Source organism: Pseudomonas sp. JZ134 (assembly GCF_051027695.1).
GTDB lineage: Bacteria > Pseudomonadota > Gammaproteobacteria > Pseudomonadales > Pseudomonadaceae > Chryseomonas > Chryseomonas luteola.
On record NZ_CP069250.1, the window covers coordinates 2,239,754 to 2,297,168 of the forward strand.

A 57,415-nucleotide genomic window follows, 5' to 3' on the forward strand; every position below is an offset into this window, starting at 1 on the left:
GTGTAGTGCTGTGCGTAGCCATTGGATTCGTATTGATGAATCTGCTGGCCGATGTGCTCTATCGCCTGGTCAACCCGCGCCTGAGGACTGCCGCATGAATGCCATTGCCACCCCTCTCCCTCCTGTCTTACAGACCCGTCTACAGTCTCGTTTCCTGGCAAAGTTTTTGAAGAACAAGGGTGCTGTTATCGGTGCAGCTATCCTCTTGTTATTTGTCCTGGCAGCTGTTCTGGCACCCTGGATTGCGCCCCATGATCCACTCAAGGCGAACTTTCTGGCCGTTCGCAAGGCACCTTCGGCCCTGTATTGGCTAGGCACGGATGAGCTGGGCCGCGACCTGTTCTCACGCCTGCTCTGGGGTGCGCGCAGCTCGTTGCTGGCGGGTGGAGTATCGGTCGCCATCGCCATGGCCATCGGTGTTCCGCTAGGTCTTATAGCTGGCTATTTTGGGGGCGCGCTGGATGCCCTTATTTCCCGGATCATGGAAGCACTGCTGTCTTGTCCGTTTCTGGTGCTGGCTATCGCGCTGGGGGCATTTCTTGGCCCTAGCCTGACTAATGCCATGATCGCCATTGGCCTGTCTGCCATGCCTATCTTTGCGCGCCTGACGCGCGGACAGGTCCTTTCGATTAAACATGAGGACTACCTGGAAGGTGCCCGCGCCATTGGCCTGCCGGATCGCTGGATCATTCTGCGCTATGTGTTACCGAATGTCCTTTCGCCGCTGGTAGTCCAGGCAACCCTGACCATTGCCTCAGCCATTCTCGCAGAAGCGAGTCTGTCGTTCCTGGGCCTTGGCCAGCAACCGCCAGCGCCCTCCTGGGGCTCCATGCTCAACACAGCCAAGAATTTCATGGAACAGGCGCCCTGGATGTCTATTGCTCCAGGCGTGGCCATCTATATCACGGTGCTGTGCTTCAACCTGCTGGGCGACGGCTTGCGCGATGCGCTGGATCCCAAAGACTAACCGTCAGACAAGAAGAGAGTGATCCCATGTTCGATCATCTGGATTATAGCCAGCCTTACGCCTCTGCCCGCTCCCCTGTCATGGGACGGAACATGGTAGCGGCCTCCCAGCCACTGGCCGCCCAGGCAGGCCTGGACATGCTGCGCCGTGGCGGTAATGCGGTAGATGCGGCAATTGCTGCTGCCATGGTGCTTACGGTAGTAGAGCCAACAGGGTGTGGTATCGGCAGTGATGCCTTTGCCATCGTCTGGGATGGCAACACATTACAGGGCCTGAATGCCTCTGGACGCGCACCGGCAGCGTGGTCGCCCCAGTATTTTGCAGGGCACAAACACATGCCGGAGCGCGGCTGGAATGCAGTGACCGTGCCCGGTGCGGTTTCCGCCTGGGTCGGGCTTTCCGAGCGTTACGGCAAGCTGCCCTTCACCATGGTGGCCGAACCCGCCATACGCTATGCGCGAGAGGGTTACCAGGTAACGCCTATAATCGCTGAGCTCTGGCACAGAGGCGGTCAGCTCCTGAAAGATCAGCCCGGCTTTGCCGAGTGTTTTCTGCCCGCTGGCCGAGCCCCCAGAGCCGGGCAGAAGATTCAACTCAGGGACCATGCCAAAACGCTGGAGCTGATCGCTGAAACCCGCGGCGAAGCGTTCTATCGAGGCGCCCTGGCCGAAGCCATGGTTGCTCATGCCAGAGCCAACAACAGCGTTATGAGCCTGGATGACCTGGGCAATCACTCAATTGACTGGATCGATACCCTATCCACGCCCTTTGCAGGCGCCATGGTCCATGAGTTGCCTCCTAACGGCCAGGGCATCGCTACGCTCAGCGGCCTGGGGATTCTGGAGGCCATCGGTATTGGCGATCATCCTGTCGACAGCCCCGAAACCCTGCATGTGGTATTGGAAGCGATGAAGCTGGCCCTGGCGGACCTCAATCATCACATTACAGATCAGGACCATATGCGCGTTCTGGCTCACCATCTGCTTGACCCGGCCTATCTAAAGGAGCGCGCCAGGCTGATCGGCGAGACTGCTGCTGACCCAGGCCATGGCTCGCCCAAGCCCGGCGGTACGGTGTACCTGTCAGCGGCAGATGAAAGCGGCATGATGGTATCGTTCATTCAATCCAACTACATGGGTTTTGGCTCCGGCGTAGTGGTACCAGGCACGGGAATCAGCCTGCAAAACCGCGGGGCGGGCTTTTCTCTGGACCCAGAGCACGTCAACACCGTCGCTCCCGGTAAGCGCCCTTTCCACACCATCATCCCTGGTTTTGCCATGAATGCCGATGGCACGCCGTTGATGTCGTTCGGCCTTATGGGCGGTCCCATGCAGGCGCAGGGACACTTGCAGATGATGTTGCGTATCCTGCGCTACAAGCAGAACCCGCAGGCGGCGGCCGACGCGCCCCGCTGGCGGATCGAGTCAGGTCGGAAGGTTGCCGTTGAGCGACAGTTCGACTCACAGACCGTAGCTGCCCTACGCGCCAAAGGACATGATATCCAGGTTGAGGCGCCAAGCGGCGTGTTTGCATTCGGTGGTGCTCAGATCATTCAGAAAACGGCCGATGGTTATGTCGGTGGCTCTGATCCACGCAAGGACGGTCAGGCCGTCGCGTTCTGACCTTGCCGGAGGGAGGCCGCCCTGGCCTTCCTCCCATCCCTTACACCTGATCGAGCTTTATCTCATTCCAAGTCTTCACGAAGGTGCTAGTCCTGATAGTTTTCTTCTTCTGCATAGGCGAACTGGATGAATCGCTTTGCCTCGTCGAGGCTGCCGACGCGCTTGACGCAGCGTGTGCCCATTCTGATTTCATAACAGCTGCCGCCAGTCGCATCTGCACATTCGAACACGTAGTAACCATTGGAACTGCTGACGACTTTCTCTTGCATGAGTGCGCTCCCTTTCTCAGGACGGTGAATTCGTTATCGTCACGCCCTCAGTACATGCAATTGGGCGCCCTTTTAATGGGACCGAAATATTCCCTGGCAATTCGCTTCAGTCACGGCAACGACCTTTTTGTTCATACAACAGGTTTATGCTCAGTCTGGTACAGGCAACCGTCGTGCCTTAACCGTCGCTGGAGGATTTTTCTACTAATCACTGGTCTCGGCAGCTCCGCCCGAATCTGGCTGCTGGCCCATGTGAGTAAACTGAAGACGACTGGCCAAGCTAGCGCTGCTGTGTTTGTTTCGCTCCATCACCGATCAGTTTTTCTAATATCACCGTGCCACAGCACCAAAAGAGCGCACCATTAAGCGAAGCGCATCACACTTCATCACCCGCATTGTGTTAAATGATATTGATTTTCATTCAATACAGGGTCTACTCTGAATGGGCTTTGCGATAGTAATGAACACTTACTTTTAATGCGTTATTACTGCTTTTAAATTATAAAGGCTAAGCCGTTTGATAATGGCATATAGCTAACTATTAATATCAAACTACCGTGAGAGCCCGGCGAGGCATATATCCCGACAACATGTTGGGTTATTGCAGAATTGTTTAATCAATTGCCGAGGTTCCATTCGTGAATAATCCATTGCATTCGTATGCGGCCATTACTGCATACCCTTCCGCTCGCCTACAGGATGATCAGGCGACTTCGCATCTTTTCAACGAAAAGAATGCGCAGGCCTATGAAAGCCTTATGGTTCAAGGGGCTGAATGTATAAAGGAAACATTGCTCGGTATCGATAAGCCTTATACCGGCATATTGCCGCATGAACTAAAGCGGCAGTTCGACGAAGTGAATCTGGATGAAAAACTGGGTAACTTCAACGAGGCACTGGAAGAATTAAAAGCGTTGTACCTGAAAGATGCTGTTTACTTCCATCATCCTCACTATGTTGCTCATCTTAATTGTCCTATTGTTATTCCGGCTATTCTTGCCGAACTGGTACTTTCTTCTATCAATTCCTCACTGGATACATGGGATCAAAGTGCCGGCGGCACCTATATCGAACAAAAGTTGATTGACTGGACGGCTGAGCGCATCGGCCTGGGCAGCGAAGCCGATGGGGTGTTTACCAGTGGTGGTACTCAGTCCAACCTGATGGCCATGCTGTTGGCCCGTGATCATGTGTGCAACCGTCAGCCCGGTCACGCCAGCAACAAGACGCAAGGCTTGCCGACCGATTTCAAACGCCTGCGCATCCTGTCATCCGAGGTCAGTCATTTCAGCGTACAGAAATCCGCGGCCATCCTGGGCCTGGGTTATGACGCCGTGATACCGGTACGCAGCGATGCGCGCAAGAAAATGGACTTGAGCGATCTGCGCCGCGTGCTGGAAGAGTGCGAAGCCGAAGGGCTGATTCCGATGGCGGTAGTGGCTACTGCCGGTACTACGGATTTCGGCAGCATCGATCCATTGGAAGACATCGCGGCAATCTGTCGCGAGAAAAAAATCTGGATGCATGTCGATGCCGCCTACGGTGGCGGACTGCTGATTTCGCCCAAATACCGTAACCGTCTGGCCGGTATCGAACATGCCGACTCGGTCACCATCGATTACCACAAATCATTCTTCCAGCCGGTCAGTTGCAGTGCGTTTCTGGTACGGGATCGTCGAGAGCTGGGCCATGTCACCTGCCATGCCGATTATCTGAACCCCAAGAGCCAGACCCAGGAAGGCACACCCAACCTCGTTAACAAGAGCATTCAGACTACACGCCGCTTTGATGCGCTCAAGCTCTGGATGACGTTGCGCACCATGGGTGCGAATGCCTTGGGCAGCCTGTTCGATCACGTGATCGACTTGACTCGTGCAACCTATCCGCTTATCGAGCGTGACCCACGCTTCGACATCGCCCATGCTCCCGAACTGAGCACCCTGGTCTTCCGCTATATCCCCGAGGAGCCGCTGAGTGCCGAGCAGATCGATGCGACCAATGCAGCCATTCGCAAAGCGCTCTCTCGCAGCGGACGCGCCATCGTCGCGGGCACCAAGGTAGGCGGCCAACAGTACCTCAAGTTCACCCTGCTCAACCCCATGACCACCCTGGACGACCTGCGAGGCATTCTCGACGCCATCAAGCATGAAGGTGCCCGTTACGTTAACCAACAATCTGCCCTGGCCACGTGCTGATCTGGAGAACCACCATGACGGCTTCAACCTACGATTTCATCGCGATTGGTGTTGGCCCCTTTAACCTGGGCCTGGCGTGCCTGACTGCTCCCATCGACGAGCTCAATGGATTGTTTCTCGACAAGAACGAGTGCTTCGATTGGCATCCCGGCATGATGCTGGAATCTGCAACCCTGCAGACGCCCTTCCTGGCCGATCTGGTCACCCTGGCGGACCCGACCAGCCCGTTCAGCTTCCTGAATTATCTTAAATCCACAGGCCGCATCTATGCGTTCTATATCAAGGAAGACTTCTTCCTGATGCGCCGCGAGTACAACCAGTACTGCCAATGGGTCATCGATCGGCTGCCCAATATCGAGTTCAACCGATACGTCGAACGTGTCGACCATGATCCGGCAACCGGCCTCTATACGGTGAACTGTACCTGCACCAAAACAGGAGAACGCCTGGTTTATCAGGCGCGCCGTCTGGTCCTGGGAACTGGCACGTCACCCTACATCCCTGACTGCTGCCAGGACGCCAGCAGCCACTTGTCCCACACGTCGACCTACTTGACCGACAAACAGGCTCTACAGGCAAAAAGCATCATTACGCTGATCGGCAGCGGTCAGAGCGCGGCGGAGATCTACTATGACCTCTTGCAGGAGATTGACACGCGTGAGTACACCCTGAACTGGATTACCCGCTCGCCTCGCTTCTTCCCACTGGAGTACAGCAAGCTGACCCTGGAGATGACATCGCCCGAGTACATCGACTACTTCCATCAGCTGCCTACCCACAAGCGTGACGCCTTGATGCGCAGTCAGAAGGGGCTCTACAAGGGGATCAACAGCGCCCTGATCAATGACATCTACGACCTGCTGTACAACAAGAGCCTATGCGGTCCGGTCAGGACCAACCTGCTTACCAACACGGAGCTGCAGGACTGCCGCTACGATGAGCGTACCGGCACCTTTACGCTTACCTTGTTTCAGGAGGAACAGGAGAGCCGCTATACGCTTCAGACTAATGGGCTGGTATTATCCACTGGGTATTGCTACAGAACCCCTCCTTTCCTTCAAGGGTTACGCTCACGCCTGCGCTTCGATGAGCGTGGCCGCTTCGCCGTCAATCGAAACTATACGATTGATACCGCCGGCCAGGAGATCTTCGTCCAGAACGCCGAGCTTCATACGCATGGCCTGGTAACGCCCGACCTGGGCATGGCGTGCTACCGCAACGCCTATATCATTCGCGAGATGCTCGGCCGCGAACATTACCCCGTCGAACGCAAGATCGCCTTCCAGCAGTTCACGGCGCCCTCTTCGACACTGCTCCAGCCGGAGCCGGCCAAGACATGACGCTGCGTACCTCGCTGATCGCCATGACGGCCCTTGCCGTCATCAGCGACACCATGCTGATTCCGTTCTATCCGCAGTACTTTGCCAGCCGTTTCGGTGAAACGCGGCCGGAGCATGTGGGGGCCTATCTGGCCGCCATCTGCTTTACGGTCATGCTCGCGCTGCCCCTCTGGGCGCGCGTGGCGCGGCGGGTGCACCCGATCCGGCTGCTGATCTGGACGCAGCTCGCCGCCGGGTTGCTGTGCCTGTACTGCTATTGGGCATCGGCGCTCCTGGAGTTCTGGCTTGTCTCGCTGGGGATGATCGTGTTCAAGGGCAGCTACCTGCTCATGTACCCCTACGTGATGAGCCTGGAGGACTCCAGGAACCATACCCATACCATCGGCATGCTGTCGGTTGTCGTTCACTTCGGCGCCATCCTAGGCGCCGTGGTGGGCGGCCTGGTCCTTCAGGTACTGGAGCCACGGGATGTCTTTGTGGCGATGGCCTTGGGGGATTTTCTGCAAATGGCGATCTGCCTGCGCCTGCTACGGCGGGAACCACCCCATGCCAAGCCGGAACAAGCCATTACGCACCGTACCGGCAAGGCATGGCCTATCTACCGGCTCTGCCTGCTGATGCTGCTGTTCTATTTCAGCGGCTACCTGGTAAAGCCGTTCTTTACGGTGTACTGGGAGCAGGTCGCTCAGCTGGACCACGCCGCCCTGACCGGACTGGTGTACGCCATTCCTGGTGGCATGGCCCTGCTCGGACTCTGGCTGAACCGGCGTACCAGCAGCCGACAACAGGCCCTGAGCGGTGCGCTGCTGCTGGGTGTGTGCGGCCTGCTGCTTCAGGCCGGTGAGCAGACCGCCCTGATCCTGACTGGCCGCTGCCTGTATGGCTGGGCCATGTTCCAGGTCACGGTACGGCTGGATGCCCTGCTCTTCGAGCTGAGCACGCCCGATGCGTATGCCGCTGACTTCAGCAAGATCAATTTCTTTCAACAACTCGGCGTAGTGGGCTCGTCCTTTGCGGCGGGGTCCCTGGTCAGCACGTTTGGCCTGACTATGCCCTTTCTGATCGGCGCGGCAGGCTTTGCCCTGACCGCCCTTGCCTATCCGCTGCTGGTCCGCACAGCCCAGCCCACGACAACACCTGTTATCGACAAGGGGGTCTGATATGACTGCCATTGCCTTGCAAACACCCATCGATACCCGCCCGTGCTTCAGCAAGCCACAGCATGGACTCGGCCACTTCAGCCTGCGCCCACTCAGCCTGCCAGAGGATACGGCGCGACTACATGATTGGCTGACTCGTGACTATGCACGCTTCTGGGGGATGCAGAATGCGACCCAGGCAGAGGTGGAAACATTCTACCGCGACCTCATGGCCTCTCCTCATGCCAACGCCTACCTGGGTTTACATGATGGCGCACCGGCTTTCCTGGTCGAATGCTATATGCCGCTTCATGACCCGGTAGGCCAGCACTACGACGTGAAGCCAGGTGACCGGGGCATGCATTTTCTCGTCGCGCCCTGCGAGAAACCTGTTTCAGGCTTCACCCTGGCCGTGATGCGAACCATCATGGAATTCATTTTCAGCGATCCCTTTGCCCGCCGCGTCGTCGTCGAGCCCGATGTCCGTAACGACAAGATCCACGTGCTCAATCAGCGTGTCGGTTTCGAGTACGACCGTGTCATTCAACTGGGCGAAAAAACTGCCCACCTCGCCTTCTGCACTCGCGAGCACTACGCCGCCAGCCTTGTAATGGAGAACCGCCCATGAACCAGATGATCACTACTTTGCCCACCGCCACGCCCGGTCAAGCCGCATTGCACCTGACCCCCGAACGTTGGAGCAAGGTCAATCGCCTGCTCGTGCGCAAAGCCCTGGCGGAATTTGCCCATGAAAAGCTTATCGAGCCGGCCTTGATCGCGTCTGAAAACGGTTGGGAGCATTACCGTCTGGACAATGGCAATCCGGCACTGGAGTACCGCTTCCGAGCTCGCAAGCTGGCGCTCGATCATTGGCTGATCGACACCGCCTCGATCGAAAAGACGCAGGACGGCAACGCTGCGCCGCTGGATGCGCTGGAGTTCATCATCGAGTTCAAGGATCAACTGGGTATTCAGGAAAGCATGATGCCGGTCTATCTGGACGAGATCAGCAGCACGCTGTATGGCAGCGCCTACAAGCATGCCAAACCAGGATTAACTGCCGAAGAACTCACCCGTGCTGACTTCCAGTCCGTAGAAACCGGCATGATGGAGGGCCACCCGGGGTTCGTCGCGAACAATGGCCGCATGGGCTTCGACGCGAACGATTACCGCGCCTATGCACCTGAAGCCGCCTCCCCGATCCAGTTGGTCTGGCTGGCTGTACGCAAGACCAAGGCAACGTTCTCATCGTTATCGGACCTGAGCTATGAACGCCTGCTCGAGGAGGAACTAGGCAGCCAGACGGTTGCTGATTTCACTGCTCAGCTGACCGAACAGGGCTTGAATCCGAACGATTACCTCTTCATGCCGGCTCACCCGTGGCAGTGGTTCAATAAGCTTTCCATGGCCTTCTCGGCCGATGTCGCCAACCGCAATATCGTCTGTCTGGGCTTTGGGGAGGATCAGTACCTGGCGCAGCAGTCGATCCGCACCTTCTTCAACACAAGCCACCCTGAAAAGCGTTATGTGAAAACGGCACTGTCCATTCTGAACATGGGCTTCATGCGCGGTCTGTCGCCTTACTACATGCTGGCGACGCCTGCTATCAACGAGTGGCTGAAAGCATTGATTGAAAGCGATCCGTTTTTGACCGAAAACGGCTTCAGTATCTTGCGTGAAGTAGCCTCGGTGGGCTATCGCAACCACTACTACGAGACGGCACTGATCAACGACACCCCTTACAAGAAGATGCTCTCCGCCCTGTGGCGCGAAAGTCCGGTTCCACAACTAAAGCCCGGCCAACGCCTGATGACGATGGCCTCGCTGCTGCATCTGGACGCCCAGGGAGACTCGCTCCTCACGGCGCTGATTGCCTCCTCCGGCGTGGATACGGACACCTGGTTGCGCCGCTATCTCAACGCCTACCTGACGCCCCTGCTGCACTGCTTCTATGCTCACGATCTGGTGTACATGCCTCACGGGGAGAACCTGATTCTGGTACTGGATAACAACGTTCCGTCGCGGGCAATCATGAAAGACATTGCGGAAGAGATCGCCGTGCTGAACCCTGATGCCAAGCTGCCGGAAAAGATCAAGCGACTAGCGGTCTCTGTACCCGAAGAGCTGAAAATCCTGTCGCTCTTCACCGACGTGTTCGACTGCTTCTTCCGCTACATGAGCGCCATTCTGGTGGAAAAAGCCGACTACGCTGAAGACCGTTTCTGGTCGCTGGTAGCCGAGTGCGTCAGCACCTATCAGCAGAGCCACCCTCAATATGCCGAGAAATTTGCCCGATACGACTTGTTTGCGCCCGAGTTCATCCGCTCCTGCCTGAACCGTCTCCAATTGGGCAACAACCAACAGATGGTCAATCTGGCAGATCCGGCTGGAAACCTGAAGCTTGCCGGAACCTTGATCAATCCGATCGCACCATTTAAGCGTTAACGTGAATAAATCCGCTCCGGCTGCCTGCACAGACAGCCGGAGCGGACAGGATGGGAAACCGTAGAAACAGCCAGACGTTGCACCTGTTAATGGCATCTTCACGCGGTGCGCTTAGGATGTAACACCTTCTGCATCACTACTGATGTCGCGTTGTGTTAATTGGATCAAGTAACTTACAGGTGTACGTTCGTCCACCCATAAAGCGAAGTGTCCTGAAATTTGAGAAAATAAGGGATTGCGCACGAAGCGCGTCAGATCTGGGCTGGCAAAGCTATGAATGGTGTTATCGAAGAGCCTAAAGCTTTGCTTGAAGGCCACTGGCTTGTCTTGATTGAAGATGATCCACTTCTGCAAAGTATCTTATCGGGCTTCGTGGAAGAGCTGGGCGGTCGTGTCAGCAGCTTCGAGACCGCTGATGATGCGTTGGTTTACATGCTCAGTGCAGGTGAAAAGCCCTCTCTGGTCGTCACCGATCATCTGGTGCCTGGGCAGATCAAGGGCGCCGAGCTGGCAACCATGGTTGGCGCACGCTGGCCAGGTCTTTCAGTCATTGTAACCACCGGACGTGATCTGGAGACCATTCCTGAGCTACCAGACGGCATGCTTTATCTACAGAAGCCGTGGGACTTGGTACAGATGAAAAAAGCCATTATCCAGATGCTGAAGAAAACATCTGTCAGTCTTTGAATAAAGCCTATGGCCACAGTAGGACTAATTCGCTTGTTTTGAGCGCCCGTTAAAGAGACCAAGCGCGCAGTCTTGCCCTTGCCTACCCTTCCTCTTTCCGAGCAAGACGAACTTCCACTACTTGTGGAAGTGACACGCTATGACAGTGCCGGTCGACATTACCTTTCCGAGCAGACCGCCATGATGAGAGACACTGCCACCCACATGTCGCCTGCTCAATAGTAAGGGTCGGTGGCAGACCACCGCGCTTGGGAAACCGCCTCTACAGTTCAGAACGGTAGCGTTTGATACCACCAGGCCACCTATCCTCACTATCCTAATAATCCGTGCGCCTGCTCTTTCCTGCCCGTTGCGAATCCCTTTCCTCTGGAGCGTGATCATGACCCAGGCAGCACCCGGTTCCGTCGACACCCATACGTTGCGAAAAGTCATTGCCGCCGCCTCGATCGGTAATTTCGTCGAGTGGTTCGACTTTGCCATCTATGGCTTTCTTGCAACGATCATTGCCGAGCAATTCTTTCCCAGCGGCGACGCGAAAGCCGCTTTGCTCAAGACCTTTGCCGTATTCGCCGTCGCCTTTGCCTTCCGGCCGTTGGGCGGCATCGTTTTCGGCATGCTGGGCGATCGGATCGGCCGCAAGAAGATACTGGCCCTGACAATCCTGATGATGGCCGGTGCCACGACGCTGATAGGCCTGTTACCTACCTATGCCGTCATAGGCATGGCCGCTCCGCTACTGCTGACCGTTATCCGATGCGTCCAGGGATTCTCGGCCGGAGGCGAATACGCTGGTGCCTGCGCCTATGTCATGGAGCATGCACCACGGGAAAAACGCGCCACGTACGGAAGTTTCGTACCCGTATCGACGTTCTCGGCCTTTGCCTGTGCAGCCGTATTGGCCTACGGTCTGGATGCTACGCTTACCAAAGACGCCATGGCCAGCTGGGGCTGGCGTATACCCTTTCTTATTGCAGCGCCTCTAGGCCTCGTAGGCCTATATTTGAGGTTGCGGCTAGGCGAGACCCCGGCGTTCCAGTCTGTCGAGGCTCAACACGCAGTAGCACACGCGCCACTGCGTGAAACGCTCAAGTCCAATGGCGGAGCTATCTGTCGGCTGGGCGCGTTTATTTCCGTGACGGCCCTGTCCTTCTACATGTTTACAACCTACTTTGCGACTTACCTGCAGGTAGCCGGTGGGCTTGATCGCGCCTCCGCCCTTCTGGTTACCGTCATTGCCCTGGTTTTTGCAGCCATGTTATGCCCATTCGCAGGTCTCTTTTCCGACAGGGTCGGGCGCAAGGCTACCGTATTTACAACCTGTACCTTACTGATCGTTGTGGTCTATCCGTCGTTCTGGATGGCCAGCTCAGGCAACCTGCTGCTGTCGGTTCTGGGTGTACTGCTGTTGGCCGTCGGAGCGGTACTGTCCGGTGTCGTCACCGCTACACTGCTGTCAGAAGTCTTCCCCACCCGGACGCGTTACACCGCCTCCGCCATTACCTACAACATGGCTTATACCGTTTTCGGCGGTACTGCGCCTCTCATGGCAACCTATTTGATTGCACAGAGCGGTAGCAACCTGGCACCAGCGTTCTATCTCATCGCGATATCCGTAATGGCGTTGATCGGAGGTCTGCTGCTACCCGAGACGTCAAAGGTTGAACTGAGCGAGGTAACCGGGCGTGTGCCCGCTGCGGAGACGGCTTCCTTGACCAGCATGACCACCTGAGACGCTTTCAGCGTCAGGCGGCAAACCTGTCCATCGCCTGAACGTTTGTCAGCCTTTGTAACGACCAGGGAACAGGACGTCTCGCAGTGGAGTCCCCTTTAGATACCGATTGGTTCTATATGGAGATAACACACGATGAAAGCCCTGCATGAACCACTAATGGCCACACGCAAATCCCAGCAGTCACTCAATGAGCCTAATGTACAGGGAACCGAGCGCACCCTTTCCCTTGTAGGTGGTGGCTTACTCCTGGCAGGCGGCCTGCGCCGTGGCGGTCTTCTGGGGCTGGCACAAATGGCCTTGGGCGCACTGGTAACAGCCCGGGGCGTCACTGGTCGTTGCAAGGCCAAGGCAGCGCTTACGCCTACGCCATACGAATCGCTTCTGCAGGAAGAGTACGGCTGGACCAATGCCGAAGCAATTTCCCGCACGATTACCATTGGCAAACCGCGTGCCGAGGTCTACGACTTCGTACGCAGCATTGAAAATCTCCCCCTCTTCCTGCGTCGCCTCGAACGCGTCCAGCAGATGGACGCCACTCACTATCGCTGGGTTGCGGTAGGTCCACAGAATCGGACAGTAGAGTGGAATGCGTTCCTGGAGGAAGAGATTCCGCAGGAACGTATCGTCTGGAGCACCGAATCCACAGCATACCTTCAGCATAAAGCCACCCTCACCTTCAGAGATGCCCCTAACGGCATGGGAACGGAGTTACAGGTCGTTCTGGCGTGCGAACCGCCAGCCGGCCGGGTAGGTTATGCCGCAGCCAGTCTGATCAGCCAATTCTCGGGACGTGAGCTTAATCTTGATTTGCGTCGCCTGAAGCAGCTCCTGGAGACCGGCGAGATTACCAATAGCCTCATGAGAACAGGTGCTGTCGAACGGGTCCCGGTGGATGAAGTGTCAGCAACCGTACCGTTGGAAGGCGAAGTGATCAGCGAGCCGCGCACCATCGCGTCACATACCGATGAGACTCGTCAGGGAGGGGCTTACTGATGCGCGCACTCACCTGGCAAGCCCCTAATGTTCTTCAAGTAGAAACCGTACCGGACCCGGAAATCGTTAATCCACGCGATGTCATTCTGCGCGTCACCATGTCATCGGTATGCGGCTCCGACCTTCACCTGCTGGGCGGTTACGTGCCGGCCATGAAGCCGGGAGACATCATCGGCCATGAATTCATGGGTGAGGTAGTTGAAGTTGGCTCCGGCATTAGCCAATTTAAGAAGGGTGATCGCGTTGTTACCATTTCCATCATAGGGTGCGGCAACTGCGAACACTGTCAGCGTAGCGATTTTTCCTGCTGCGACAACTCCAACCCGAATCCGGAAACGACAGATCTGGCCTACGGTCAACCGTGCTGCGGCATTATTGGTTACAGCCATGCCTTTGGCGGATATGCCGGAAGCCATGCGACGTATATCCGGGTGCCCTTTGCCGACGTCAACCTGTTCAAGGTGCCCGACGGCGTTACCAATGAGCAGGCAGTCTTTGTGTCGGACGCTGCGCCGACTGGCTATTTTGCTGCTGATAATGCTGATATCCAGCGGGGCGATACTGTCGCCGTCTGGGGCTGCGGCGGTGTTGGCCAGATGGCCATTCGCATCGCCTACCTAATGGGTGCCGAACGGGTTATTGCTATCGACCGCTTCGCCTCTCGCCTTGAACTGGCCGAGAAGAAGGCCGGGGCGATTACCATCAATTACGAAACCACGAATGTCCACGAAGCCTTGCTGGAGTTGACCGGTGGGCGCGGGCCGGACCGCTGCATCGACTGCGTCGGCATGGAAGCACACGGCACCGAGCTGGATTATGTATACGACAAGACTAAACAACTGATGCACCTGCACACTGAGCGCGGCACTGTGCTTCGTCAGGCCATTCGGGCCTGTCGCAAAGGCGGGACGGTATCCGTGGTGGGCGTTTACGGCGGCCTCCTGGACAAATTCCCCATGGGCGCCATCGTCAACAAAGCCCTTACGGTTCGCTCCGGCCAGCAGCCAGGCCAGCGGTATGCCAATAAGTTGTTCGAGCACATTCAGAAAGGCGAGCTGGATCCGTCCTATCTGCTGACGCACCCGATGAGTCTGGAAGATTCACCGCGCGGTTATGCCATGTTCAAGGAAAAGACCGAGGACTGCATGCGCGCGGTATTCATGCCGTAAATGGGAGTTGTGCATGGACGACGAGAAGGATCACCCACCTCCAGAGCCCACCAAGCTGACCCAGTCCAAAGAGCGCTGGGTCAGTGAGGGGCGCTATCTGACAGGCCGTATTTCACGGCCTGAAGAGGAGCGTTTACCGCCCGGTCAGCATCTGGTCAAGAACTGGCCCATACTGGATCTGGGCGTCAGGCCAACCGTTACTCGTGAGCGTTGGCAGCTAAACGTAATCGGCGCTGTGAAAAACCCGCAGAACTGGAACTGGGAAGCCTTCATGGCGCAACCCCAGTCTCGATTGGTCAGTGATATTCACTGTGTAACCAGCTGGTCTCGCTACGACAATCAATGGCAGGGCGTAACCACACAGGACCTGCTGGATCGTGTACAGCCGCACCCGGACGCGCGTTTTGTACTGCTCTACTCCAACGACGGGTATACCACCAACCTGACGCTGGAGGATTTCGCAGCTCAGGGCGCCCTGCTTGCCCACTCCTGGGAAGGTAATCCCCTCTCAACCGAGCACGGCGGGCCGGTACGCCTGATCGTACCCCACCTGTACTTCTGGAAAAGTGCCAAGTGGATCAGGCGAATCCAGTTTCGGGTCAGCGATGTGCCCGGCTATTGGGAAGAGCGCGGGTATCACAATCGTGGTGATCCCTGGCAGGAAGAACGCTATTCCGACGATGAGTGATGCCTTCAGGCATCACTCACTCTTGTTTTCATCAAGGGAAGTTGGCCTGTAATGCCCTTTCCAAATCGTCAGGCTTGAACGGCTTGGCCAGAACCGGCCGATTTTTCCACTCTTCCGGCAACCCGTAGGCCCCATAACCAGTAGAGAACATAAAGGGGATGTCGCGCGCGGCCAGCTGCTCGGCAATCGGAAAAATTTCACGCCCACCTACATTCACATCCAAAATGGCCAGATCGAAGGTTTCTGAGCTGGCCAGCCGCATGCCTTCATCAAAATCAGCCGCGCTACCTGCCACGTCGTAGCCAAGCTCATCCAGGATATCTTCAAGCAGCATGGCGATCAGTGTTTCGTCTTCGACAAGCAGGACACGTTTACGGGTAGTGGTCAAACGAAGCTTCCTTTGGGCCTGACCTGCAGGCACAACAGCGGGATGGATAGGTGACATTCGAGGCCTTGCGGTACGAATGTAGTTACGACGCGCCCTTTCAGTTCACGCGTAATGCTGCGATCGATCAGGCGAGAGCCAAAGCCTTTGGTCTGGGGAGTCTCGACAGTGGGACCGTCGCGCTCCAGCCAGCTGAGTTCCAGGCAATCATGCCCCGTATGCTCATCTTTACCGACATACCACTCCAGCTGCAAGCGCCCTTCCGGGACGGAGAGTGCGCCGTATTTTGCGGCATTGGTGATAAGTTCATGAAAGACCATGGCCAAGGCCAGTGCTTCTCGGGGCTCAAGCGCATGATCACTGCCAAAAAGCGCAATGCGGTCAGACTTTTCCTGCTCAGTATAAGGCGCAATCTCCTGCTCGATTACCGCTCGGAGTTGAGCCCCTTGCCATTGCCCATGGGTCAGCAGGTCGTGGGCCTTGCTCAAAGCCAGCAAACGGGCATCGAATGTTTCGCGGAATCGAGACTCGGCATTTGCGCTACGCAGGCTATAGGTTGCAATGGACTGCACCGTCATCAGCGTGTTTTTCACCCGGTGGTTCAACTCATTGATAAGCTCGCGCTGCTGAGCCTCCGCCTTCTTGTGCCGGCTGATATCCACACACATATTGACGGCGCCGGTGATTTCACCTTGCGCGTTACGCAAGGGGGACGGGTACGCCGCGAATGGAACACGCGAGCCATCCTGCCGCAGAATAAAGCCTTCTCCACCTTGTATGGCCTTACCATCGCTAAGTACTTCAGCCATAAAGCATTCATCATGGTTCAGCTCACGACCATCCGGCCACTGCATCTTCCAAGAGCCGCACCACTGGGCCTTACCCAATCGGGGACGATACCCCCAAAGCTCCACTGCGGCTTCGTTGTAAAAGGTCAGGTAACCCTTCGCGTCGGTGGTGTAAACGGCCACGGCAAGCCCATCGAGCAGCTCACTCAAATGCCGCTCGCTTTCGCGCACGGCTTGCTCGTCTTTTATCCGCTGGGTGATGTTATGGGTCACGGCCAGATGAACTCTACGACCATCCGGCAGGCGCAGCGGAACCGCATGGGTTTCCATGTTTACCCGGGAGCCAGCCAAGCCAATGATGTCGTAGGTCCAGCTGAGCTGCTCACCGTTGCACACGCGCAGGTGATTCGCGATCCATATCTCCCGATGCTCGGGCACGATGAGATCGAATACGCAAGACCCCTGTACCGCTTCAAGGCAGTCGGCCTCAATCATGGCAAGGCCGGCCCCGTTCATCTGCATCAGCGAGCCGTCTTCGGTTACGATCTTGATGCACTCGGGCGTTGCATCAACGATAGCCTGTAGAAAAGCCTGACTTTCCTGCAGTCTTCGCTCGCTTTCCTTGCGCTCGGTGATGTCCTGAAAACAATTGATGGCGCCCTGGATCTGTCCGACCGCATCGAAAATCGGCGAGATGTTAACCAGCACCCAACGCTCCTGCCCCGTCAAGTTCTGGACTCGCAGCTCATGATCGCGCACCGGAGTGCCGGAGCGCAGCACACTGGCCATGGGTGACTCTTCTGGTCGCATCACGCGCCCGTCGGCATGGAAAACCCGGTCGATTCCAATGTAATAGGTTTCACCAGGAACGAGCTCCCGTCCCCACAATTCTGCCGCCTTGCGGTTGTAGCGAACAATGGCTCCCGTCGCGTCACACACGAACGCAGCGGCAGGCAGAAGCTCGAAGACCATGTCGTTCAAGATATCTGACGATAGCGGTGGCATTGAAGCAGGATCAGGGGAAGAGACTTCCAGCGTGCAGTTCATAATCCAGGAGGTGCTCAACAAGCCGGCCATAAAAGGTCGGTATTTTACAGTTTTGTGCCTTAAGCGCGTCATGCCCGTCTCGACAAACGGTCATTAACCGATCAAAGGATTATCGCCTCGTCGGAACAAGCGAACCGATTTGCCCTTCCCTGCTTCAAACATGGCGTATTGATGTTGAGGCCGTTATGCAAGCTAAGCAATTTTCCCTGGCAGACTGGCACCGCATTCTCATCGGCGAAACACCTTGGACGTTCCTGATAGAAGTGGTTATCCGGGCTGGGCTAACCTATATTCTGATCATGATGGCCATGCGGCTCCTCGGGCGGCGCGTGGCTTCCCAATATACGCTCTTCGAACTCTCCGTAGTCGTTACCCTGGCCGGTGCGATTGGTGTACCACTACAGTCTCAAGAGCGCGGAATGTTACCGCCGCTGATCATCATGGCAGGCGTCATTATCTTCCAACGAGTGACTGCGCGCCTGACCATGCGCCATCCCAAGGTAAACCATGCCGTCTCGGGCAGTGTGATGACTGCCATCACCAATGGGCGACTGGAACTGGAGGTCTTGCGAAAGACTGTCCTGTCTCGGGAAAAAATCTTTGCACTACTGCGCATGCGCAACATTCAGCACTTGGGCCAGCTCAGCCGCGTCTATATCGAGCCTTCCGGCTCCATTTCCATCGTACTGACTGACCAGCCCTGCCCTGGGCTTTCTATTATTCCGGAGATCGACACCGAGTTGCGGGAAGCAGTAGCCAGCCGGGACCATTTTTCCTGTACGAGCTGCGGGTACACACTCAAGACTCAGCAAGAACCGCAATGTGCCTGCGATTACTGCAAGGCTGAGCGCTGGATGCCAGCCGCTGTAGAGCTGGAGGACTGAATGCTGAACGTTACATCCTGGGATTGGCACCGTATTTTGCTGGGCGAAACACAGTGGCCGTTCATGATCGAGGTGGTGCTGCGTACCGGCGTGATCTACCTGCTTCTGCTCATGATGATGCGCATGATGGGCCGCCGTGTTGCCGCTCAGCTCAGCATCTCGGAACTGGCCGTCATGATTACGCTGGGTGCGGCGATTGGTGTGCCCCTGCAGACACCGGAAAAAGGCATCCTGCCTGCTGCTGTCCTCTTGCTGACGGCTCTGGTCTTTCAGCGAGGCCTGTCGTTTCTGTCGTTCAAGAGACGCTCGGTAGAAGTGGCGACCCAGGGGGACTCAACCATTCTCGTCAAGGATGGCCGTCTGGTCATCGATAACATGGTCAAGGCACGCCTCTCACCCGAGCGTATTCACTCCGAGCTGCGCGCGCAGAATATCCAGCATCTGGGCGAGGTTCGCCGTGTCTACCTGGAGTCATCCGGCCACTTCAGCCTGATCAAATACCGTACGCCGCACTATGGACTCTGGCTGCTGCCAACGCCAGACGATGAAATGAGTGAGCGTATCCAGGTCAATAGCCACTATGCCTGCTCACGATGCGGTCACGTAACGGAGTGCAACCCTGCGCCTGAAGATCAGGAGTGCGACTGCTGCGGAAACAAGGAATGGCTACCCGCTGTGAGGCGCCTAGGGGTAAAGATGCAGGAGAAAGAAGACGATCAGAAAGCGTCGGAGTAACCCTACCGCACGCCAGACAATAGCAATTGTAGAGAACTTTCAAACGTGCGCAGCCTTCTATTTCTCATAGGTGGTCGACAGCCCTACTGGGTGTGATCTTAACCATACGCAACAGGGCCTCCCCATCATGAAAGATTATGAGCAGATATTTGACCAACCTGAGTCCATTACAGGTACCAGCGCAGCCGATGAGCTGGATTGCGTTATTGTGGGCGCAGGGCCAGCGGGCCTTACAGCTGCCATCTACCTGGCACGCTTTCACCGCAAGACGCTGATCGTCGACGACGGTGCCAGTCGTGCCGCCTTGATTCCCCTCTCTCATAACTATCCCGGTTTTCCACCCGGCATTTCGGGCAAAGGTCTGCTGGAGCGTTTGCGGGAGCAGGCAACGACCTATGGTGCTCGTTTTGAAAATGCCCGAGTCGATGACATCCAGCAGCGCCCGGAAGGTTTCGAAGTGTTCTTCAATGGCCAGAGCGTGTTGACCCGTCGTGTATTGCTGGCCACCGGTATACAGGATGAATTGCCCGATATGCCTAGTGTGTACGAGGCCATTGCAGCATCTTCCGTGCGCCTGTGCTCGATCTGTGATGGCTACGAGATCAATGGTGATAATGTGGCGGTGTATGGCGAGGCAGAATGCGCCATCTCACACGCTGTATTCCTGCGCACGTTTACGAATCGGGTGACCGTTGTCATACACGGAGAGCCAAAGGCCTGTGAGGAAGCGTTTGCTCTGGCCGAACATTATGACATTCGCCTGATCAGTGATCGCGTTGAAGGCATCCGCCTGCTGGAGGACCAGCAGGTAGAACTCAGGACCTGCAAGGGCGAGATTCATCGGTTCGACATCGTTTACCCGTCTTTGGGCTCTAGAGTCCGTTCCGAGCTGGCCATACGCCTGGGCGCCGAAGCCGACGATACGGGAGCATTAATTGTTGATGAACACCTGCGTACTTCCATTCCAGGCCTGTATGCGGCAGGCGATGTCGTCAAATCACTCAAGCAGATCAGCGTAGCGACCGGCCACGCCGCACTCTGCTCGACGGCCATTCACAACAGTCTTGAGACCAATCCCTGGACAGCGCGGAACGCGGCCCCGACACAGTAAGCAGGCAACAAAAAGGGCCAACCGTATGGTTGGCCCTCGATACAACAGGATACTTACTTCTTGGCAGTTTCACCGGCTTCGGAGCGCGCCATGAACGCCATGGTGACTTCCGGAAGATGCTCTCTCACCCACTCGGCCATGGCAATTTCCTGTGGCAGGATTTGCTCACATACCCGCTTGGTTTCCAGATCGCCAGCCGCTTCGGCGGCAGAGATCAGCACGGTGTACATGGCGATCTCGACGTTCTCAAAGACATAACTGGCCATGGAGCCCTTGACCACTTCGTCAGTCATGAACATGCCGCCCATGGCCTGCCCCATGGCCATGAACTTACCGGTAAAGTCCTTCATGGTGGAGGGGCTGGTCCCCAGACGGGTCAGGCAGCCTTCGATCAGCTGAAGCTGGGACTGGGTTTCTTCAATGTGCTGCTGAATACGGGCGGAGAGCTTAGGATAATTCTCAAGACGTTCCAGCTGGCCCTTCAGCATTTTGTCTGCCTGCTGTTCCATGCCGTGGGCATCTTTGAGCCAGTCGATCAGATGTTCTTGACGAGTAGTCATGTCTCTTCACCTTTTGGTCAGGGTAGAAGTTAGTTAAGCGAAGCGAACTTTCCAACTTAAGCGGCTAAATCCGAAATACATAAGCGGCTGTTATTACTTAAAGTTTTACAACTCTTGTATTAAGTAATGCACAACGCCTTAGTTTCTTCGCTATCCACTTCTGTTTAGTCAACTGCCCTTCTCACAAAGTTCTCGCCAACCATCGCATTACGACCGGTTGAAAAATACATACCCACAGACATAATACCCTCAAATCGCATTCTAGAGCGCTCTGTTAGCAATGAAGCGCCATATGTCTATAGCGAGATGACTTGAATTTATACAAGATTTATACAACAGCCTAGTCGACTCTTTAGTCATAAATGGACTAATCAGATCTAAAAATAAAGTTTCCTCAAAGTACATTCCACTGGTCAGTTATTTTGTGGCAAGAGGAATGCTATGACGCCTCAAGAGTCCATCCTCAGGTGCCACTATTGTGTGCAACCGTGACTATTACTGACGAGGCGATAAAGGGAATTAACCCTCTCCCGAAGCGATTAAACCTGGGGGACAAGATGGATACATTTGCTGGACTTCTGGATATGAAAGGCACGCCGCTGGATAAGCAGCGGTTTACCTGGCGTGAAATGGCCACTCGGCCGATCAGCAAGTTGGATGACGATGCGACGACTCGCATCCGCATCATTCTCATGAATGGCATTGAAACCGAAGCCCTTCGACTCAAGCATATCGGCGCGCGATTCCACAAGGAGCTGCAACCTCATCTGGCCCATATCCGCCGCGTAGAGCACCATCAAGCTACCGCCATCAACTGGCTGATCTCGGGTGACCACTCCCCGCTGGAAACAACCATTGCCTACGAGCAGGTGGCTATTGAAGTTACGGCGGCAGTCGCCCAGAACGAGCCTGACCCCTACCAGGCACAGTCATACCGCTTCGGACTTCTGGAAGACTTCGATCACCTGTATCGCTACTCGGCCATGTATGACCGACTGGAGGGCAAGGATCCGAACAATATCCTGCAAGGGTACACGGACATCATTCCGGGTCGTCCGACCAGCCAGCACCACCGGAATCCCAGTGACGATGTACGTGACAGCTATGACAAAACTACCGCGCAGCTGATCACTAAGATCCATGCGGCGATGATTACCAGCTCGGAATACCAGACTCACGATTATTACATGAATATCGGCAACACGTTTGCCGATCCGGTTGCACGCGCGCTGTATGCGGAAATCGCTTCGGTTGAAGAGCAGCATGTGACCCAATATGAGTCCCTCATGGATGCCAGCGAAACCTTCATGGAAAAGTGGCTGGTTCATGAGGCGATGGAAGTGTATGCCTACGCGAGTTGTGCCGAACAGGAAGAGAACCCGCGCATCAAGGCCCTGTGGGAGCGCTTCCTGGATTACGAACTGGGCCACCTGGAATTTGCCTGTGACCTGTTCAAGAAATACGAGCGTCGCGATCCGGCTGAAGTGCTGGTTGGCGAGCTGCCCAAAATGCGCCCCTTGAAGCGCAACCGCGATTTTGTACGCGAGACCCTTTCGAAAGAAATCGACCTGCGCGCCCACGGCATCCATTACGTACCAAAAGAGCAGGAAGACAGGGCTTCTCAGGATTACCGCAACCACCTGAACTCAGAAGGTATCCCTTCGGATATGGCCTCGGCAGGTTATATCTGGACACCCGGTACCGAACTCTTTCGTAAACCTTGAGGACTCGCCATGACTACTTCTGCACCCATGGGGTTGAATCGCACCGGCGCACAAATGTCCCCGGAGGACACCAAAAGACAAATTGAGGCTACTGAGCAGTTCCGCCAGGATATCCCCCCAGGCGATGCCTCGCGCATTACTGAGGAGCGCGTCAAGTTCATTCGTGAGCATGAAGCTATTGATGAGCAGGTCGGTTCCGTTCCTCCACCTGGCTCGGTGAAAGGCGTACTGAAAACCGGCCTGGACAAAATGATGGGTAAAAACCCTGAATTGCTTCTCGACAAACTAGGCGAGCGCCTAGCCTACGAGCGCACCGGGGTTCGTCTGTATGAAGCCTTCATTGCCAAGGTCGCCGCAGCACCCGATGCCCGCCCGGAGCTTCTGGAAACGCTCAGGACTATCCAGCAGCAGGAAGCCGAGCACATGCAGCTGCTACGGGAGTCCATCGAAACACTGGGTGCGGACCCTACTGCCATGACGCCTTGCGCCCATGTCTCTGGCACCATGGCTCAAGGAATTATCCAGGTACTGACAGACCCCAGAACCAACATGGCGCAATGCCTTAATGCCATGCTGACCATCGAGCTGACAGACAATGCTGCATGGGAGTTGCTAATCGAGCTGGCTCGCCAGGCGAACCATCCCAATATTGCTTCCAGCTTCGAAGTGCCCATGCGCCATGAGGAAGAGCACCTCATCAAGATCAAGACGATGTTGCGTGACGAACTCAAGGCCCAGCTCAGCTGATTGAGTATTGCCTTAACAAAAGGCCCGCATGATGCGGGCCTTTTGTTTGGTCTCAGGAATACGGCGTGACAGGTAGGGCTCGCTTGTGATGCGAACCGCTGTAGTATTTGAAAATAACCTGATAGGCATGGTCACTGACCTTCTTGCCTTCAAGGAAATCATCGATTTCGGCGTAGCTAATGCCAAACGCCTCTTCGTCCGGCTTACCGGGCGACAGTGATTCCAGATCCGCCGTGGGCACCTTGTGCACAAGATTGTCAGGCGCACCCAGGTATTCGCAAATCATGCGTACACGGCGCTTGTTCAACCCATGCAGCGGAGTCAGGTCGCAGGCACCGTCGCCAAACTTCGTGTAGAACCCCATCAGTGCTTCCGCACCATGGTCAGTCCCGATGACCAGCCCCTTGCGGGCCCCCGCCACCGCATACTGGGCAATCATACGCTGACGCGCCTTGACATTGCCCATAACGAAATCCTGCTGCCCTTCATCACGAAAGGCCAGCTTGCTGTCCTGCAAGCCCTGCAACATCCCGTCGGTAGCCGGCTTGATATTCACGGTCAGCACCTCGTCCGCCTGAATGAAGCCCAATGCGCGCTGGGCATCTTCTTCATCCTTCTGCACGCCATAGGGCAGCCGCATGGCAATGAAGCGGGCGTTGTGACCTTCACTACGAGCCTGCTCGACGGCCAACTGGGCGAGACGGCCGGCAGTCGAGGAATCTACCCCTCCGCTAATGCCCAGCACATAGGCCTCCATGCCGGTCTTGATCAGGTAATCCTTGAGAAACTTGATACGCAGCTCGGCCTCACGCTGGGCATCGAATTCGGTGGGTATTTCGAGTGCCTTGATAATGTCACGCTGAATGGATTCGTAATCGTCTGACATGCGTTTAGCCTCTCTCTCCGCGTAATAGTCGTGCATGGAATAATGGAATATTCGTCAAACTGTAGACGGCTGCTGCCAATTGCACGTCCTCCCGGCCACCAAAGAACCGCTCGGTTCGGGAGAAGACTACCAGCTCGCCCTGATAACGAAAGCCCCAGCCAAAGCATACGGTGCCAGGAGGTATTCCATCTACTCCATCCGGGCCTGCAAGCCCCGTGTTAGAGATGGCGACCGCTGCATCACTGTCATGCAGGGCACCGATGGCCATTTCCCGCGCCACCTCTTCACTCGTCAGGTTGAACGTATCGATCGTGTACGGGTGAACGCCCAGCAAACGCTGCTTGGCAGCAGGAGAATAAACGACATAACCGGCATCAAGACAGGATCCACTGCCTGGAATTTCAGACAGCAGGTGAATAACCCGCCCTGCTGTGCAGGACTCGGCTGTCACCAGCAGCATGTCGTACTCTTTCAAATAATCGAGAACCGGTTGGATATCTGACCTCATGGATGCTCCCACGAAACGAAGTGCGCATTTCCGTTATGAAAGGCAGCCGCCGCGCAAGTTCGATTGGAAAGAGCTTACGTACCGTCAGGTGCGCTTCAAATCGTCAGGCACATCCACGTCACGATAGATGCCGGGATCACTGCACTCTACCCAGCGTAGCTCACCTTGCCCAAACAGCCCTCGCCCGCCACGGTCGCCCGTGAGCGCACACAACGCCCTGAAGTAACGACGGCCAAACGCCACCGGATTGCCGGCCACCGGAGTGCCGGCCACCAGGTTACCAGCCACAGGAGTGCCGTCTGGAGAATTACTGGATGCTTGTGAAACGCTGTTCTTTAAAGGGCAGAACGGCACGGCAATTACGTCCTCTGACACCGCCTCGGCTATCTGGCAGAACGTCTCCGGCTGTACAAACGGCATGTCGCCCAAGGCGATCAACCAGCCCCGATGATTTGGCTCAGCCGCAATCGCCTGCGCCAGTGTTTCGCCCATCCCCTGGGTTTGTACGGCCAGTACGTCAAAGCCTTCGCGTCTGGCGAGTGCCGCCACCTCTTCATTATCCGGTCGGGTCACGACCACCCGCCGCTGCCCGACACCCTTGAGATTGCGCAAGGTTTGCTGAAGCACGCGGGTCGACTCGCCTACCCCAGTTTCATACCTGGCCAGCAGCTTGTCAGTCCCGGCCTGGGCGCGAAAGCGACTGCCCTGCCCGGCCGCCATCACGATCACGCATAGCGAATCAGCCACGTCAGGCCACTTGATCGACAACAGGCTTGGGCTGTTTCTTTTGTGTCAGCGCAACACCATTTTTTACAGCGACCACTTCGGCCAGCAGTGAAACAGCAATCTCGGCCGGCGTATGGCTACCAATATGCAGGCCAATAGGGCCGTGCAAGCGATCGATTTCATCCTCGCTCAAATCAAACAAGGCCAAGCGTTCCCGACGCTTGCGACTGTTACCCAACGAGCCCAGCGCGCCGACATAGAAGGCCGAGGACTTGAGCGCAGTCAGAAGCGCCATGTCATCCAGACGCGGATCGTGAGTCAGCGCCACGATCGCCGTCCGCTCATCTGGAACAATGGAAAGCACCGCATCGTCTGGCATACCCGGGACGAAACGCGCCTTTGAAGTCTCCCAGCCGTGGTTGAATTCCTGCCGCGGATCGCAGATCAACACGTCGAAATCCAGCATATGAGCCATTTCGGAAACGTAGCGGGACAGCTGACCTGCGCCAATCAACAGCAATCGCCAACGCGGGCCATAAACGACACGCAAGGTCTGCCCATCCAAATGCAGGGCGTCGTCCGCCTGCGCCGAAAACAACTGAACGGCTCCGGTGCCAAGTTCAAGCTGCCGGGCCACCAGCTCGTGATTGTCACAGCGGCTCAGTAGATCGGCAATCCACTTTGGATCACCTAAAGGCTCCTGCACCAAACGCAGCGTTCCGCCACAGGGAAGCCCGAACCGAGCGGCCTCCTCCTGCGTTACACCGTAGGTGATGAGTTCTATTCCAGTTTCGGGAATCCGGCCATCATGCATGCGTGCAATCAGATCATCTTCGATGCAGCCGCCAGAAACCGAGCCGGCAGCACGACCATCGTCCCGCAGAGCCAACATGGCACCCGGTGGACGCGGGGAGCTTCCCCAGGTCTGAACCACCGTAAACAACACAACGCGATGCCCTTCCCGACGCCAAGCCAAGGCGCTGCGCAACACGCTCGAATCCACACTATCCATTCAATTCACTCAATCGGTAAGCCAGGAGGCCATGCGCTGCCAGTGTATAGCAGGCGCGCTTTGCCTCGACAGTCACGGGTAGAGCCTTTGAAACGTATCTGGTTCCCCGTCCGTCATGGCGCTTTGGAACCTCGGACGCAGCGGCCAACTCAAAACTGGAAAGCACACACCTGGAGGTAACCGGTATGCCACGTTCGATTTGGAAAGGCGCCGTCAGTTTTGGACTGGTCAATATTCCGGTTTCCCTAGTATCCGCCACTTCCAGCCATGGAATCGATTTCGACTGGCTGGACAAGCGCAGCATGGACCCGGTGGGCTACAAGCGCGTCAACAAGAATACGGGCAAAGAGGTCTCGCGGGAAAACATCGTCAAAGGTATCGAGCATGAGAAAGGCGAGTATGTCGTGCTTAGCGACGAGGAGATTCACAACGCCCTGCCGGAAGCCACCCAGACGATCGACATTCTGGCGTTTGTCGAGGCCAGTGAGATTTCCATCCTGCACTTCGAAAAGCCCTATTTTCTATCTCCTGAAAAACACAGCGAGAAGGTATACATCCTCTTGCGAGAGACGCTCAAGCGCACCGGCAAAGTTGGCGTAGCCAACGTCGTGATGCACACCAAGCAGCACCTTGCTGTAATCATGCCCTTGGGCGATACGCTCGTGCTCAACACCTTGCGCTGGGCCAACGAGGTTCGCTCAGCCGAGGACGTGGGTCTTGAAGACCTGGACGCCAAGGTGTCCAAGCGCGAGATCGACATGGCCGAGCGCCTGGTTGAAGACATGACCGAGTCGTGGGATCCGGAGCAATACCATGACACCTTCGAAGACAACGTCATGAAGTTGGTTGAGCGCAAGGTGCGTGAGGGCAAGCTCGAAACGCTTGAAGCGCCTGAACAGGAAGCACCCAAACGTACAGCCGATGTCATTGACCTTACCGAGCTGCTCAAACGTAGCCTGAGAGGCACACGCACGCCGCCCGAGAACGACGACGAAAAAGCCCAACCCGCCAAGGCAAAGCCAAAGCGCACCAGCACCACCCGACGCTCGTCAGGTACCGCCTCACCCAAAGGCCGTAAAGCAGCCAAATAAGGAACCCGGTCATGGCTAACCCGTTGAGCGAGTACTCCCGTAAGCGAAACTTCAAGGTGACTGCAGAGCCTGAAGGCAATGCGCCCCACGCGCGCACCTCGCCCGAAGCGCTACAGTTCGTCATTCAGAAACATGATGCACGCCGGCTGCATTATGACTTTCGTTTGGAGCTGGACGGCACCTTGAAGAGCTGGGCCATTCCTAAAGGTCCCAGCTATGACCCCAAGGAAAAGCGCCTGGCTGTTCACGTTGAAGATCATCCGATCGAATACGGCACCTTTGAGGGCAGTATTCCAGAAGGCGAATACGGCGGTGGTGACGTCATCGTCTGGGATCATGGCATTTGGATACCCCATGGCGATGCAGCTACCGATTATGCGGCGGGCAAGCTCAAGTTCGAGCTGCAAGGCGAAAAGCTCAAGGGCAACTGGACGCTGGTGCGCACGCGCCTGCATGGCAACGGCAAAAAAGAGCAGTGGCTGCTGATCAAAGAAAAAGACGCTGACGCCAAACCTCATAGCGAATATGACGTAACCGAGGCTCTACCTGACAGCGTACTGAGCGAGAAGACATTACCGCGACTGGGTAAGACAGCGACGCCTGTTGCCAAGGCAGCGGAGCCAGCAAAACCCAGGCGGGCCCTTACCACGGCGGCAAAGGCAACATCTTCCGCTGCGCCTTCAGCACTGCCTGAAATGGTCGAAGCCCAACTGGCCACGCTGGTTGACGCGCCCCCGGCAGGCGATTGGCTCTATGAGATCAAGTTTGACGGGTATCGCCTGTTGACCCGTATTGATGATGGCAAGGTCAGCTTTATCACACGCAACGGCAAAGACTGGACCCATCGTCTGCCAGAACAGGCAAAGGCTCTCTCAGCACTTGGCCTGGATAATGGTTGGCTTGATGGCGAAATTATCGTACTCGACGACAATGGCGTCTCTGATTTCCAGGCCCTGCAAAACGCTTTCGATACCGGCCGAAACACCACCATCCTCTACTACCTGTTCGATATGCCGTTCTGTAACGGTACGGACCTGCGCAGTTATCCACTCGAAGAACGTCGTCGTGCTCTCAAAGCCGTACTGGATACCACCCAGTCTAACGTCATACGCTATTCGGAAGCCTTCGACGTACCCGCCGACAAGATACTGGAAAGTGCCTGCGCCATTGGCCTGGAAGGCGTCATTGGAAAACGTGCCGGCAGCCCGTATACCTCCAGGCGCAGCAACGACTGGATCAAGCTTAAGTGCAAGCGCCGGCAGGAGTTCGTCATTGGCGGCTATACCCAACCCCAGGGAGCAAGAAGTCATTTTGGCGCGCTGCTGATCGGCCTGCATGACAGGGACGGCTCACTACGCTTTGCAGGAAAGATCGGAACGGGATTTACCCGGGAAAGCCTGGCTGCACTCCATGAGCATATGCAGCCCTACACAACTGACACCTCCCCCTTTAAGAACCCGCCTCGGGGTGCTCAAGCCCGCGGCGTTACGTGGCTCAAGCCGGAATTACTGTGTGAAGTAGCGTTTGCCGCCATCACCAACGACGGAATTGTACGCCAGGGTGTTTTCCATGGATTGCGGCAAGACAAGCCGGCTCAGGATATTGGGCTTGAACAGGCGCAGGTCGTCCCGCGCAAGGCTTCGTCCCTTGCGCCAAAGAAAGCGTTAGCCTCAACGAAAAAAGAGGGCGCTGAAGTCGCAGGCGTGCGCATCAGCCACCCAGAGCGCGTTATCGATCCGTCTTCAAAAACCACCAAGCTAGGCGTCGCAGAGTACTATGAGCGTATTGCGCCATGGATGTTGCCGCACCTAAAAAACCGGCCGGTTGCCTTGGTACGGACTCCTGAAGGCATCAAAGGCGAACAGATATTCCAGAAGCACAAGCAAACCCTGGCAATCCCGCATATCCGCGAATTGGACCCGGCTCTGGATCCAGGCCATGCACCGCTTATGGTGATTGATAGCCTTGAGGCACTGCTGGGCGCTGCGCAAATGGGCACGGTAGAACTGCACACGTGGAACGCCAGGGCTGACCAGATCGGTAAACCGGATCGCATGATCTTTGATCTTGATCCTGATCCCAAACTGCCCTGGAAACAGATGCTGGAGGCAACGGAGCTGTTGCTGACCCTACTGGATGAGCTGGGCTTCAAAGCCTTTATCAAGACCAGTGGCGGCAAGGGCCTGCACATTGTTGTTCCTCTGCAACGCAGAGATGACTGGGATAGCGTGAAAGACTTTGCACAGGCCATTGCTCAGCATATGGCGGCGGTTATTCCAGAGCGCTTCTCCGCCAAGATGGGCGCGCAGAACAGAGTCGGCAAGATCTTTATCGATTACCTGCGCAATCGCGAAGGTGCTACCACGGTATCGGCCTATTCGCTACGGGCACGCCCGGGTCTGGGCGTATCGGTCCCTATAAGCCGTGAGGAGTTGAAAACGCTTGAACGAGGCGACCAGTGGACACTGGAAACGCTGTTCGACCATTTGGATCATCGGCAAGATGATCCTTGGGCAGATTACGCAACCGTGCGCCAGAGGATTACCGCTGCGCAGCGAAAAACGTTAGGTATGGAGTAAATGATTCGCCTGTACTGTTGATGTGCCTCAAAAGCGCCCAATATCAGTTCGGCATTATGCGAGGTAATGGCCTCGCACGAGGAACAGCGATATGACGACGCTCAATACCCGCACCCTGGAGGAAAAAAGCGCCTCTGCGCAGGAGTGGGCCGCCTGGCCCCGATTTGCCGGAATTCCGGAAGTCGATGCCAATCATTTGGTCCCGCCAGGTCGACGGGCCGTAATCATTGCGCCTCATTCGGATGACGAAATTCTGGGCTGTGGCGGCTTGTTGGCCCAGCTTGCCGAGCTGGGGCGCAAAGTTCTTTTAGTCAGCGTAACGCGAGGTGAATACAAGCAAGGGCTGGGCAGCCAACCGGTTTTCCATGTACCTACCCTGCCGGAAAGTCGTGAAGCCAGCCGACGGCTGTGCCTGGAGTCCGTCGACATCTGCCGGCTGGACTTTTCCGACGGCATCGCCAGCAATGAAGAACAACGGCTTAGCGAACAACTGGCGGCACTCATCAAGTCGACCGATACGGTGTTCACCGCCTGGCGCGAGGATGGTCATGCCGATCACGAAGCGACAGGCCGTGCCGCCAGCTTTGCCTGTGTAGTCACAGGGGCTCGCTGTATTGAAGTGCCACTTTGGGCATGGCAATGGCTCCGTCCGGGTGATGATCGCTTTCCCTGGGAGCGTGCCCGACGGCTACCGCTGGATGAGTCCAGTCTTGCCGCTAAGCGCTATGCTGTCGAGGCGTTCAACACAGCCAACGGCCCGGCGCCGGAGCCTATCCTGCCATCCCATGTATTGTCGCGCCTGTTTCGGCCCTGGGAGATCTTTCTGGTTTGAGCACTACCGGTTACGGTCAAGCAACTGCATGCGAGGCAAGGCGAAATGCCAACGGATCGCGGCAAGGCGAATAAGAAGCACCACTAGCATCCCAACGCCTGTGACCAGCTCTGCCGGCAGCGCCAGGCGGTTCAACCCGATATATACCAGCGAGCCGAGAATACAGGGTGTAGCGTAGATCTCCTTATGAAAGATCAGTGGAATGTCATTGCAGATAATGTCTCGGATGACACCACCAGCCACACCGGTCATGACACCCATGATGACGGCTGTGCTTAAAGGTACCTGCTGACGCAGGGCGACTTCCGTTCCGATCACGGTAAACACTGCCAGACCAAATGCATCGGCGATCAGAAGCGCTTTTTCCGGTATCGGTCGCGTCAGACGTACCCACAGCACCGTACCTAAAGTGGCAAAGACAACCACTGCAATGTAGGTGTCGTCCCGTATCCAGCTTACCGGATGCAACCCCAGAATCACGTCTCGCAGGGTTCCGCCACCCAGTGCAGTTACCAGGGCCACTACCAGAACACCAAACAGATCCATTGCTTTGCGCCCGGCCATCAGGGCGCCGGTAATAGCGAAAACAGCAACGCCAAATAGATCGCACAGATAAAACAGCGAAACCATCGAGGGCTCCATCAGAGGGTAAAGAAGTCACCCGGCGTTGTTCCGAACTGCGCTCGAAACGCAGCGATAAAGGCTGACGGCGAATCATAGCCGCAACTCAAAGCTACCGCCGTGACACTGTCGCCCCGCTCAAGCAGGGTCAGTGCGCTTAGCAGACGCAGCTTCTGCCGCCAGGCTCTGAAGGTAAGACCGGTTTCCCGCTGAAAATGTCTACTCAGGGTTTTTTCGGAAGCCCCCAGCAGTAATGCCCACTCCGCCAGGGTGCGCTGATCATCCGGCGCTTGCTGCAAGTGTTCACACAATCGGCGCAGTCGAGCATCTGCTGGTAATGGCAGCGATAACGCCATATGAGGCGCGATTGCCAGTTGATCGATCAGCACCTCGACCAGGCGCCCTTCACCACCCTCTTCATCGTACTCGACGGGAAAGGTTGTGAACGTTCTTATCAGTTCGCGCAACAACAAACTGACGCTCAGTACCCGACACTCGGCCCCCCGGTTCGGCAATAGCTGCGGTCCTAGGTAGAGGCTGCGCATTTCAGCCTCGGCTGAAGAGCGCACCTCATGCTCCAGCCCCGCCGGAATCCACACGGCCCGCTGAGGAGGTGCGACAAAACTACCCGCGCTAGTGTGCACCGAAAGCACCCCCTTGATGGCGTAGGAGAGCTGCGCCCACGGATGACTATGCCAAGGCGTCCAGGAGCCACGTGCCAGCGACTCGGCCCGGGCATAAACCGGACGAGGCAGCGCTTTGAGAGAAGGAATCTGCCGGCGTAACTCAGCGGATTGTCCGTTAGGCGACATTGAAAGCCTTTTTGACGTTAGTCGGAATAATCACACCACAGTAGACTGCGAAGTCAGACTCAACAACTGTTCGAGAGATGTGAATGGCTCGTCCACGCTTTTTACCCGACAACTTTACGTTGTACCTGATAGCAACCGTCACGTTGGCTAGCATCTTTCCCTGTAGCGGAACCGCTGCCGGGGTACTCAATGTGATCACCAACATCGCCATTGGCCTGTTGTTTTTCCTGCATGGCGCCAAGCTGTCACGCGAGGCCATTGTAGCGGGCGTTACCCACTGGCGCCTTCATCTCCTGATCTTCTGCTGCACCTTCCTGTTATTCCCGCTGCTGGGCTGGGCGCTCAAGCCGCTGCTTTCGCCCCTCGTCACGCCTGAGCTTTACATGGGCGTACTGTATATGTGTGCTCTACCGGCAACCGTACAGTCTTCCATCGCCTTTGTTTCAATGGGCCGCGGCAACGTGCCTGCCGCCGTGTGCAGTGCCTCGGCGTCCAGCCTGATTGGTGTGTTCCTGACGCCGCTACTGGTAAGCCTGCTGCTGGACACGCAAAGCAGTGGAGACACCAATGGGATGTCCACCCTAGATGCCATTACCAAGATTTTCCTTCAGCTTCTGGTTCCCTTTATTGCGGGTCAAATCCTGCGCCGCTGGATTGGCGGATGGGTCGACAAACACAAGTCCAGCCTCAAGTTTGTCGATCAGGGCTCCATTCTGCTTGTTGTCTATACTGCATTCAGCGCTGCCATTCTTGAAGGCCTCTGGTCATCCATTCCACTGACCGCTTTGCTGGGCCTTGCTGCAGTCTGCTCGGTAATCCTCACCCTGGCGCTGCTGATTACCCGCTATACGTCGCGCCTGTTGGGCTTTAATAAAGAAGATGAGATCGCAGTAGTGTTCTGCGGCTCCAAGAAGAGTCTGGCGACTGGCGTGCCGATGGCCAAGGTGTTATTCGCTGGCAGCAGCATGGGCGCCATTCTGCTACCCATCATGCTGTTTCATCAGATCCAACTGATGGTGTGTGCGGTATTGGCACAGCGCTACGGGCGGCGTGAAGAGACAACTGTCAGTGAAACCAAGGTAGCCAAGGCGCACTGAATTCTTTTGCTTCACCTATAAAAAAGGCCGGTCACTACCGGCCTTTTTTATGTATTACGTAAATCAGTCTTCCCTCACTGGGGAACGCATGGTCACCCATTCTTCCGCTGCTGTCGGGTGAATACCGATGGTGTCATCAAAGCAGCTTTTGGTTGCACCGGCCTTGAGAGCCACTGCCAGACACTGGATCTGCTCGGGAGCATCGGGCCCGACCATATGGCAACCCAGCACCTTATCAGTCTCGGCGTCCACGACCAGCTTCATGAGCGTACGCTCCGTCTCATTGGTCAGGCTAAGCTTGGTAGGCTTGAAGGTCGTCTGGAAAATCCTGAGCTTGTAGCCCTTTTCACGAGCCTGCTCTTCACTCAGTCCTACCGTTCCGACGTTAGGCAAGCTGTAAACCGCGCTAGCGATGAGGTTGTAATCAAGTGGCTTGTAACTTTCAGGCTTGTACAGGCTGCGGGCCAAGGTCATGGCCTCTGCCAGGGCAACAGGCGTCAGCTGCACACGGCCAATGATATCCCCAATCGCATACACTGAGGGTTCCGTGGTCTGGAAGGTTTCATCCACCTTCACAAAGCCACGTTCGTCGAGCTCGACGCCGACGTTTTCCAGGCCCAAGTTATCCAGCATGGGGCGACGGCCTGTCGCATAGAACACGCAGTCAGTTTCCTGAACACGCCCATCTTTGAGCGTAACCTTCAAACTGCCATCGCTCTGTTTGTCGATACGGGCAATTTCCGCATTAAACTGCAGATCGTGGCCTCGCTTGAGCAATTCATCCCGCAGATGCACCCGTACGCAGTCATCAAACCCGCGCAGGAATAACTCCTTGCGGTACATGAGAGTCGCCTTCACGCCCAAGCCGTGAAAGATCGATGCAAATTCGATCGCGATATAACCGCCACCCACGATGATCATTCGCTCGGGCAGCTTATCCAGATAAAAGGCTTCATTGGACGTAATGATGTGTTCACGACCAGGCAACTCGGGCACTGAGGGCCAACCGCCTGTAGCGATGAGGATTCGCTCGGTGGTGTAGCGCTTGCCCGTTACTTCGACAGTATGCGCATCAATGATTCGCGCATGGTCTTCCAGCAGTGTCACACCGCTGTTGATGAGCAGTGCACGATAGATGCCGTTCAGTCGACGAATCTCATGGTCTTTATTGGCTAGCAGATTCTGCCAATCGAACTCCTGTTCCTCGACCTTCCAGCCATAACTGCGCGACTGCCTGAACTCGTCATGGAACGAAGCCCCATAGACGAAATACTTTTTCGGCATACAGCCGACGTTTACGCAGGTGCCGCCCAGGTAGCGGCTTTCCGCTACGGCCACGCGAGCACCAAAATCGGCGGAAAAACGCGCTGCACGAACACCGCCCGAACCCGCACCGATGATAAAAAGGTCAAAATCGTATGTCATGACGAATCCTGATCGGCTCAACTGCTCACCAGCTTAACGCACCTGCATCGCTGCTGACGAAAATACTGTTGCCTTAAACGACAGAAGCCACCCTAAGGTGGCTTCTGTCAAACACAGGCTAACAAGGAGATCAGAGCTCCTTGTAGACGTTCTCGAAGCAGAAGTTGGTTGCTTCAACGAAGCCTTCCGCACTACCGCAGTCGAAACGCTGACCCTTGAACTTATAAGCTAGAACACAACCGTCCTGAGCCTGCTTCATCAGGGCATCAGTAATCTGGATTTCACCGCCCTTGCCCGGCTCGGTCTGCTCGATCAGGTCGAAAATATCAGGCGTCAGGATGTAACGGCCAATAATCGCCAGGTTGGAAGGTGCATCTTCCGGCTTGGGCTTCTCAACCATGTTGTTCACACGGTAGATGTCATCACGGATCATTTCGCCCGAGATCACACCGTACTTGTGTGTTTCGTTCGCAGGTACTTCCTGGATAGCCACGATGGAGCAGCGGAACTGGTTGTACAGCTTGACCATCTGCTTCAGAACGCCATCGCCTTCGAGGTTCAGGCACAGGTCGTCCGCCAGCACAACGGCGAACGGCTCGTCACCGATCAGAGGACGGCCAGTCAAGATGGCATGACCCAGACCTTTCATTTCGATCTGACGGGTATAAGAGAAGGAGCATTCGTCGATCAGGCGGCGAATCCCGGTCAGGTACTTTTCCTTCGCGGTGTTCTTGATCTGGCTTTCCAGCTCGTAGCTGATATCGAAATGGTCTTCCAGAGAGCGCTTGCCACGCCCGGTGACCATAGCAATTTGCTTGAGCCCAGCGTCGAGTGCCTCTTCAACGGCATACTGGACCAGGGGCTTGTTCACGATGGGCAGCATTTCCTTCGGCATCGCTTTGGTTGCTGGAAGAAAGCGAGTGCCGTAGCCGGCGGCCGGGAACAGACATTTGGTGATCATGGGCGTCCTTTGATCTGTGGGAGCAATACTATGGCAGTCTAAACAGCCGTTCATCGGGTTACAATGCTCAGCATGAGGCTCTCAGTGACCGATTAAATGGACGTCTAAAAGCGCTCGACCCCGAGCGTTGGGAGATCCGACCACGAAAGCGCCCAGCGGTTCGATTATAAAGCGCTTTTCCGCAGACGAGATATGATGAGTAGTGAACTCGTTGGCACCACCACCGTCGAAGACAAGCTGCTTCAGATGGCTAGACAAGGGATCAAACGATCTATTATGAAAAAATGGATTCCTCTTTTCGCTACCGCATTGCTGGTAGGCTGCGCCAGTAAATCCCCTCAACTTACTCAGGAAGAACTGCATCTGCTCACCCAGAATGACCTCCTCCAGGCAAAGATGCTTGTAGTATCGGGAGGGGAAGATGAACTCAAACTGGCTGACGCCTTGCTCAATCGCGCCTCGATGCAAGCCGACAAAGCTGAAGAAGGCACCGGCGAGATCGAGTTCTACAAGGCGCTGGTAATGATCAAGCAAGGCCCGCAAGCAGATGACGTGCTGTCCCTGCTGGAAACCTCAGCCAAGAAAGAGTATCCGCTGGCCTATGCAATGCTCTATCAGGTCTATTCCAAGCCTTACCTGGTAACTGAAGCAGACCCTATTCGAGCGGAAACCTACAAGGACAGCTACAGCGATCTTGACGTTGCCAAGAGCGGCTATCCTTCTTTCGAGAAGGCATTGGTATTGGTGGAGCGTCTGAGCAGTGACAAGCCTTCCGAAACAGCGGCCATGACTCACTGACGACGTTCAAGCCGGTTGGTTGTAGAGCCCGGAGTCCGTTCAATTTCGATTCCGCCAGGGTATTCCGTGCTCTGGCGAATCGAGCCTCGCTGTTCATACTGTTCGCTGGAATGAGAGCGGTACTCCCGAACCGTTCCACGCGGGACAGCCTGGCCACCGTATAGATTATAGTGCTGGCTACGCTGCTGCGTATCGATGCTCCCGGACGCTCCGGGGCTTATATAGGTTCGGGGTATCGCACGTCTATCAAACTCGTCTGCAATACCTGTATTGGTGGCCACCACCAAGGCCAGCCCAAGCCCGCACATTGCTATTTTAAATACGCTCATTTCGATCTCCTGCCCCTCCTCCACATTAAGACCTCTACGAGAGGGCCTGTTTCAAACCATTGGTCCCGTCGCACACCTTTTCAGTTTTTCGGTGGTGCCGGGTAGGGCGTGTGAAGCCAGGACGGCGTTCGTAGGCAGAGTATTCCGGCAGGACTCAATAAAGCCCCAACAAAGGCTTTCTATAGACGAAAAAAGAAAGGGATACGGGAAGGAGTGGATCGTGAGATATCGATGCACGTTCGTACCTCCGTTAGAGGCCGCTATACCCGATACGACTCAGGAGAATCCAATCAAAAGCTAGAGAAATTCTAGCGGCCTACCGAGCGCAGGCCGCTAGCGGGAAAGCACATATCACATGGAGCGTGATGCGCGCTGTGGCTCTTGTTCCTGATGCTTGGAAGACATGTGATCGGCTTCTTCCTTAACACGATTTGTCGCCTGATCAGCCAGATCCTGCCCTACTTCAGTTGCCTTGGCATAACCCTGCTCGGCTTTCATCTTCACTTTGTCAGTGATCCGATCACTGGTCTTGCCCATCAAGCGATTTTCACGCTCGGTTGCAGGCAAGGTCGCTCCAAGTAGCGCACCTACTGCAATCCCAATGGCACCCAGCGCCAACGGCTGCTCTTCCAGCATATACTGGAAACCACTTTTGGCCTTGGCCGTCTGGTTACGCATGGTTTCGGATGCAGTCTGAGCTTTTTCGCTTACAGTCTGACGGGCTGAACTCATGGAGTCAGACGTGCTGCTGCGCATGTCCGCAGCCTTGTCCTTAAAGCCCTGAGTTTGCGTTCTCATACTGTCTGTCTTGTCATGTACCGCGCCGGACATACTGTTAGCCTTGTCGTGTAATGTGTCGCTCAGGCCTGAAGCTTTATCCCTTAGCGAGTCAACGATACCGGTGGAAGACGTACCTGTGGAGGACATGCCCGCATTGGTATAGGGCTGACTGCGATTCTGGCCCATCATCATCCACATGAGCCCAACCGAGGTAAGCAGTGTCGGCACTGGGTTCGCCTTGATGGTCGAGCCCAGATTATTGATAAATTCGCCTCCATTGCCCTTGGCATAGGTCATTGCCTTGTCAAGCAACTCGCCGGGAGAAAGGCGGCTTTCCAGCGCATTCACGATATCGTTGATACTGTCACGCTGCTGATCGATTTCACGCTCAAGAGTCGCAGGATCTTTTTGCGATTCAGCGTCTAGTCGGCTATGGGTATCGGTGCTCATGCTACTTTCCCCTTCACGGCTTCTTTATCTTTCTGCATGCTATTAATGGTTCGCTCTGGCTTGAACGCCGCAGGGTCAAGTTTCTTCTTGCCCGCAGATACCATTACCAGACCCACTATGCACACCACACCGCCCACGATCAGGGCGGCCAACCAGGGCGCCATGACCTGGCTCAGTCCAAGAACGGCTGAAAGCAGCAGCATGATAAAACCGGCCATCAAAACAATACCGCCTGATGCCATGCTGATTGTGGCAGCCTTGGTAGTATTCAAGGCTTCGGTAATCTCAGCCTTGGCTAGTGCTAATTCCTTGGTAAACAGAGAAGGCACTTCGCGTGTCAGCTGACGCACCAGACCTGCAATCGAGGTTGAATTTGAATCGATGCCAGTCTCTTCTTGATAGGTAGCATCACGTAGGTTCGGTTGTTCTTTCATGATTACAGACCTCCGTTAGTGTCCTTCTTGGTATTGCCTAGCGCTGTGGTTGATGCACGATCAGGATCAAGCGCGGGGGAACCATAGGGTGGGGTATCGCCCAAGTCGGATGTAGGCACTGGACGGACAATTGAGGTAGTGGCCGTGGTATCGCCTTTAGGCAACTGGGAGGTACTGTTTTGATAGGTGCTTTCCTGTTCGGCGATAACAGGTGTGCTGGTCTGGGATGCCGGATCGATGGTACGCGTGCCATCTGAATGCTCAAAGCCACCCATACCGGCATGGTTAACCGAAGATGTGGTTCCCATGGCCGCACTAGAGCCCATTACACGACAGGATGTTTCCTTGTCGCTCTCGCCCAGCGTTGGCGGTGTGGTCATGGTTTCACCCGTTGCACCTGCCCGAGCGGTATAGGACGAACCGGAGGACAGATCGGAACCTACTCCGGAGCCGCTGGTGTTCGAGGACGACATCTCCATGCCGGAGGTATTGGCTTTGCGGCTGCTGGCCTTGGCGAAGCGAGACAGTCCGAAGCCAATAGCGATGCTGCTGGTCAAAAAGAGTGCCGGGTTTTCACGGGCCAGTCGGCCTGCTTCCTGGATCAACTCATCAGCGCTTTTGCCACGTAGCGTATCAGCTAGCCCGGCCATGCTTTGGGCGATATCGGAGACATAGCCTGAGAGACCGGCACGATCCTGGTCGCTCAGCTCCGACGCTGCCGCTTTGAAACTGTTAGCGACGGTTTCGATTTCATTGGCGGCTTTGTCGCTGTAACGATCAATCTGACCTTTACCTTGCACCATTGCATTGTCCGCCACACTCCGGGCCTTATCTTTCATGGCTTCGGCCTGTTCTTGGGCAGACGGCATACTCTGCTGCTGGCTTTCTCGAGTATTACTCTCGTAGGGTGATGTCATAGCTTGGTCCCACCATTTTTACGTTTTTCCGCACAATAGCGGCTGGTAAGCGCAGCGGTGACTCAAAAGACATAAAACTGCGCGTTAATAAGGTGACTTCAGCGGCACGGAGGAGTTCGTTTCGATTTTGTCAAGTAGCGCTATTCACGATAACCGGCATCGGTATACGCCGCCTTTAAAGGTTTTTTTGTGAAATGTTGGAAAAATCGATTACCTCTGGTTTTCGCATCAATTCCTCATACCCCAGCTGCACATAGGGCTGGTCAGTACTGACCAAGGTGCGGACAATAGCGGCCCTCTTCCAAGACAAGGATGTGTCATGCCTATTACTCGCCTAAAGATTGCCGCCGCTTGCCTGCTCAACCCGGCAAACGAATTACTCGTGGTACGTAAACGACATACCCGATTCTTCATGTTGCCTGGCGGCAAACTGGAGGCAGGCGAAAGCGGTCTCGAAGCACTTGCACGAGAGATTCAGGAAGAATTGAATCTGCTGCTGGATACCGAGACCTGCCAGCCGCTCGGCCTCTTCCAGGCGCCCGCTGCCAACGAGCCAGACACCATGATTGAGGCAGAGCTTTTCATGGCTTATGTAGATACACCCTCGCTGGCTGTAGCGGCGGAGCTTGAGGCGCTGGCCTGGATACCGCTGACACCACCTTATGAGGTTGCTCTGGCGCCCCTGCTGTCTGAACACGTTCTACCGCTATTGCAGCGGAATACGGGCCTTTCCCCTGCGAACCGACAGGCATAGCGAGAGTCAAGAGTCTACGCCTGTCGTTCCTGCAAAGGAGAGTCCTATGAGCACACTGCCTATCCACATCGACGTCTGGAGCGATTACGTCTGCCCATTCTGTTATCTGGAATTGCCGCTGCTCGATCAGCTGAAGGCGCATTATGGCGACAGGCTGACCGTTACATGGCATGCCTTCGAGTTGAGACCAGACCCCATCCCAACCCTTATCCCGGATAGCCATTACTTACGCAGCACATGGGCGCGAGCGGTATATCCCATGGCGGAAGAACGGGGATTGACATTGCGCCTGCCTCCCGTGCAACCCCGTAGCCGACGAGCACTGGAAGTAGCTGAACATGCCCGGCAATCTGGACAGTTCGATGCCATGCATCAAGGGATATTCAAGGCCTTTTTTGAACAAGGGCGCGACATCGGTCGTGACGACATCCTGCTGGATATTGCAAACCTGCAGGGCATCGATACATTCGAATTAGGTGTGGCGCTTGAAGAAAATCGTCATACCCAGAGCGTGCTCGACGATGAAGCGCTGGCCCAGACACTGGGTATTACAGCGGTGCCCACTTTACTAATCCGTCTGGAAGGCCAAGCCTACGAAGAAGCAACCCAGCTTAGCGGCGCGGTGGACTATGAGCGTCTCACACGGGCAATCGAGACGCTCACGACTCAACGCTGAGCCTGCTAGCGTTGAGCTGCCGGTGAGGTTTCCGGAAAGAGGACATCCGTGAATCCGAACCGGGAAAAGTCAGTGATACGCGACGGGTAGAGCCGCCCGATCAAATGATCGTATTCGTGCTGCACCACGCGCGCATGAAAACCTTCAGCGATCCGATCAATCGTTTCGCCTCTCGCGTCCACTGCCTTGTAACGGATACGGGCATACCGATCAACGACACCGCGCAGGCCGGGGATGGAAAGGCAGCCTTCCCACCCCTCCTCCATCTCTTGTGACAACGGCGTTATCACAGGATTGATAACAACGGTTTGGGGCACTGCAGGTGCATCCGGGTAGCGTTCGCTGCTGTCGAAGCCCATTACGAACAACTGCAGATCCACACCGATCTGCGGAGCAGCCAAACCCACACCACCAGCTTGTTCCATAGTCTCGAACATATCCGCCACCAGCGCATCCAGCTCCTGGCTGCCAATCATGGATGCCGGCACAGGTTTGGCGATGCGCAACAAGCGCTCATCACCCATTCTCACCAGTTCACGAATCATTTCTGCCTCCGTCAATGTTCAGGTGAGGCGGCTATCAATCGTCCGTCTCAGGTAATTCGATCCTGTCGTCGTATATAACGATCAGCCCCTGCTTGTACAAACCGCCAATGGCCTTCTTGAACGTCCCCTTGCTGACGCCGAACAGCTTGCTGATCAGTTCTGGCGAGCTTTTGTCGCTGACTTCGAGAACGCCATTGCGGGCTTTTGCCAGCCCAAGTATCTGCTGACCCAGCGCATCGACAGCCTGACGTCCCAACGGTTGCAGGGAAAGACTGATCTTTCCATCGGGGCGCACTTCCTTGATAAAGCCCTTTTCCTGCATACCGCTACGCAGAAACTTGAAGACCTCATTTTGATGAATGAGTCCCCAATGCTTCCCTTCGATAATGGCCTTGAAGCCCATGGGCGTTTGTTCGGCCACCAGCAGATCGACTGCCTGACCGCTTGTGTAAGACGCCGGTACGGTATCCAGGTATCGATCCAGGCGCGCCGTTGCGGTAATTCGGTGGGTGCGCTGATCAATATAGACATAGACCACGCAGTAATCCCCAACCTGCAACGGGCGCTTTTCTTCGGAGTGCGGGAGCAACAGGTCCTTAGGTAGGCCCCAATCCAGAAAAATTCCGATACGGTTGACCTCGACCACTTTCAGACTGGCGAACTGCCCTACCTGAACCTTGGGCTTTTGAGTCGTCGCAATGATCCGGTCTTCACTGTCGAGATAAACGAATACATTGATCCAATCACCCGCCTCGATGGGCTGATCCTTCGGGATATAGCGGTTCGGCAACAGGATTTCACCGTCCTGCTCGGCATCCAGATATAAGCCAAAGTCCGTCCGCTTGATAATTTGCAGACTATTAAAACGCCCGATTAAAGCCATGCTAGTACCTCATTGAGAAGCCACTATCATACCTGACATATTCTGCTCAACCGATAAACCATGAAATGCCCTGGCAAAAGGGCTAGACAAAATCTTCGAAAGCGTTACAGTGCCTGCACTGTGTTGCACGTGTACCGTTTATCGGCGAGGCCATGGCCACGCTTAGCAGTGGTGACTCTTTGCACTCAGTCGCAGCCTGGGCAGTTCCAGCGCTGTCAAAAATCTTTGTTCAGGGAGCAATCCATGTCTACTCGCCAAACCGGTACCGTCAAGTGGTTCAACGATGAAAAAGGCTTCGGCTTCATCACTCCGCAGAGCGGCCCGGACGTTTTCGTACACTACCGTGCCATTCAGAGCACTGGCTTCAAGAGCCTGAAGGAAGGTCAAGCCGTTTCCTTCCTGGTCGTGCAAGGCCAGAAGGGCCTGCAGGCTGATGAGGTTCAGGTAGTCTAACTACCCCGACTTCTCGAAAAAGCCCCGCTGCAAAGCTGGGCTTTTTTTATGCCTGCACGACAGATAACAGGATGATATATGCTTCGTAAACTGGGACTCGTTCTGCTTCTGACCCTATCAGGATGTGCGGTGTTTCCAGGCGATCAGGTCGCCCCTACACCAGCGCCCATCGCTTCGCCGTCTTTCGCCCGTCCTGGATTACACGTGGAATTCAATTTCTACCGGGGCGAACCCGGCGATGGGGATGCCCGATCCATTCCAGTAGCGCGTGAAGGCCTGGAACCGGCCCTCATCCAGGCATTGCAGACCTCGGAGCTCTTCAGTCATTACAGCCTGGCGCCTGATCGTGCCGAGCCTGGTGATTACGTACTCAAGTTGAAGCTATACAACCACAGCGCCATGGCAGCTTCTGTTGCCAGCGGCATGCTTACCGGCGCAACGCTATTTATTGTCCCCGGCGTGGCCAAGGACAACTTTACCCTGACAGGCGAGTTATTCGACCCTAGCCTGCACCCAGTTGCCCGGCACCGTAACGATGATTCCATCAAGACCTGGATGGGTATCTGGTTTCTTCCCTTCATGGGACATACAACCGGCGAAGCGATTACCGATACCTTTACCCGGCAGGTCAACGAGCTGCTAAAGACCTTGATAGCTGAGCAGCCAACGTTTCAGACACTGCAATGACCGTTGGCCGAAAACATTGAACGGGTCTGTATAAGTTCAGTCACACCTTATGAGCCATTCATAACCACGCAATGCGAGGTGAGCCATGACTGAACAAACGCGAAATGCCGAAAACGAAAAAAGAGATCAAGCAGAAAAGCCACGCCGCACAGAACATGCCCAGGTGGATTCGGAGCGTAACCCGCCCTCTCCCAACAGCCCTGATCGCATGAAAGACGGCACGGGTTATAACTGAGAAAGGGCGCGTATGCGCCCTTCTTCATTCAAGCCCTATTTTCAGCACTTCCCCTTCTGACGAATCCGTTAATACGTACAGATAACCATCAGGTCCCTGGCGAACGTCCCGGATACGTGCCCCTTTTTCTTCCAGCAAACGCTCCTCATGAACAACCTTGTCGCCCTCTAGCTGCAGCCGGATCAGATTCTCTTGAGCAAGAGCGCCAATGAAGAGGCTGTTTTTCCAGGCGGGAAACCGATCGGCTGAGTAAAAGGCCATGCCGCTGACGCCCGGCGACTTCTCCCATACATACAATGGCTGCTCTGTCCCTGGTACGTCCTTGCCCTTTGCTTCCGGAATGGGTGTATAGGAGTAGTTGATCCCGTGGGTAGCCAAAGGCCAACCATAGTTTTTACCTGCCAGCGGAATATTGACCTCATCTCCTCCACGAGGCCCATGCTCATTCGTCCAGACCTGTCCGGTCCAGGGATTCAGGGCCGCGCCCTGCTGGTTGCGATGCCCATAGGACCAGATCTCCGGGCGAGCACCTGACTGGCCTACAAAGGGGTTATCGTTCGGAACGGTGCCATCGGCCTTGATGCGAACAAGCTTGCCCTGGAGCTTATCGAGCGCCTGCGCCGTGATACGCTGGTTGTTCTCACCCAGCGCAATGAATAGATAGCCCTGCTGATCAAACACCAGCCGTGAGCCAAAATGCGCACCGGTAGAAAGTTTGGGCTCTTGCCTGAAAATCACGGTAAAGCCTTCCACACGGGTCATGTCAGCAGAGAGCGTGCCTCGCCCAACCGCCGTACCAGCCTTGTCATCCTCGCCTCCCCCTTCGGAGTAGCTGAGATAAATAAGACGATCCTCAGCAAAAGAAGGAGACAAAGCCACGTCCATCAAGCCGCCCTGGCTGCGATTGTAGACAGCCGGCAAGCCTGCAATAGGGTTAGATACAGAGCCGTCGCTCTTGAGTACACGTAGGCGCCCAGGCCGCTCGGTTACCAGCATTCCCTTTTGATCAGGCAAAAAAGCCAGCCCCCACGGATGGTCCAAGCCTTTCTTAATGACCGTAACGCTCACCTTGCCTTTCTCACTGGGATAGGTAGCGACCTGTCCCTGAGCAATGACTACATTACTTAACAGCAACGCGCCCGCTGCCAACGCCCACTTAAACATAGTGTTCCCCCTTTTTAACCGGAAAACTGACTGTAGCGCTTTACTTCGGCTAAAAAGGCCCACTCACATAGACAGTTACAATAAGCGAACGCTTACAGACGTAGTCCGTTTCGGCACCTTTTAACAGGGATGGTATTACCCTATAGCAGATCAGTGCTGTGAAAGCAGTGTTAGCGATTCAGGTTGCAGGGGTTAATCAGGGAAAATGAGCCGTGATCAGCATCGACTCCTGCATTGGACGTTGCCGTTACCGACTTGACTATACGGGCTACGGCAAAGACAAGCGTTCAATGCATAGAATTTAAGTAGGGGTTAGCGACGACGTGCGCGACGACGCTGCTCTTCTGCCAAACGCTCCCGCTCGCGGCTGCGCACAGGAATAGGCTGAAGACGCGGCTGATCAGCCAGGCCCAGCGCCTCGATCAATTTGGACGCCAGCTCTTGAATACGTTCTTTCATCACCGATCTCCTGAGATCTACTACCTGTAATACAGAGACTACGTGTCTGCCGGAAAATTGCCTGAATAACGCACTCAACAGATTATCGGCAGGCTTACCTTAATATTGAGTCAATTTTGCCCTATTCAATTCCAGAACTATTGCCCCAGCCGTAACACTATATTTCGCTCAACCCAAACGGCCTGTGCGCTACGTTGCAAACAGACAAGTATGCAACCAGAACCAGTTTTTGAAGGACTAAACAGTAGTGCTCTGGAAGAGGCAGTATTCATGCGTGTTCCGCTTTCACCCTGGTTGGTCATCTTTGCCATTGCCCTAAGCGTCGGGGCCTGTACCCGTGTCGGATTTGCCTATAAGCACCTCAATACGCTTATACCGTGGTCGATGAACGATTACCTCGACATGAACTCCGAGCAGCGTCGTTGGTTTGACGAACGGTTGGCGGACCATCTGCGTTGGCACTGTAGCCACGAGCTGCCTCGCTATCTAGAGTGGATGGATGGCATCAAGACTATGGTGCGTAACCAGCAGGTATTCCCAGTAACGATCAGGGCCCGCATGGATGAACTCAAACAGGCCGTCGATACCCTGGCGGTTGAAATCACACCGACCAGTACCGATCTGTTAAAACAGCTGACCGATCAGCAGGTCGCAGAGCTGAAGGAAGAGCTGGACCGTGACATCAAGGACCGTCGTAAAAAGTACCTCGACCCTTCTCGCGGCGAACAGATTCGAGATCGGGCCGCTCGTATGGAGGAACGCATCAGCTTCTGGACAGGCTCGCTCAATCCGGCTCAGAAAGACCGAATCATGCAATGGTCGGTGCAACTTGGTGATCAAAATCAGGCCTGGGTCGGCAATCGGATTCAGTGGCAGCGAGAACTGCTTGAGGCCTTGCAACATCGCGGCGAGCCAGATTTCCCACAGCGCGTCAAACAGCTGCTGCAGGATCGGGAAAGCCTGTGGACGCCTGCTTACCGGGAAAGCTTTTCGAAAACCCAGGAGGCAGCGATTTCGCTTATTGACGACGTGTACAAAACCACGGATGAAACACAGCGTAATCAGATCGTCAGTCGATTAACGGATATACAGAAAGACCTTGAACCTCAACGGTGCGATAGAACGAAAAATTAGCACGATCAGCGGAACTGTTGAGTAATTACCTGAGGTCTTATTCCTAAGTTTGTAATATTGGTCAAAATTTAACCGACGAATGACCTTTTCCAATTCGGCTAGATCGATATTATTCCCCTGAGCCTGTTTTACGTGCCTGAGTGCCTGGCTCCTCCTGTCATAACAAGAACGTAGCGTGTTCCACGTGGCGGACTTTTTTGAATATTAACTACCTGCTCAACCACGGATGAATGTTGACGTCAGGCATTGCTTTGGCCTCTGGCTGTTTGCCTGCTAGTGCAGGCTGCTGAGCAATCGCCGCTCCTGTTAAACCTAGGGGAGTGAAACCCATGCCAAACCCTTCATGGCTTGTTTTTATTGTGGCGGCTCTTGCCTCCGGTACTGCTACAGCCCAGACGCTCTTGCAGCGTGACCTGGGCGGCTTCGATATGACACTGGGAACGACCCAGACGCGCACTATGGCCCAGGGGCTCGTCAAGCCTTCTAACGGCGCAGTAAATGGCGGTCTGGATTTCACCCATGACACTGGCTTGTACTTTGGCCAGTGGACGGCGAACAGCGGATCCTCCGCAGATAACCTATCCATTGAAATGGATACTTATGCGGGCTACAAGCATCGCTTTGCCAGCAGCGGATACGGTTATGAATTCGGCCTGATCAATTACGATCACGTCACGCAGGACGTAGAACCCAGCCGGGAAATCTACTCCGGTATTAGCATCTTCGGTAGCCGCTTTGGCGCGGCGTTCGCCAATGATCCCGACCGTAGCAACACATCTCTTTACGCGGACCTGGGTACTACTCCGATTCTCGGAATGGGCCTTTCCATGCGTTATGGAAATTACATGCTGAACTCGCCGGTGACGCTGGCAAGTGGCGACATGGTTCGCTCGTATAATGATTGGTCGGTAAATCTGACCCGCAAATGGGCTGATACTCAGTTCAACTTTTCTTACACCGGAACCAGTCTTCAGGGACAGGATTGCTCATCCTATTCAGGACACAACGCCTACTGCGATACCGCTTTATTGCTAAAGGCGTCGCACCCTCTGTTTTAAGTCACCCAGCGGTCATAGGACCGCTGGATGCAATAGGTTAAAGGCTGGTTTTGAAAACACTACTCAATTGATGGAACTGCTCTGAGAGGCTTTTCAAACGCTGGCTTTCATGCTCAAGCCCTTCCGCTTCTAAAGCATTCTTTTCGGTGATTGTCCGTACAGAGTAGAGGTGTTTACTTACCTCGCCAGTGACTTCAACCTGATGACAGGAGGTAGCTGCTACTTGCGCATTGATATCGTTAATGGCACGGATGTCATCGGAGATCAATTGCAAGGACTGAGCGCTCTTGTGCACATCGCTAGCGCAGCGAACCGCGCGCTCTCGGCTTTCCTGCATGGCTTCTACTGCACTTTTGCTTCCCATCTGCAATGAGCCAATGATGTTTTCGATCTCTGAGGTCGAGGCCGCTGTCTTCTGCGCCAATGCCCTCACCTCATCTGCCACCACCGCAAACCCTCGACCCTGATCTCCAGCCCGGGCCGCCTCGATGGCTGCGTTAAGCGCCAGAAGGTTAGTTTGCTCGGCAATCGCTTTGATGACTTCCAGCACTTTTCCGATCTGTTGAGAGTGAGCGGCCAAAGCACGCATTTCCTCATCGGTTCCCTCAAGATGCTCAGCCAGAAGGCTGAATTCCTTTTGCATGGCATTCAGATCGGTACTGCCTTTATAAGCACGCTTAGTCGCCTGACCGGCTACTTGAGCAGCCTGCTGAGCCTGTTCAGCAGCTACCCCGATTGTGGCTCCCATCTGATCAATAGCAGATGAAACCTTAGTAATTTGCTCATGCTGTATGCGTGAGCCCTCACGCATGTGAGAAGTGGCTTTAGCCATACCCTCACCGGCAACAGAGAGCCCTTGGCTGTTAGAAACGACACTTCCAACAGTGTGGTCGAGCGAGTCAAGAAATCCGTTGAACCGGTCTGTCAGTTCATTTTTCAGTGAAATGCGATAGCTCAGATCGACCGCCTGACCATGACGTGTCAGATAGTTTACTGCCAGTAACAAGGATTCACTGACAACCGCCTGCTTACGGGTATGAAGCGACAGATAGATAAGAATGGCGCTTTCCAACACCACATAAAACGCATGCAGGAAAATAACGCCCCATGTTTCGCTACGATGGATGACATGCAGATCCCATCCTGACGCTTGGATTGCATAAAATCCAACATGATGAACAGCGATAACGCCCGCCGCTATGAGAATAGGTAACCAGTCCCGGTAATACACCAGAAACGCCAACAGTACAAAGACGCCGAAGTGCATTTCTTCCATGCCTCGCAAGAGGTGGATCTGCAATGCAGCAAAACCCATGAATACAACGGCTATGGTGCAACGCATCAGGCGTGAGCCGGGTACAACGCTATAAAGCACTGTGGGCAAAGCAGCCAGTGCTCCACCGACAAGCAGGGCCTGCGTAAGACTTCCTTCCCAGTAGGTCAGGCAGAGCGAATAGACGAACATGACCCAAACCACAGCCAACATCAACTTATCGGCCTTGCGGTAGTAGGTAGTTAGGGAGTAAACGGACTCGGACACAGGCATGCCCTCTACCAAGAAATAATTGTTTAATGGGTCGACACAGTCGTGTCGTAGGAGGTATCGACCTGCTACCTGAATTTATTGAGTAAGCGCCTGATTAAACTTATCTAATCACGACAAATGGCAAAGTAATGAGCACACTATTCATAAACGCTGCTTACGCCTGTCTGTGCAAGGTAGGCGTCACCTCGAATCAGCAGTAGCCGGGCCTTTTGTTCTTCCTCTGGCTCTAAGGCGATCAACGCCTTGAACTTACCGGCCACCCAGGCCGCAATCGGTACGCCATTTCTGAACAGCAGCCGATTCCCCATGACCGCAGGAACCTTGGCTCCAGGTAGCAGTGTACCGGCAAGATTGAGTGGGTCTACGGCGGCAATACGCACATAGCATTCAGTTGCGGCACGTGTTCGCACGGCGCGTAGTAGCGCAACAGCTTCCGGCAAGGCGAACTGCTCACCGGAAAGACCCGCTATGAAACACCCGCCGCGTATGTCTCCTCCCGCTTCGAGACGGTGATAGATGCGCAGCAGTTCGCGCCAGGGCGGCAAGGCGTCTGCCTCCCGTGCCAGCAGGTGCCAGCTGATGACGCCATATCGCCTCAGCAACACCCAGGCAATGTGCTCCATGACGTCATCACCCCAGCGTGGGGGTTTGGATACCTGCTGCACGGCTTCTGCTGCAGGCCGCCGGATCAATGCCCAGCGGCCTGCATCGTCCATCCCGCCATACAGAGGCACCCTGCCCCGACGACTCGTGGTACGGCTGCCTCGCTTGGCGGCTGGCAGTAATAACGCCCTCAATCCGGCAAAGCTGTCTGCGTTGACCATCCCTGTATTGACCAACTCGCCCAGGGCATTTTCCAGCTCTGTTCGCAACAAACGAGCTTCACTCATCAGTTCGTCAAAAAACAGCGCGCCGCGACGGGACAGGGCATCCATGACCTTTTGTGCCTTAGGTGAAAGCTCCGGCTCGGCCGAATGAGCAGACAGCGCATTCCAGACAGCCAAGTCGCGTCTGGGCAATAAAACAATGGGAGAAGCTCGTACAGGTCCGCCAGCAGCTTTGCTTACGGGATCCAGGCGCATCCACACCATACGCCCGCTACGACACAGATCATCCAGCCAATGAAAGCCATAATCCGGCAGGCGCGCAGGTAATATCTCACTTTCCCAGCCTGCAGCAGCCACCTGATACCCTTCCAGCTGGGTCAGTACCGCTGACAAGGCTTCGATCCCTCTGGCCTGGATCTCAGGTGTGACGTGCTGCCAGTCAAACAGGAACTGCATGAAATCCGTACAACTCACCGGCTCAATTTCACGACGTAGCCGGTTGACGGTATAGCGGTGAATGCGAGCCAGCAGATGACGCTCACACCATTCCTCTTCAGCAGCGACAGGCGTGAAACGCCCCCGCAAGACATAACCTTCCCGCTCCAGTGCAGCAAGTGCCACCATGAGCTCTGAGGCTGAAAGCCCCATGTGCTGGCTCAGCGTTGTTAACGTCAGCGGACCAAAGCCTGTCAGCCGGGCACGTATGAGCTCTACCAGCGCCTCTTCCCGAGTGCATATCTCATCAAGTTCGACAGGCAGTGAGCCATCAGGATCACGTGTCATTCCCGGATAAACCAGTTCCAAAAGGCGTACACGCTCAACCGGGGCCCAAAAGACCTGATGCGGCGTAACAACACGGCATACCCGCCCTGCCTTGAGTAACTTGGCCAGAAACGGTTTCCAGCTGTTTTGCGCAGACATCTCTTTTTCAGTCATGCACACCAGTCCTGTGAGCGCTTCGTGCAGCTCATCGGCATCACGTGCCTGCGGCCAGGCCTGCTCCCGTACTGAGTCAATCGCCTCGGCATCGAGCGCACCCAGGTCATCGCCAGTCGCGGAATCCAACCAACGCCGATTCATCACAGCCAGCGTTCTGCGCTCCTCTAAAGGAGCATCGTCCAGAAAGGCATAGGGACGTGCGGTAAGAATTTCGGCTGCAAGGGGTGACGGTGCAGGCAGATCGCAAACCTTTGTCGCGACCGTACCCGCCTCGATATTCCCGAGCAGCTCCAGCCAGGCGCGGCTATTCATGGATACCTGTAGGCAGTCATGCAGGGTCTGCTTGACCAGCGGATGCTCGGGAACCTCACGCTCGCCAACAATGTTTTCCAGACAAGCCACCTGATCGGGAAAAACGGTTGCCAGCAGATCATCGCTGCGCATCCGCTGGACCTGAGTCGCGACCTTCCGACCTGCCGTGAACCGCGGCAAGGCCAACGCGGTGGTGGCATTCCAGCGCCAGCGAATGCCAAAAAGCGGTGCCTCAAGCAGCGCCTGTATAAGAATGTGCTCCGCACTTGTTGAGTGCAGGTAACGCCACACCTCTTCCAGCGGAAAACTATGGCTCGTAGAGAGCGAAAGGATCAGGGCATCTTCTGTCGCCGCCGCTTGCAGCTCCACATTGAAACGGCGGCAGAATCGCTTGCGCAGCGCCAGTCCCCAGGCTCGGTTGACACGGCTTCCATAAATCGAATGGATGACAAGCTGCATGCCGCCTGCCTCATCGAAAAACCGTTCCATTACCAGCGTCTGCCGGGTCGGTAACGCACCCAGCATCTGTCGAGCACGTCCCAGATAATCGACGATCTGCTCAGCCGCCGCCGCTGGAAGCTCTTTTTCCACTTTCAGCCATTCGATGACCGACGCCGTATCGGATAAGCGTAGCTCCAGCTCATGACGCAAGCGCGAAACACCGTGTGAGAGCTCATCTGTTCTCCCAGGTGCTTCGCCGTGCCAGAATGGAATATTGGGCGGCTGACCCTGTGCATCCTCAACGCGGACACGTCCACTTTCGATCTTGAGAATTCGATAGGACGTATTGCCTAGCTGAAAGATATCGCCAACCAGGCTCTCGACCGCGAAGTCCTCATTGACCGTCCCGATCCCATGCCCCTGCGGCTCCAGCACGACAGAATAATCGCCGGTTTCAGGAATGGTCCCACCGCTCATGACCGCAGTCATCTTGCCACCACGACGACCGCGCAAGAGCCCGTTCACGGCGTCGCGGTGCACATAGGCGGTCCGAACACCTCGCCGATGGCTATAGCCTTCACACAGCATCGTCACTACCGCGTTGAAGTCAGTTCGTGACAGTGCCGCATAGGGCTCGGCACATCGGACCAGCGTAAACAAGGCGTCCTCGTCCCACTCACGGCATGCGGTTTCCGCTACGACCTGTTGTGCCAGCACATCCAGCGGCTGCCTAGGAATAACCAACGTATCCATTTCGCCACGTCGGATGCAATCAAGCAGCGCTGCACATTCGATCAGATCATCCCGAGACGTTGGGAACAGTCGCCCTTTCGGAATCCCTTCAACATGGTGACCCGAGCGGCCTACACGCTGAAGAAAAGCGGCAATAGAGCGAGGTGACCCGATCTGGCAGACCAGATCAACCTCACCAATATCGATGCCCAATTCCAGCGATGCGGTTGCTACAAGCACCTTGAGTTCGCCACGCTTGAGGCGCTGTTCGGCATCGAGGCGCTGCTCCTTGGCCAGACTGCCATGGTGGGCGGCCACTGCCCGACTGCCGAGCCGGTCCGTCAGATGCCTGGCCATGCGCTCGGCCATACGGCGCGTATTGACGAAAATCAGCGTCGTTCGATGGGCCTCAGCCTGCTCAGCCAGACGATCATAAAGCCCTTCCCACGATTCATTGGACATCACAGACTGCAGCGGAGCGGGCGGTACTTCAAGAGCAAGATCCCGAACACGATCATGGCCGATATCAACGACCGCACAAGGTCTTTCCTGCCCTGTTCTACCGCACCCCACCAGAAAGCGCGCGACGGCGCCGATGGGCTTTTGTGTAGCCGACAATCCAATACGCACCAGTGACCGCTCGCATAAGGCCTCCAGGCGCGCAAGAGAAAGACTCAGATGACTACCCCGCTTTCCGTCGGCGATGACATGAATCTCATCCACAATGACGCTGCGCACCGTCCGTAGCAGTACGCGTCCAGAGTCTGAACCCAGCAATACATAAAGCGACTCTGGCGTCGTCACCAGGATGTGTGGCGGCCGTTTACGCATGGCATTACGCTCGCGCTGCGGTGTATCGCCTGTTCTGACGGCCGTTCGGATCGCTACAGGCGGCAAACCACACTGTTCAAGCTCAGCCGTGATACCTGCGAGCGGCTTTTCCAGATTGATTCGAATATCGTTCGATAACGCCTTGAGCGGTGAAACGTAAACAACCCAGGTCTCATCCGGCAAGGCACCGTTGTGTTCAACACCCAGGCGTACCAGTTCATCGATTGCTGCCATAAAGGCTGTCAGGGTCTTGCCAGAGCCGGTAGGCGCTGCGACCAACGTCGACTGTCCTGCCCTGATGGCAGGCCAGGCATGCTGCTGGGCTTGGGTTGGGTAGGCGAAGGTACGCGAGAACCAGGACTGCACGGCAGGATGAAAACCTGCCAGAGCCTCTTGGCTGGAAGCGGGACGTAAAGGATAAGTCATGACCGCACTATGGGAGCGACTTCGATAACAGACAAGGCGGTATAAACGAAGCCGGACGAGTGGATTTCTCCGCTTCGCCCGGCTTAGTAACAGACGATTGCATCAAGCCTTCTGACTCAATTGTCTGCCAGCGACAGCGGTCGCGCGACTGACTCGAGTGACTTGCGTTCGGCTGCCACGCCCCAGATCGACTGCACTATCCCTGCTGCAATCATGAGGCTAGCGCCAATGGCGTAGCCATAGAAGACGTTGACTCGGCTACCACTCTCAATCAGCTGACCAAACAGGGTTGGGCCAATAATTCCACCAAGCCCCGTACCAAAGGCGTAGAACACTGCAATCGCCAAGGCGCGGATTTCCAACGGGAACGTTTCAGCAACGGTCAGATAAGCCGAGCTGGCTGCGGCTGAGGCAAAGAAGAAGATAACCATCCAGGCAATCGTCTGAGTCGTTGCATCCAACATACCCTGCTGGAACATATAGCCTGTGATGATGAGCAGGACACCCGAAATAGCGTAGGTAGAGCTGATCATGATCCGGCGACCAACCACGTCGAACAGTCGCCCCAGGAGCAGTGGACCACAGAAATTACCGAGCGCAAATGGCAGTACATACCAGCCGACATTTTCTGAGGGTACATCATAGAAATCCGTCAGTACCAACGCATAGGTAAAGAAGATTGCATTGTAGAAAAAGGCCTGAGCTGTCAGTAGGGTCATGCCTACCAATGCGCGTTGGCGATGCACGACAAACAAGCTCTGAAAGACCTCCTTGAGTGGCGTATGGTCCCGACCGCGCATGCGCAAATGGAATTTGGGATCGACCGGCTCAAGCTTGTAGCCTTCGGCTTCGAAGCGTTTTTCGATGTTATCGACAATGCGCTTGGCCTCTTCCGGCTCATTATGAATCATGAGCCAGCGCGGGCTTTCGGGTATCCACATGCGCATGAATAGAATGATCAACCCGAGCGCCGCTCCAATGCCAAAGCACATTCTCCACCCCAGGTCGCCTGGAAGCAGTTCGGGGTCCAGAAACACAATGGAGCCCATGGCACCCAGGGCTGCACCCACCCAGAACGAGCCGTTGATCGTCAGGTCAACCCAGCCGCGATAACGCGCTGGCGTGAATTCCTGAATGGTGGAATTGATGGCCGTGTACTCGCCTCCAATGCCTGCGCCTGTCAGGAAGCGGAACAGCAGAAAGCTCCACAGGTTCCAGGAAAACGCCGTCAGAAACGTTGCACCTACATAGAGAAACAGTGTGATGAAAAAGAGCTTGCGACGCCCTAGCCGGTCCGTCAGCCAGCCAAAAAATAACGCACCCAGAACTGCACCGGCGATGTAAACGCCACCTGCCAATCCAACATCAGCATTGGTCAACTGAAGCGCGGGACTCGCCTTCAAGGCGCCGGCTACCGAACCCGCCAGCGTGACTTCAAGACCATCGAGGATCCAGGTAATACCCAAGGCCATGACCAACAGGGTATGAAAGCGCCCCCAGGGCAGGCGGTCGAGCCGGGCCGGAAGGTTGGTTTCGTAAATGTGCTCGTGCAGTTTTTTGCCAGAAAGGGAATCCGTCTCTTGGACAGCGGAAACATCTGAGGCCGCCATATTTCTTGTCCTCACTATTTTTATAAAGGGGCCGCACAGCGATGCGACTGGCACTTTTGTACAGCTCGTCTACAAATTGAGAGCTAGGTCATACAAAACTAGTTCAGCGAGGCGCTACGCAACTCGTCGAGAAACAGCGAGTCCGAGAAAAGCTTTTTTTAAAAAAAGAACTATTGCGCTATCGGGATAGAGAAAATAACTAATGAAAACAATGATTCGCGGCACCTCTGCGGCTTTTTTAGCCTGCATCTTTCCGCTCACAGGGCAGGCATTCGAATTTGATGGGTACGGACGTGTTGGTATAGGGGGTGCTGATGCAGGCGGTAAGCAGTCCTGCTTTCAGCTTCCGGGGGCACCTGCCAAATACCGCTTGGGTAACGAGTGCGAGACCTACTGGGAGCTAGAGGGTCACCAGGAACTGTACAAGGGCGCTGACGGGACGCTCTGGAAATTGCACGGCATGGCAAGCCTTTACAATGTCTATGACCAGTCGCCCACGTTTAGCGGCGACAATGGCAATGTCCGCTTGCCGCAAATCTGGACCAGTCTGGCGTTGCCCGAACTGAACGGCGGTGGCCTCTGGTTCGGTCGCCGCTACTACAAGCGTCACGACATTCACATCAATGACTTCTACTACTGGAACCCAAGCGGCACAGGCGCGGGTATCGAGGACTATGGCCTGGGCGACACAGGACTACGCCTGAGCTATGCCTTCTCCCGAGAAGACAATATCGAACAGAAGCACAAGACCAACCGACACGACATCAACCTGGGCGGCATCAAGGCCAACAAGGACGCCGAGATTGAAATTGGCCTGAGCTACATTCAGAAAGCCGGACATGTTGAAGACTCGCACAGCGGTTGGTCCATCTCGGCCGAACATAAGCAGGTGAATTTCTTTGGCGGCGAAAACCGGTTTACGGTTCAATATGGCGAAGGTCCCGGCATCGGGCTTGGCCAGACCGGTAACGTACAAGCCGACAAGGATGTAAAGAGCATAAGGGTCCTTGAATCGCCCCGCTGGCAGATTACCCCGCGTTTTGGCGGAATGCTGCTGGCATTGGTACAGCGTGACCGCGCGCCTAACAACGCTGGCCAGACCTGGTACTCCTTTGGTGTCCGTCCGTCCTATGCATTCAGCGAGCATTTCAAGCTGTTGGTAGAAGCAGGCCATGATCAGATCGACCCTGAAGAAGGCGGCACACGCAAATTGACCAAGTTCACCGTGGCTCCCACCCTTGCGTTAGGCGGGATGGGCCTGATGGATCGTCCCGAAATCCGATTCTACTGGACTTATGCGCAGTGGAACCGTGCCGCTCAGCTAAGCGCAGCGCAAGACACTGCACTGTCTGATTCAGGGGCATTCGGCTCTCAGCGTCACGGTTCAAACTTCGGCGTGCAATTGGAAACCTGGTGGTAAAGCGGTAGCGTTATAGCCGTATTCTGGCATTAGCCCCGATACGGCTATAAGCCTTCGACCATCCAGAAGCAATCGATCTTAGTCGGCTCTATTCTAGAAAGAACTTTAAGTTTATCTCCGGGTCCGTTCTACGAAGCCCACCTCCGGCATCTGTCGGAACGACCTGGAGATAATGCCATGAGCCATCTCGCCCGCGAGATGAACACTGTGGATGCCTTCGCTCTCGACACCCCTGGCTGCCTCATCGAACGCTTTACACAGGTTCGATCCGCTACTGAAAAGCTTTGTGCTCCCCTTCAGACCGAAGACTACCTGATTCAAAGCATGCCAGACGTCAGTCCGCCCAAATGGCATCTGGCCCACGTGACCTGGTTTTTCGAAGCGTTCATTCTCAAGCCCTTCCTGCCGGGCTACAAGACGCTGGATCCCGCTTACGATTACCTGTTCAACTCCTATTACGAAACCCATGGCACCCCATTCCCACGAGCCAAGCGCGGGCTGATCTCCCGTCCAACCGTTGCAGAGGTCTATGGCTTTCGCCAATGGGTCGATCAGGCCATGCTCGAACTGCTAAACCATCTGCCGGAACAGCATGCTGAAGAAATCGCCCGTCGGACAGAACTCGGGCTACACCATGAGCAGCAACATCAGGAGCTGCTACTTATGGACATCAAGCATATCCTGGCCCAGAACCCTCTCCATCCGGTGTATCGGCACGACCTCAAGCCAGCCACACACGCTGATCCCACTCCGCTGACATGGCATTCATACCCGGCTGGCGTACGCCACATAGGCCAT

At 55.5% G+C, this 57,415-nt stretch carries 55 protein-coding genes (2 of these 55 cut by a window edge); 32 read left to right on the forward strand and 23 right to left on the reverse strand.

All coding sequences use genetic code 11. The features are described from left to right. The 3 genes in view from JQR86_RS10440 to JQR86_RS10450 are tightly spaced (at most 26 nt apart) and all read left to right on the forward strand, a layout consistent with a single transcriptional unit that may run on beyond the window. Positions 1–98 carry the final stretch of an ABC transporter permease gene (locus tag JQR86_RS10440; RefSeq protein WP_407363250.1) on the forward strand. 850 nt of this gene lie to the left of the window's left edge, so the window shows 98 of its 948 coding nt (coding positions 851–948); its start codon lies beyond the left edge, outside the window; its stop codon occupies positions 96–98. Next, the gene (locus JQR86_RS10445; protein WP_150347517.1) at positions 95–967 is read left to right on the forward strand and encodes an ABC transporter permease; all 873 of its coding nucleotides are present in this window, start codon (positions 95–97) and stop codon (positions 965–967) included. Before JQR86_RS10440 ends, JQR86_RS10445 begins: the two co-directional genes overlap by 4 nt. Positions 968–993: 26 nt before the next feature. Then, a complete protein-coding gene (locus tag JQR86_RS10450) occupies positions 994–2,589 on the forward strand; it encodes a gamma-glutamyltransferase family protein (protein WP_434153533.1) in 1,596 nt (531 codons plus the stop codon). Positions 2,590–2,675: 86 nt separating this feature from the next. Here the strand turns inward: JQR86_RS10450 and JQR86_RS10455 are convergent, their stop codons facing one another. After that, the gene (locus JQR86_RS10455; protein WP_010798112.1) at positions 2,676–2,858 is read right to left on the reverse strand and encodes a hypothetical protein; all 183 of its coding nucleotides are present in this window, start codon (positions 2,856–2,858) and stop codon (positions 2,676–2,678) included. Positions 2,859–3,496: 638 nt separating this feature from the next. On the opposite strand from JQR86_RS10455, the gene JQR86_RS10460 reads away from it, so the two are divergent. From JQR86_RS10460 to JQR86_RS10505, 10 genes are all read left to right on the forward strand, one after another. Further along, positions 3,497–5,053: a pyridoxal phosphate-dependent decarboxylase family protein gene (locus tag JQR86_RS10460; RefSeq protein ID WP_434153534.1), complete on the forward strand. Its 1,557-nt coding sequence runs from the start codon at positions 3,497–3,499 to the stop codon at positions 5,051–5,053. 14 nt (positions 5,054–5,067) lie between these two features. Beyond that, positions 5,068–6,393 carry a lysine N(6)-hydroxylase/L-ornithine N(5)-oxygenase family protein gene (locus JQR86_RS10465; RefSeq protein ID WP_434153535.1) on the forward strand — a complete coding sequence of 442 codons (1,326 nt, stop codon included), beginning with the start codon at positions 5,068–5,070 and terminating at the stop codon, positions 6,391–6,393. Next, positions 6,390–7,553, forward strand: coding sequence for an MFS transporter (locus JQR86_RS10470; RefSeq protein WP_434153536.1), 1,164 nt, complete (start codon positions 6,390–6,392; stop codon positions 7,551–7,553). Before JQR86_RS10465 ends, JQR86_RS10470 begins: the two co-directional genes overlap by 4 nt. A gap of 1 nt (position 7,554) precedes the next feature. After that, positions 7,555–8,160 carry a GNAT family N-acetyltransferase gene (locus JQR86_RS10475; protein ID WP_125889020.1) on the forward strand — a complete coding sequence of 202 codons (606 nt, stop codon included), beginning with the start codon at positions 7,555–7,557 and terminating at the stop codon, positions 8,158–8,160. Continuing rightward, positions 8,157–9,977 (forward strand): IucA/IucC family protein, encoded by a 1,821-nt coding sequence (locus JQR86_RS10480; RefSeq protein ID WP_434153537.1) that lies wholly within the window; start codon positions 8,157–8,159, stop codon positions 9,975–9,977. Before JQR86_RS10475 ends, JQR86_RS10480 begins: the two co-directional genes overlap by 4 nt. A 273-nt stretch (positions 9,978–10,250) precedes the next feature. Then, positions 10,251–10,664 carry a response regulator gene (locus JQR86_RS10485; protein WP_150347523.1) on the forward strand — a complete coding sequence of 138 codons (414 nt, stop codon included), beginning with the start codon at positions 10,251–10,253 and terminating at the stop codon, positions 10,662–10,664. Positions 10,665–11,043: 379 nt separating this feature from the next. Beyond that, complete coding sequence (locus tag JQR86_RS10490; protein ID WP_434153538.1) at positions 11,044–12,393, forward strand: MFS transporter; 1,350 nt, start codon at positions 11,044–11,046, stop codon at positions 12,391–12,393. A 159-nt stretch (positions 12,394–12,552) separates the two neighbouring features. Then, a complete protein-coding gene (locus tag JQR86_RS10495; protein ID WP_434153540.1) occupies positions 12,553–13,389 on the forward strand; it encodes an SRPBCC family protein in 837 nt (278 codons plus the stop codon). Next, positions 13,389–14,558: a zinc-dependent alcohol dehydrogenase gene (locus tag JQR86_RS10500; RefSeq protein WP_010798103.1), complete on the forward strand. Its 1,170-nt coding sequence runs from the start codon at positions 13,389–13,391 to the stop codon at positions 14,556–14,558. Before JQR86_RS10495 ends, JQR86_RS10500 begins: the two co-directional genes overlap by 1 nt. Positions 14,559–14,571: 13 nt before the next feature. Beyond that, positions 14,572–15,246, forward strand: coding sequence for a sulfite oxidase-like oxidoreductase (locus JQR86_RS10505; RefSeq protein ID WP_150347528.1), 675 nt, complete (start codon positions 14,572–14,574; stop codon positions 15,244–15,246). 31 nt (positions 15,247–15,277) lie between these two features. Here JQR86_RS10505 and JQR86_RS10510 read toward each other — a convergent pair whose 3' ends face one another. Then, a complete protein-coding gene (locus JQR86_RS10510) occupies positions 15,278–15,634 on the reverse strand; it encodes a response regulator (protein ID WP_019365010.1) in 357 nt (118 codons plus the stop codon). After that, complete coding sequence (locus tag JQR86_RS10515; protein ID WP_434153541.1) at positions 15,631–17,496, reverse strand: PAS domain S-box protein; 1,866 nt, start codon at positions 17,494–17,496, stop codon at positions 15,631–15,633. The genes JQR86_RS10510 and JQR86_RS10515 overlap by 4 nt, the downstream gene beginning before the upstream one ends. A 155-nt stretch (positions 17,497–17,651) precedes the next feature. On the opposite strand from JQR86_RS10515, the gene JQR86_RS10520 reads away from it, so the two are divergent. From JQR86_RS10520 to JQR86_RS10530, 3 genes are all read left to right on the forward strand, one after another. After that, a complete protein-coding gene (locus JQR86_RS10520; protein ID WP_434153542.1) occupies positions 17,652–18,350 on the forward strand; it encodes a DUF421 domain-containing protein in 699 nt (232 codons plus the stop codon). After that, positions 18,351–19,085 carry a DUF421 domain-containing protein gene (locus tag JQR86_RS10525; protein WP_312271097.1) on the forward strand — a complete coding sequence of 245 codons (735 nt, stop codon included), beginning with the start codon at positions 18,351–18,353 and terminating at the stop codon, positions 19,083–19,085. Positions 19,086–19,212: 127 nt separating this feature from the next. Then, positions 19,213–20,196 (forward strand): NAD(P)/FAD-dependent oxidoreductase, encoded by a 984-nt coding sequence (locus JQR86_RS10530; protein ID WP_233432143.1) that lies wholly within the window; start codon positions 19,213–19,215, stop codon positions 20,194–20,196. Between the two features lie 53 nt (positions 20,197–20,249). On the opposite strand, the gene JQR86_RS10535 is transcribed toward JQR86_RS10530, so the two are convergent. Further along, complete coding sequence (locus JQR86_RS10535; RefSeq protein WP_010798096.1) at positions 20,250–20,756, reverse strand: ferritin-like domain-containing protein; 507 nt, start codon at positions 20,754–20,756, stop codon at positions 20,250–20,252. A 557-nt stretch (positions 20,757–21,313) separates the two neighbouring features. Between JQR86_RS10535 and JQR86_RS10540 the strand changes: the two genes are divergently transcribed. Both JQR86_RS10540 and JQR86_RS10545 read left to right on the forward strand, forming a co-directional pair. Further along, positions 21,314–22,480 carry a hypothetical protein gene (locus JQR86_RS10540; protein WP_150347533.1) on the forward strand — a complete coding sequence of 389 codons (1,167 nt, stop codon included), beginning with the start codon at positions 21,314–21,316 and terminating at the stop codon, positions 22,478–22,480. Positions 22,481–22,489: 9 nt separating this feature from the next. Further along, positions 22,490–23,227, forward strand: coding sequence for a ferritin-like domain-containing protein (locus JQR86_RS10545; RefSeq protein WP_434153543.1), 738 nt, complete (start codon positions 22,490–22,492; stop codon positions 23,225–23,227). A gap of 52 nt (positions 23,228–23,279) precedes the next feature. Here JQR86_RS10545 and nadE read toward each other — a convergent pair whose 3' ends face one another. The 4 genes from nadE to JQR86_RS10565 all read right to left on the reverse strand — a co-directional run bounded on the left by nadE (position 23,280) and on the right by JQR86_RS10565 (position 26,359). Next, entirely contained in the window at positions 23,280–24,113 is an 834-nt protein-coding gene (gene nadE, locus JQR86_RS10550; RefSeq protein WP_122042709.1) for an ammonia-dependent NAD(+) synthetase, read from the reverse strand. Between the two features lie 4 nt (positions 24,114–24,117). After that, positions 24,118–24,621 carry a CinA family protein gene (locus tag JQR86_RS10555; protein ID WP_010798092.1) on the reverse strand — a complete coding sequence of 168 codons (504 nt, stop codon included), beginning with the start codon at positions 24,619–24,621 and terminating at the stop codon, positions 24,118–24,120. Positions 24,622–24,705: 84 nt separating this feature from the next. After that, on the reverse strand, positions 24,706–25,368 hold the full coding sequence (locus JQR86_RS10560) for an NTP transferase domain-containing protein (RefSeq protein ID WP_197870320.1): 663 nt from the start codon (positions 25,366–25,368) through the stop codon (positions 24,706–24,708). A 1-nt stretch (position 25,369) separates the two neighbouring features. Beyond that, entirely contained in the window at positions 25,370–26,359 is a 990-nt protein-coding gene (locus JQR86_RS10565; RefSeq protein WP_407363236.1) for an XdhC family protein, read from the reverse strand. 185 nt (positions 26,360–26,544) lie between these two features. Between JQR86_RS10565 and JQR86_RS10570 the strand changes: the two genes are divergently transcribed. The 3 genes from JQR86_RS10570 (at position 26,545) to JQR86_RS10580 (ending at position 30,861) form a co-directional block, all read left to right on the forward strand. Next, complete coding sequence (locus tag JQR86_RS10570; RefSeq protein WP_197870317.1) at positions 26,545–27,450, forward strand: Ku protein; 906 nt, start codon at positions 26,545–26,547, stop codon at positions 27,448–27,450. An 11-nt stretch (positions 27,451–27,461) separates the two neighbouring features. Continuing rightward, positions 27,462–30,029 (forward strand): DNA ligase D, encoded by a 2,568-nt coding sequence (gene ligD / locus JQR86_RS10575; protein WP_434153544.1) that lies wholly within the window; start codon positions 27,462–27,464, stop codon positions 30,027–30,029. A gap of 91 nt (positions 30,030–30,120) precedes the next feature. Then, positions 30,121–30,861 carry a PIG-L deacetylase family protein gene (locus tag JQR86_RS10580; RefSeq protein ID WP_010798087.1) on the forward strand — a complete coding sequence of 247 codons (741 nt, stop codon included), beginning with the start codon at positions 30,121–30,123 and terminating at the stop codon, positions 30,859–30,861. A 3-nt stretch (positions 30,862–30,864) separates the two neighbouring features. Here the strand turns inward: JQR86_RS10580 and JQR86_RS10585 are convergent, their stop codons facing one another. Both JQR86_RS10585 and JQR86_RS10590 read right to left on the reverse strand, forming a co-directional pair. Beyond that, positions 30,865–31,491 carry a trimeric intracellular cation channel family protein gene (locus JQR86_RS10585; RefSeq protein WP_010798086.1) on the reverse strand — a complete coding sequence of 209 codons (627 nt, stop codon included), beginning with the start codon at positions 31,489–31,491 and terminating at the stop codon, positions 30,865–30,867. Between the two features lie 11 nt (positions 31,492–31,502). Continuing rightward, on the reverse strand, positions 31,503–32,294 hold the full coding sequence (locus JQR86_RS10590; protein ID WP_010798085.1) for an AraC family transcriptional regulator: 792 nt from the start codon (positions 32,292–32,294) through the stop codon (positions 31,503–31,505). Between the two features lie 83 nt (positions 32,295–32,377). On the opposite strand from JQR86_RS10590, the gene JQR86_RS10595 reads away from it, so the two are divergent. Beyond that, a complete protein-coding gene (locus tag JQR86_RS10595) occupies positions 32,378–33,391 on the forward strand; it encodes a bile acid:sodium symporter family protein (RefSeq protein WP_074825449.1) in 1,014 nt (337 codons plus the stop codon). A 63-nt stretch (positions 33,392–33,454) separates the two neighbouring features. Here the strand turns inward: JQR86_RS10595 and gorA are convergent, their stop codons facing one another. Further along, on the reverse strand, positions 33,455–34,816 hold the full coding sequence (gorA, locus tag JQR86_RS10600; protein WP_312271087.1) for a glutathione-disulfide reductase: 1,362 nt from the start codon (positions 34,814–34,816) through the stop codon (positions 33,455–33,457). Positions 34,817–34,946: 130 nt separating this feature from the next. Continuing rightward, positions 34,947–35,777: a UTP--glucose-1-phosphate uridylyltransferase GalU gene (gene galU, locus JQR86_RS10605; RefSeq protein ID WP_010798082.1), complete on the reverse strand. Its 831-nt coding sequence runs from the start codon at positions 35,775–35,777 to the stop codon at positions 34,947–34,949. Between the two features lie 276 nt (positions 35,778–36,053). Between galU and JQR86_RS10610 the strand changes: the two genes are divergently transcribed. Then, positions 36,054–36,575, forward strand: coding sequence for a hypothetical protein (locus JQR86_RS10610; protein ID WP_434153545.1), 522 nt, complete (start codon positions 36,054–36,056; stop codon positions 36,573–36,575). On the opposite strand, the gene JQR86_RS10615 is transcribed toward JQR86_RS10610, so the two are convergent. The 4 genes from JQR86_RS10615 to JQR86_RS10630 form a co-directional block, all read right to left on the reverse strand. Further along, a complete protein-coding gene (locus tag JQR86_RS10615) occupies positions 36,569–36,904 on the reverse strand; it encodes a hypothetical protein (RefSeq protein ID WP_312271086.1) in 336 nt (111 codons plus the stop codon). The genes JQR86_RS10610 and JQR86_RS10615 overlap by 7 nt on opposite strands. Before the next feature lie 351 nt (positions 36,905–37,255). Further along, positions 37,256–38,134, reverse strand: a complete 879-nt coding sequence (locus JQR86_RS10620; protein ID WP_074825444.1) for a DUF3618 domain-containing protein — start codon at positions 38,132–38,134, stop codon at positions 37,256–37,258. Beyond that, positions 38,131–38,568: a phage holin family protein gene (locus JQR86_RS10625; protein WP_010798078.1), complete on the reverse strand. Its 438-nt coding sequence runs from the start codon at positions 38,566–38,568 to the stop codon at positions 38,131–38,133. Before JQR86_RS10625 ends, JQR86_RS10620 begins: the two co-directional genes overlap by 4 nt. A gap of 2 nt (positions 38,569–38,570) precedes the next feature. Next, complete coding sequence (locus tag JQR86_RS10630; protein WP_051370196.1) at positions 38,571–39,437, reverse strand: hypothetical protein; 867 nt, start codon at positions 39,435–39,437, stop codon at positions 38,571–38,573. A 367-nt stretch (positions 39,438–39,804) separates the two neighbouring features. Between JQR86_RS10630 and JQR86_RS10635 the strand changes: the two genes are divergently transcribed. After that, positions 39,805–40,239: an NUDIX hydrolase gene (locus JQR86_RS10635; protein ID WP_434153546.1), complete on the forward strand. Its 435-nt coding sequence runs from the start codon at positions 39,805–39,807 to the stop codon at positions 40,237–40,239. 46 nt (positions 40,240–40,285) lie between these two features. Beyond that, positions 40,286–40,915, forward strand: a complete 630-nt coding sequence (locus JQR86_RS10640; protein ID WP_010798075.1) for a DsbA family oxidoreductase — start codon at positions 40,286–40,288, stop codon at positions 40,913–40,915. Between the two features lie 5 nt (positions 40,916–40,920). Here JQR86_RS10640 and def read toward each other — a convergent pair whose 3' ends face one another. After that, a complete protein-coding gene (gene def / locus JQR86_RS10645) occupies positions 40,921–41,460 on the reverse strand; it encodes a peptide deformylase (RefSeq protein WP_010798074.1) in 540 nt (179 codons plus the stop codon). A gap of 34 nt (positions 41,461–41,494) precedes the next feature. Then, on the reverse strand, positions 41,495–42,343 hold the full coding sequence (locus JQR86_RS10650) for a CvfB family protein (RefSeq protein WP_150347545.1): 849 nt from the start codon (positions 42,341–42,343) through the stop codon (positions 41,495–41,497). Between the two features lie 243 nt (positions 42,344–42,586). Here JQR86_RS10650 and JQR86_RS10655 point away from each other — a divergent pair, with 243 nt between their 5' ends. The 3 genes from JQR86_RS10655 (at position 42,587) to JQR86_RS10665 (ending at position 43,718) form a co-directional block, all read left to right on the forward strand. Continuing rightward, positions 42,587–42,796, forward strand: a complete 210-nt coding sequence (locus JQR86_RS10655) for a cold-shock protein (RefSeq protein ID WP_010798072.1) — start codon at positions 42,587–42,589, stop codon at positions 42,794–42,796. Positions 42,797–42,874: 78 nt separating this feature from the next. Continuing rightward, positions 42,875–43,483: a hypothetical protein gene (locus JQR86_RS10660; RefSeq protein WP_286788660.1), complete on the forward strand. Its 609-nt coding sequence runs from the start codon at positions 42,875–42,877 to the stop codon at positions 43,481–43,483. Positions 43,484–43,568: 85 nt separating this feature from the next. Next, positions 43,569–43,718: a hypothetical protein gene (locus tag JQR86_RS10665; RefSeq protein ID WP_010798070.1), complete on the forward strand. Its 150-nt coding sequence runs from the start codon at positions 43,569–43,571 to the stop codon at positions 43,716–43,718. A 24-nt stretch (positions 43,719–43,742) separates the two neighbouring features. On the opposite strand, the gene JQR86_RS10670 is transcribed toward JQR86_RS10665, so the two are convergent. Both JQR86_RS10670 and JQR86_RS10675 read right to left on the reverse strand, forming a co-directional pair. After that, positions 43,743–44,882 carry a PQQ-dependent sugar dehydrogenase gene (locus tag JQR86_RS10670; RefSeq protein ID WP_434153547.1) on the reverse strand — a complete coding sequence of 380 codons (1,140 nt, stop codon included), beginning with the start codon at positions 44,880–44,882 and terminating at the stop codon, positions 43,743–43,745. 312 nt (positions 44,883–45,194) lie between these two features. After that, positions 45,195–45,341, reverse strand: coding sequence for a PA1414 family protein (locus JQR86_RS10675; protein WP_010798068.1), 147 nt, complete (start codon positions 45,339–45,341; stop codon positions 45,195–45,197). Between the two features lie 210 nt (positions 45,342–45,551). On the opposite strand from JQR86_RS10675, the gene JQR86_RS10680 reads away from it, so the two are divergent. Continuing rightward, positions 45,552–46,475: a DUF6279 family lipoprotein gene (locus tag JQR86_RS10680; protein WP_404627590.1), complete on the forward strand. Its 924-nt coding sequence runs from the start codon at positions 45,552–45,554 to the stop codon at positions 46,473–46,475. Positions 46,476–46,804: 329 nt separating this feature from the next. Beyond that, complete coding sequence (locus JQR86_RS10685; RefSeq protein ID WP_074825426.1) at positions 46,805–47,533, forward strand: TorF family putative porin; 729 nt, start codon at positions 46,805–46,807, stop codon at positions 47,531–47,533. 37 nt (positions 47,534–47,570) lie between these two features. On the opposite strand, the gene JQR86_RS10690 is transcribed toward JQR86_RS10685, so the two are convergent. The 3 genes from JQR86_RS10690 to JQR86_RS10700 all read right to left on the reverse strand — a co-directional run bounded on the left by JQR86_RS10690 (position 47,571) and on the right by JQR86_RS10700 (position 55,197). Continuing rightward, positions 47,571–49,079, reverse strand: coding sequence for a methyl-accepting chemotaxis protein (locus JQR86_RS10690; protein ID WP_434153549.1), 1,509 nt, complete (start codon positions 49,077–49,079; stop codon positions 47,571–47,573). A gap of 137 nt (positions 49,080–49,216) precedes the next feature. Then, on the reverse strand, positions 49,217–53,587 hold the full coding sequence (locus tag JQR86_RS10695) for a DEAD/DEAH box helicase (RefSeq protein WP_434153550.1): 4,371 nt from the start codon (positions 53,585–53,587) through the stop codon (positions 49,217–49,219). A 116-nt stretch (positions 53,588–53,703) separates the two neighbouring features. Beyond that, a complete protein-coding gene (locus JQR86_RS10700) occupies positions 53,704–55,197 on the reverse strand; it encodes an MFS transporter (RefSeq protein WP_434153551.1) in 1,494 nt (497 codons plus the stop codon). 202 nt (positions 55,198–55,399) lie between these two features. Here JQR86_RS10700 and JQR86_RS10705 point away from each other — a divergent pair, with 202 nt between their 5' ends. Further along, positions 55,400–56,617 (forward strand): maltoporin, encoded by a 1,218-nt coding sequence (locus tag JQR86_RS10705; protein WP_434153552.1) that lies wholly within the window; start codon positions 55,400–55,402, stop codon positions 56,615–56,617. 198 nt (positions 56,618–56,815) lie between these two features. After that, positions 56,816–57,415, forward strand: the beginning of a protein-coding gene (gene egtB, locus JQR86_RS10710) for an ergothioneine biosynthesis protein EgtB (protein ID WP_434154888.1). 684 nt of this gene lie beyond the right edge of the window; the window shows 600 of its 1,284 coding nt (coding positions 1–600); the start codon lies at positions 56,816–56,818; its stop codon lies beyond the right edge, outside the window.

Bases quoted from the DNA above. Each gene is read 5' to 3' on its own strand.
- JQR86_RS10445 (WP_150347517.1), top strand. From the start codon at position 95: ATGAATGCCATTGCCACCCCTCTCCCTCCTGTCTTACAGACCCGTCTA.
- JQR86_RS10450 (WP_434153533.1), top strand. From the start codon at position 994: ATGTTCGATCATCTGGATTATAGCCAGCCTTACGCCTCTGCCCGCTCC.
- JQR86_RS10455 (WP_010798112.1), bottom strand. From the start codon at position 2,858: ATGCAAGAGAAAGTCGTCAGCAGTTCCAATGGTTACTACGTGTTCGAA.
- JQR86_RS10465 (WP_434153535.1), top strand. From the start codon at position 5,068: ATGACGGCTTCAACCTACGATTTCATCGCGATTGGTGTTGGCCCCTTT.
- JQR86_RS10470 (WP_434153536.1), top strand. From the start codon at position 6,390: ATGACGCTGCGTACCTCGCTGATCGCCATGACGGCCCTTGCCGTCATC.
- JQR86_RS10475 (WP_125889020.1), top strand. From the start codon at position 7,555: ATGACTGCCATTGCCTTGCAAACACCCATCGATACCCGCCCGTGCTTC.
- JQR86_RS10480 (WP_434153537.1), top strand. From the start codon at position 8,157: ATGAACCAGATGATCACTACTTTGCCCACCGCCACGCCCGGTCAAGCC.
- JQR86_RS10485 (WP_150347523.1), top strand. From the start codon at position 10,251: ATGAATGGTGTTATCGAAGAGCCTAAAGCTTTGCTTGAAGGCCACTGG.
- JQR86_RS10490 (WP_434153538.1), top strand. From the start codon at position 11,044: ATGACCCAGGCAGCACCCGGTTCCGTCGACACCCATACGTTGCGAAAA.
- JQR86_RS10495 (WP_434153540.1), top strand. From the start codon at position 12,553: ATGGCCACACGCAAATCCCAGCAGTCACTCAATGAGCCTAATGTACAG.
- JQR86_RS10500 (WP_010798103.1), top strand. From the start codon at position 13,389: ATGCGCGCACTCACCTGGCAAGCCCCTAATGTTCTTCAAGTAGAAACC.
- JQR86_RS10505 (WP_150347528.1), top strand. From the start codon at position 14,572: ATGGACGACGAGAAGGATCACCCACCTCCAGAGCCCACCAAGCTGACC.
- JQR86_RS10515 (WP_434153541.1), bottom strand. From the start codon at position 17,496: ATGGCCGGCTTGTTGAGCACCTCCTGGATTATGAACTGCACGCTGGAA.
- JQR86_RS10520 (WP_434153542.1), top strand. From the start codon at position 17,652: ATGCAAGCTAAGCAATTTTCCCTGGCAGACTGGCACCGCATTCTCATC.
- JQR86_RS10525 (WP_312271097.1), top strand. From the start codon at position 18,351: ATGCTGAACGTTACATCCTGGGATTGGCACCGTATTTTGCTGGGCGAA.
- JQR86_RS10530 (WP_233432143.1), top strand. From the start codon at position 19,213: ATGAAAGATTATGAGCAGATATTTGACCAACCTGAGTCCATTACAGGT.
- JQR86_RS10535 (WP_010798096.1), bottom strand. From the start codon at position 20,756: ATGACTACTCGTCAAGAACATCTGATCGACTGGCTCAAAGATGCCCAC.
- JQR86_RS10540 (WP_150347533.1), top strand. From the start codon at position 21,314: ATGGATACATTTGCTGGACTTCTGGATATGAAAGGCACGCCGCTGGAT.
- JQR86_RS10545 (WP_434153543.1), top strand. From the start codon at position 22,490: ATGACTACTTCTGCACCCATGGGGTTGAATCGCACCGGCGCACAAATG.
- nadE (WP_122042709.1), bottom strand. From the start codon at position 24,113: ATGTCAGACGATTACGAATCCATTCAGCGTGACATTATCAAGGCACTC.
- JQR86_RS10555 (WP_010798092.1), bottom strand. From the start codon at position 24,621: ATGAGGTCAGATATCCAACCGGTTCTCGATTATTTGAAAGAGTACGAC.
- JQR86_RS10565 (WP_407363236.1), bottom strand. From the start codon at position 26,359: ATGGATAGTGTGGATTCGAGCGTGTTGCGCAGCGCCTTGGCTTGGCGT.
- JQR86_RS10570 (WP_197870317.1), top strand. From the start codon at position 26,545: ATGCCACGTTCGATTTGGAAAGGCGCCGTCAGTTTTGGACTGGTCAAT.
- ligD (WP_434153544.1), top strand. From the start codon at position 27,462: ATGGCTAACCCGTTGAGCGAGTACTCCCGTAAGCGAAACTTCAAGGTG.
- JQR86_RS10580 (WP_010798087.1), top strand. From the start codon at position 30,121: ATGACGACGCTCAATACCCGCACCCTGGAGGAAAAAAGCGCCTCTGCG.
- JQR86_RS10585 (WP_010798086.1), bottom strand. From the start codon at position 31,491: ATGGTTTCGCTGTTTTATCTGTGCGATCTATTTGGCGTTGCTGTTTTC.
- JQR86_RS10590 (WP_010798085.1), bottom strand. From the start codon at position 32,294: ATGTCGCCTAACGGACAATCCGCTGAGTTACGCCGGCAGATTCCTTCT.
- JQR86_RS10595 (WP_074825449.1), top strand. From the start codon at position 32,378: ATGGCTCGTCCACGCTTTTTACCCGACAACTTTACGTTGTACCTGATA.
- gorA (WP_312271087.1), bottom strand. From the start codon at position 34,816: ATGACATACGATTTTGACCTTTTTATCATCGGTGCGGGTTCGGGCGGT.
- galU (WP_010798082.1), bottom strand. From the start codon at position 35,777: ATGATCACCAAATGTCTGTTCCCGGCCGCCGGCTACGGCACTCGCTTT.
- JQR86_RS10610 (WP_434153545.1), top strand. From the start codon at position 36,054: ATGAAAAAATGGATTCCTCTTTTCGCTACCGCATTGCTGGTAGGCTGC.
- JQR86_RS10615 (WP_312271086.1), bottom strand. From the start codon at position 36,904: ATGAGCGTATTTAAAATAGCAATGTGCGGGCTTGGGCTGGCCTTGGTG.
- JQR86_RS10620 (WP_074825444.1), bottom strand. From the start codon at position 38,134: ATGAGCACCGATACCCATAGCCGACTAGACGCTGAATCGCAAAAAGAT.
- JQR86_RS10625 (WP_010798078.1), bottom strand. From the start codon at position 38,568: ATGAAAGAACAACCGAACCTACGTGATGCTACCTATCAAGAAGAGACT.
- JQR86_RS10630 (WP_051370196.1), bottom strand. From the start codon at position 39,437: ATGCCGTCTGCCCAAGAACAGGCCGAAGCCATGAAAGATAAGGCCCGG.
- JQR86_RS10635 (WP_434153546.1), top strand. From the start codon at position 39,805: ATGCCTATTACTCGCCTAAAGATTGCCGCCGCTTGCCTGCTCAACCCG.
- JQR86_RS10640 (WP_010798075.1), top strand. From the start codon at position 40,286: ATGAGCACACTGCCTATCCACATCGACGTCTGGAGCGATTACGTCTGC.
- def (WP_010798074.1), bottom strand. From the start codon at position 41,460: ATGATTCGTGAACTGGTGAGAATGGGTGATGAGCGCTTGTTGCGCATC.
- JQR86_RS10650 (WP_150347545.1), bottom strand. From the start codon at position 42,343: ATGGCTTTAATCGGGCGTTTTAATAGTCTGCAAATTATCAAGCGGACG.
- JQR86_RS10655 (WP_010798072.1), top strand. From the start codon at position 42,587: ATGTCTACTCGCCAAACCGGTACCGTCAAGTGGTTCAACGATGAAAAA.
- JQR86_RS10660 (WP_286788660.1), top strand. From the start codon at position 42,875: ATGCTTCGTAAACTGGGACTCGTTCTGCTTCTGACCCTATCAGGATGT.
- JQR86_RS10665 (WP_010798070.1), top strand. From the start codon at position 43,569: ATGACTGAACAAACGCGAAATGCCGAAAACGAAAAAAGAGATCAAGCA.
- JQR86_RS10670 (WP_434153547.1), bottom strand. From the start codon at position 44,882: ATGTTTAAGTGGGCGTTGGCAGCGGGCGCGTTGCTGTTAAGTAATGTA.
- JQR86_RS10675 (WP_010798068.1), bottom strand. From the start codon at position 45,341: ATGAAAGAACGTATTCAAGAGCTGGCGTCCAAATTGATCGAGGCGCTG.
- JQR86_RS10680 (WP_404627590.1), top strand. From the start codon at position 45,552: ATGCAACCAGAACCAGTTTTTGAAGGACTAAACAGTAGTGCTCTGGAA.
- JQR86_RS10685 (WP_074825426.1), top strand. From the start codon at position 46,805: ATGCCAAACCCTTCATGGCTTGTTTTTATTGTGGCGGCTCTTGCCTCC.
- JQR86_RS10690 (WP_434153549.1), bottom strand. From the start codon at position 49,079: ATGCCTGTGTCCGAGTCCGTTTACTCCCTAACTACCTACTACCGCAAG.
- JQR86_RS10695 (WP_434153550.1), bottom strand. From the start codon at position 53,587: ATGACTTATCCTTTACGTCCCGCTTCCAGCCAAGAGGCTCTGGCAGGT.
- JQR86_RS10700 (WP_434153551.1), bottom strand. From the start codon at position 55,197: ATGGCGGCCTCAGATGTTTCCGCTGTCCAAGAGACGGATTCCCTTTCT.
- JQR86_RS10705 (WP_434153552.1), top strand. From the start codon at position 55,400: ATGAAAACAATGATTCGCGGCACCTCTGCGGCTTTTTTAGCCTGCATC.